Source organism: Ochrobactrum sp. P6BSIII, from assembly GCF_014138065.1.
Lineage (GTDB): Bacteria > Pseudomonadota > Alphaproteobacteria > Rhizobiales > Rhizobiaceae > Brucella.
This window is the reverse complement of sequence record NZ_JACGXB010000023.1, coordinates 1-42009: the sequence shown is the minus strand read 5'-3', so window position 1 is coordinate 42009 and position 42009 is coordinate 1. Positions and strand designations below refer to the sequence as shown.

Here is a 42009-nt window from a genome sequence, read left to right as displayed (position 1 = left end):
CTGGCACGAATTAGGGTGAAAATACTTAAGTTGTTGTTTTAACGTAATTTTATTGCCATAGCGCCCTAATTGGACGCTGAAGACGTGCCGTTGAAATCATTGAATAATCCCGGCCCATGCCCTTACCATAAATCACATCTGGATTGATTTCCCTAGCGCCCTACCTCTCTAAGACAATCAGGGAGGAAAGAATGAACGGACCAAAGAGACCCGGTGAATATCCAGACCGTGAAATTGACTGTCAGGAAGATGTGGCTGCCAGACTTATCATTGCCTTGGATGATGCAGAAGCCGCAGGGTGGGATAGGATCGAAGCCGCGAATGCCATCCTGGAGGCAGCCAAGGCTATTCAGAAGGGCGAGACGGGCACGGACCCGGAGGAGTAGTCACTACCTTGGCTGGTTGCTCCGCTGCTCGGTGCTATCCACAAAACGCGCCACCCGGTCGATATTAATCGCCATGTTCTGCAAGGTGACTTCCATGCGCGTCATTCGGTCGCGCACATCGCCGTTCTGGGTTTCCAGCCGATCAATACGAGTTTCCAGCTTTGTGACATCGATCTTGGTCCGGTCTACGCCTTCCCGAATAACTGCATATGAAACTGAAATCCCGACAACGACGGTGAGAATGGTAATGATGTTGCCAAGGCTCATTTTCATATCAATGTTCATTCCCATCACTTGACGGTCGCTCATGGGATTTTCCTCCATCACCAACAGCCCCGCGATTTTCCGAATGCATTGTGAGAAGCGATCCCCTGCCCAGCCGGTATATCGTTCCCCACGAGATAGATAGCCGTCGCCGGTTTAAGGCTGATCTGCTTCCACCCGGCGCAGTTCGTTGCATTGCTCTGGCACCCCGCCAAGCTCAAGGCAGAGAGCAGCAGCATCCATACCGATAATCTTTTCATCGATGTTCGCCCTTTTTTCTATGGCCTTAGCTGTCGCCTCTGCCGCCGCCACAGCGGCCCGCTGACGCTCTTTGATGGTTCCGGCGGCGTATCCACCCGCCAGAAGCAGAAACGCCACCACAAGGGCAGCGAGCGAGTATTTCAGCCATGAGGGGATAAGTGCCCAGATCGCGGTCATATCGTGTCAACCAGCTTTTCAAGCTTGGCCCTCGCCTGAGGCATGGTGAAAATAGCGTACCCAGCTATGAGGATAATCGCCGCCACGATGACCAACTGCACTTTCCAGTCCACAAACGGCATGACTGCCGCACCGCCGCCCGATCCAAACCATGTCCAGAAGCGAGACGATTTCGAGATGGGCTTTTCCTCAACAGGAGCGGGAACCACTTCGGCAGCCGGTGCGGTCACAATCTGCTCAACACCGTATCCCTCGGTCAGTAGTGCCTTGTCATATTCCTTGGCGTAACCAGCGATCAGTTCTGCCTTGTCCATACCATTGACGATCCGGCGCGCGTTCTTGAAGTCGGACTTCTGCAAGGTGATGTAATCGGAAAGCTTCTTGCCGGTGAACCAGCCCTCAGACATACCGATGATGATGATCGGTGCGGCATATTCAGGCTTGAGAAGAAGCTCCGGGCTTTTGACGAAATCGACGCCAAGGATTTTACCTGCCCGTTCGTAGTTATCGCGCCAGGTGATCTGAACGTACCCGCGACCGAAGAACGGCCAGTATTTTTTCGAGCGGAGATACTTCTCCCCGCCCTTCTCATTGATCGGCTTCATCGTATGTGCCGTCTCGTGAAACGCCGTGGCCAACACATACGCCATCTGATTGCGCAATAAGCCATGCTTTCGACCCTCCTCAATCAAGAGGCGGGTATCGCCAAGGTGCATATCCAAGGTGATGTCCTTTCGGCAAAGAAAAAGCCGCCTCAGTGGGCGGCAGGATGTCAGCAACCAATCTTGCTAACGTTCATTTCCAGTTGTATGAATTCATCGGGCAATTTATTTGGGCGAGGCTGTGTTGAACTTCCTTAACAACAAATTCTTAAGTGTGTTCTCTTTTCCGCGGTTAGAACTTAAAAAAGGGCAAGACCCGTGGGAGCGGCACTTCGCATGGAAGTCCGTCCCCACCCCCGGATATATTCATGATACGTCGTGGCTGGAGACAGTTTTGCGACGAAAAGACCCTGTTTCAGGAGAATGGGTCTATAAGAAAACCTATACCCCTGAAGAGGAGAACGATCTTCTTGTAGACCGGATGTCGTGGTAATCACGGTGTGTAGTAGACGCCGCAAATCGTAAGAGATGCCGCCGTGTCCATTGGTACAACCACGAATGCTGAACCGCTCTCAGCCTGTACTACTTGGATTGCAGGGGTGACGGAACCCTGTACGCGGCAACCTACTTGCCCAGCATATGTTAGGTTCGAGAAGAACACATTCGTTGCCCACGTGCCATACGCTGGGTAGGGCAGGCCATTAATCTGCATTCGCCCCGTGCCTGTGTGGGCCGTCCATGTAAGTTCAATCTGGAAATCGACCCGCCTTCCGACCTTCCAGCATCTGCCAACCTGAGTTGTATATGTGCCCGTCCCAGCCGTAGTGGTCCCGACTAACACCGGCGTGAAAAGAACTTCATCGACATAGATTTGTCCCGCTTCCATATCGAAGACAAACTGTTGTTGAATGCCGTTCGTTTTGCCATTAAAAGCATCAACACCAAGTGCGCCCGCCAGTTCATATCCGGCTCCATTCATATGAACGGTTGGCGTGTCCATCCAGTACGAGGCCGGGATAGTCGCCGTATAGACATATTTTCGGCGTTGTGGGTCAGCATTGACGACCCCTTGCAACGTCATGTTCATGTATCCGTAAGTTAAATCGCCGGATATGGTCCCATTAACGGTGCCGAAAACTGTTGTTGTGACAGACTGCGGAAACCATGAGTTGGTGCGCATTCTGGTGATCATCTGCTCGAATTTCGCAGGGTATGCCGGTCGAAGACCTCTGTCACTCTCGCCTTGCCACCACCAATAACTATCAATGCTAGTTCTGCCAGCCGCAGCTAAAGCCGGAGGAATGTTTAGAACGATGTCAGCATAGACATCCTTGCCTTCTGGTGCACCGGGTAACCACCCGTCGATTGTATTACCAGAAAGAGCGATGTTAACAACATAGACCTGTTTTTCTGGGTTCTGTTCGGCCAAGCGTTTTCCGATGCCGAGTGCTAGGCTCATTATATTTCCGGCTGGTTTTACAAAGGCTGTTCCTATATTCCCCTGGGTTTTATTATAGTTCCAGATAAGAAGATTGTTTGGCACCGCCCATGAATAAGACCGCTCCAAGGTAGCGTTTGACTGCCCTGTAACGAGGATGAAAATCGACCTGTCCTCAATGCGAGAGATTACATTCAGCGCGCTTTGGGAAAGCGGAAGGGTGTCCATACCTGTATCTGTGAAGATCGGTACGGAGTTAGCATCCCCTGATAAAGCATCCATCGTGCCAGCACCGGTAAAGTACGGTAGCGTCTTGGTCGCGCCGTCAATTCCAGCTAATGCATCAACGTTCCCGCTCGCCAACTTCTCAATCAGATCACGAACCGCGCCTTGATATCGGCTGCCATCTGGCTGAAAGCGAATGCGAAGGGGCTGGCCCGCGCCTGCCGCTGATGCTGGGCAGTTCTGATAGAGAGTTCCGGAGTTCTGACCTGTGATTGTAGCGATGATGAGGACGTCACCGGATCGCGTGATGATTTCGTCACCTGCCTGCACGGCGGCAGTTTGGAGCGCTGAGCCGCTCGTGGTGAAGTTTGCACTGCCAGACGTAAGCGAGAGCGTTCCAATCGTGTAATCGGGGCGTATTGCCATCAGTCTTCACCCTCCTCCGTATCGTCCACAGCGGGAAGCATGGTCCGGAGACGATCGTTCTCTTCTGACAAGTCAAAAGCCTTCTGATTAGCCGCAGACAGATCGGCAAAAATCACTTCTCGTTCGGCGCGCAGGCCATCGAGTTCGCGGTCGGTTATTTCCTTGGCGTTTTCAGCCTCTACGGTTGCCGCGTGAGCAGCTTCCAATTGGCGCGTTAGCGTTGCGATCTGATTGGCCAAGAGAAGCGCTCTTTGGCGGTAGAACTCATTCAGCGCCATAGCCTCGCTTGCCGCCGCCATCGGATCGATTTGCACGTGCGAAGGCTTCGCCGGTTCATTCACCGTCGTGTCGGTCATGACTGATTGTCCTTGGGTTTAAAGAAGCACGTACCAGGTGATGGTTCTGGCCACGCCGTCAAAATTACGGATGCGAACGGTTGTGTACGGCTCCCACATCTCGGCACCGAAAGTGATCCGCCCCGGATATGTGCTTTCAGAGGAGCGCATCACCACGTAAGGAATAGCGCCGGTCGGGTTGCTGATGGCGAAGTCTTGGCTGCCGCTGCCCGTGAACGTTGCCGTGCCGTTTCCAAGCGGGCGCATCGGCTCCATGCCCGGATACATCGACAGGTTTTCTTGTGATGCCGTGTCTACGTCGAACCCCGGCTTGGAAACATAAATGCCGCTCGTGGTGATCTTGATCCGCTGGGGCATGGTCACCTAAGCCTGTTTTTGAAGATGATGAACTTGACCTTCAAGTCTTGTGCGAAGTTCTGCCCGGTCCCACCTACCCATAAAGCATTACTGGTGACAGCAGCTTGCATAGAAAACGGATAACGAGCGGTCCATCCGCCCTCATCCCACGGATAGATTACGCGGTTATTCAGGCTACCTTCACTGTCTATGCAGATCGTGTAGAAGATGAAGGGCTGATATCCTAAGTCTGGGAACGTTGTATAGTACGAATACCGATACCGTCCACCAGCCCCCGTAGCGCTGTGCCTGGTCATGTTGACGCCTGCCGCAGCCGATCTGACATGTACCCGCAAATAGTCATTATCCGATGAGAAAACCATCGGGTTGCCACGTGTAGAGGCATCGACGCCAGAAGGGGAAACGCGCAGCGTGGCGTTTCCATTCTGATACCCCATAAAGATGCGCGTCGTCATGCTTCCATCACCAGAAAATGCGAGACATGCGCATACGCAGAAGTCGTATACATCGGTATGTTTGTGATGCCTGACGTTGAAATGCGGGTCGGCGTTGCCCCACTCCACGTACCCGCACCCAAGTTAATGAAGGCTGCATTGCTAGGAACGGCCACACCCGATAGTTCCATAGAAGTCCGATCATCATTGGTCGCGTCTGATCCGTAATTATAGACCTTCACACCAACCACAGAAGGTATGTAGTTCAGCGCATACGGGAACGAGACGGACGAAGCAGTCATACTGTCAACTGTGAGGTGCCATTTAATCCCGCCGCCAAAAAACCAGTTGCTGTCAAACGTCTTGTTCGTGTCAACTAACGAAGCTGAGGCATTGAAGCCCGGCTTACTTGTGATAAGCCGAGCCGCATTTCCATCGATTAGAACACGCTGAGCCATCGTTCCTCACGTATTATCGCTAAAGATCAGCGTCTTTGCTGCCAGATTGAACACGACCTGATTGTCAGGTGAACGAAGAATGCCCGCCGTCACATCACCGATATTTGCGACCTGAAGGGCCAAGCCGCCGGATATGAATGTGAGCGGGGCCTGGCTGTTCGTGCCATTGGTGACGATGAACTGATCTGCATTGATGACGACACGGGATTGACCACCTGTCATCGCGTCCAGAAAGATCGCTGCCGATGACGTGGACCCGCCTCCTGTTGCAGCCACACTCAAACCGATACGAGCCAGAGCGCCAGATGGCGTTGCTTGCACTGTGGTGCGGAACAGTCCTGAAGCCGAGAAGTTGCCCACGGTTGCCGTCAGGCCTGTCACAGCGTTAGCCGTGGCGACAAGTCCAGTTCCGGGATCGTTAATCTGCACCTGCAAAAGATCAACAGCGCTCGCGGTCGCTTCCAAGCCCGTTACCGGGTCGTTGACGACAGCTTCAAGGCTCTCAATCCGGGTGACGATTGCCGAACCGGGACCAACAGCTACAGCGATGGCTTCGGTATACGAAGCTGTCAGCCCTTGCGCCGATACGGACAGTTCCCTGCGCAACGTCTGCTTATCGAAATAGTTGGCGCTGTCCTGCTCGGTCGCCATCGCGCCGATACGGTCAAGCTCTTCCTGAACATATCGGAAGCTGTCGCCAATCCATTCCCAATTGCGCTGGATGTCCTCATTCAACTGATCGATGTCGATTGGGTAGATGTCGAGCGGGCCAAGCCGGATATCCAGCGTGGTAACGGGTATCCAATCGGACCAATCAAAGGGCCTGTTTCCGGAATAAGTCGCATACTGTGCTCGCACCTGATACCCAGTGTTTGGCAGCAGCGTTCCAGGTGCGATCAGCATCGACCCTTCTTTTACTCGGTCATTTCTACCGACGTAAACCACGGCAAGAGACGAAGCCAATCGGACTTCGAACTTGACTAGGTCAACATCTGGCTGATCCCCGTCCCAAATTAACAGGATCGCGCAACGTCGATTGTTACCGTTATCGTCCTGAGCAACCGCTGGCAGTGCTCCGAAATCGACAATCGGCTGTGGCGTCGGGCGGATCGTGCCAATCGGTGCGAAGACCGGCGGCGTGTAATCGGTATCCGGGTCCCAATCGTAATCGGATGGATCGACTTCCGTCAGGTCCACCACGACATCAAGATTGGCCTTGTCCGTCACGCCATCAACGCGCATCAGCTTGTTAACGTAGCCGTTACGCTCCGATGTCCAAGAAATCACATCGCCCGGTTCCAGCGTCCAGTAAGCCGGTGGCAGGACGAACGTGTGACGACGGGCGCGGCGAGCCTCATTCAAGGCTGCTTTCATCAGGCGCTGTACCTGACCAGACCGATAGACATAATCCATCGGCACATCGGTCAACAGGCGTCTATTGCCGTCCTCGACCTCATATGTGGCGTTATGGAGCGGCGGCGCGGCCTTGGTGTTCCAGCCTTCGTTCGGCTCTGGATAGGTCGCCGTGATGCCGTTGACGGTTTCCGACAGGCCAAAGAACGGCGTAAACGTCTGTTCCTCTGTCGAGAGAATTTCATCATCGGTGAAGAAGGCCACCGGCGCATCAGGCTCACCGACACGGATTTTATAGATACCGGCGCTCTCGATCAGGCGCGCATTGCCGCCGGTCAGGAGCTTATCGGTCGCATCGCCAATCGTCGTATCAACTGTGATCTCACCGCCAGTTACGAATTGCGGCTCCAGACCGTCAGGGCCTTGCACCGGCAAGCGGCACTTGTTGATCTGGGCAATCCAGTCAGCGGCAGGCAAACGCGCACTGGTGACCGTCTGTAGGCCGTATAGCCACTTGTTTTGCTCAATAATCCCGCGAAGGACGTTGTAGACCTGAACTGCAAGCAGATCGTCGCCATCACCGCCCCACGTTGACGGGGTGCTCCAGCGATGCGTACCCGATCCGCCTGCCGTGCTGTCTTTCGAGATGTCGTAGAGCTTGCGGCCCTGAATTTCGAACTTGAAGGACGGAAACCCGGTGAAAAGTTCAGGATCGACCTGTGCAGTGATAACGGCGTAGGCTACGCCCTTGCCAACGCGAGTGCTCCCATAAGGTCGTTTGCTGCTAGATACCTTGTTGACCAGTAACGGATCGGCTGCCGTCTGGGTGCCGTCATACCATCTGATCCAAAGATGATGGTCATCGCCGCCAGTCGTGTACTCGGTGACCGGATAGCCTTTTTCCGAAGTCGTAATGCTGGTGTCGATGGTGACAGCATCACCGTTCACCCACAGGCCGGTTAGGCTGCTGATCGGGTGATCGGCCAGAACGATGACCTGCGTGAAATAGGCGTTTGGCGTACCGTTCTCTTCGCCCCAGGTATTGGCATAGACCAATGAACCAGCCGTGCAGGTGCGCCCGAACACAACCGATCGCGCAACGTCGCCACCAGCCTGAAGCTTGCCGTTGACGCCGCCTGCTTCCGGTGTCTTTTCTCCAGACAGAGCGCGAGCGGCCAGTGAAAGGCCGACGCCAACAGCGATGCGCAACAGCGCACCACCAAGTGCACCTGACAAAAAGGTAGACGAAAGCAGCCCGCCCACGATTGTGGACAAGCCAGTAAAAACAGCCATTGATGTCCTCGGAGAGCGGCTAGAGCCGTTTCAAAAAGTGTCGTTCCTGCGCCGTGAAGCCATGGCGCTCGTAAAGCCGGGTCGTGACCGGATCGCCGCCCAGGCCAACCATATTGATCGCCTGACAGCCCTTTGACCGTGCCCACGCCTCATATTCGGCAAGCATCTTCACAGCGCCTCGGCCCCGATAAGCAGGATCGACCCACCAGACGAGTTCTTGCGCGCAAAGCTCTAGGCTGAAGAAATGCTGCTGAATGATCGCGGCGAAGATGCCTCGCAGGCTGCCGTCAAGTTCAAGGACGAGAGCGAGTGAGTTTTCATCCGCAAGAACCCGGTCGATGGTCTGCATAGCCAGCGCTGGACTGAATGCCAGACCGGCGCCGCTTTCAGCATGGAAGCGCTTCACCATCGACAGGATAGCCAGCCGATCCGAAGCGATAGCCTGCCGGATCATTGGTTGGCTGCCCTGACATTGGCACCGATACGCTGTGCTGCTGCTGTCGCTACCTTGCCTGCCTTCTGCCCCCAGAAGTGTTCCCACTCTCCAACTGTCGATGCATCCACGAAGAAGTCATCGGAAGGGTCGCGGAGTTTCTGATCCTCGTGTGACCGGGTGCTCGGATTGTACCGGGTAAATTCGTGGCTGTGGCTGGCACAGGTGAGCGTTACACTGCCCTCCTCGCCTTCCTTCGGGGTCTTGATCTCGATTTCATCAACAAAGCCGATGAAGCGATTGACCGCAGGCGCGACCAGTTGACGAGTGAGCGGCGAGAACAAGCCACGGTAAACCTCGACCTGCCCTTGCTTCAGATCATAGCCGCGAACGATGTTTTCGACCGCCGCGTCAATCTGGTTCATCACAACCGAGATCGTCTGAACTGTCAGATTGGCGACACCCGGAATATCGCTGATCGAAATCAGTGTGCCGGAACCTTCGAAGTTGCGTGTCTCTGCAAGGCCGGTATTCGGATTAAGCATCGGCGCTTGCACATCGCCAACATCTGACCAGAAGCCGTAGGAGAAGTTTGCTCCGGTCACCCGGTCACGCGCTACCAGCCATAGGAAGTCCCGCGCCACCAGTTGGCGAGCTTGCAGAGCCGCGTAGTTTTCAGGTGAAAGGTTTCTCATCGGCTCTCAAAACCCTGAAAAGTGATCACCCCTCGCCCGGTAGACAATTCAGCCGTGGTATTGATCGACCCCGGCACAATGGTCATCAGGCATGACGGCTTAGCCAGCGTCACAGCGTCACCGACTGCCGAGACCGGCCAGAGGTGCGGCCTGACTTCGACCGACGTTCCCGACACGTTGACAATCTGGTGAAGGTTGTTACCGCCGATTTGGATGTAATCGCCAACGCTGGCAACGTACCCAGCCGGAAGGCCGGATAAGCCTACCGTCTTTCGATCCGTGGAGATGGAGCCGACCGTTACCGCCGATACGCTGCCCATGCCGGTACCGTTCGGATAGGCAATCGGATAACACCGACTTGTCGGTCTGCCCCGGAACTGTTGCAGCCCTCCTTCCAGCGCCTTCAACCGCGCGCGCCAAGCGTCCAATTCATTCGGGCGCATAGATCGGGATTGGTATGAAGCCGTCCAGAGTGGCGAACCGAAGTCCTTGACGAAGGTCTGACCGATAGCCGTTCGGCTCGTTTCCTGCCGGTAAGCCAGATCAAAATCGGCAGACCAACCCGGAAAGTCTGAAAGGATGTCGTATGGGTACGTGATCGCCACTTAGCCACCCCTCCAGTTGCGGGTTGATTTCGCCTGTCTCATGGTCTCCACAACGCGCCCGCTGAACTCGGCCTGTTGCTTGGCGACAACCTGTTCAAGCCGTGCCACCGCCGCGGTGTCAGCACCGCGAGCGTCAATCTGGGGAGCGAACGTGAACGACCCGCCGCTACTGGAAACACCAGATCGGAGGTTAGGCATCATCGGAGCGCGGAGCTTATTGTTCGGGATGACCTGCTCGCCACCACTGAACCGGACCAACTCAGGCCCGTTCTCTCCCACGACGGCCAAGCCACGTGGCGCGGAGTTCGTTCCTTTGGCGAAGCCGGGGATAAGGCTCCCCAATCCACTGAACAGGCTCCCGAACAGGCCGCCGCCGGTTCCGCCAGTCGATGGCTTGAACAGAGCATCGAAAGCGGCGTTCAGAAGCATGTCTGCGAGCTTGTCGAGAATGTTTGAAAGCGCATCGCTGAAGCTCTCCGCCCCACGAATGGCCCCTGACATGCTCGACTTGAACGTGTCGTAGAACTCACTTGCGGCCTGATCCGCTCTATCCTGCTGCTCCTGTACCCGACGAAGCTCATCGGCCTGCCGTGCATAGGCATCAGAAACCTGATCAATCTTGGCGCGCTGATCTTCTGAAAGCTTGATGTTCGAAAGGTCAGTCTGACCCTTCTTAATCGCCTCATCGCGCAGCTTGGCTAGTGCCTGCTGCTCCAATTCCAGCGACATGCGCCGCTTTTCCTGCTCCTGATACGATTTCCCGACCAGTTGCGTTTCAAGCTGCATGGCGGCAATTCTGTCCTGAATTGCACGTACATCGTCATCGATCTGTTGGTCAGCAGTCTTCTGGTGCGTTTTGGAACCGGACCCTGCCGCCTTTGCCTTGGACGCCTTGGCCGGTACGGCATAGTCAGCAAGCGAAACTGGTTTGATCGGCTCGGCAGGCTTAGCGGTTACGCGGTCGCCCTTCGCAGTGGTTAAAGGGCCGAATGCCTCATTGATGCGTTTGGCCGCATTGGCCGAGACTTCAGCCTGCTTGTTAAAGTCAACAACCTCTGCTGCCGCATCTTCAAACATCCTGCCGACATTGCGCAGGCCGGTTTTCTCACCAAGCCATGTACCAAATTCGGTTGCAGCGCTGTTTATGTTGTTGAGCGCTTCTCCGAAATTATTGGCCCATCCGATGGCTTCATTAAACGCATTGCCGATGTCCCGGATAAGAGATGCCAAATCCGCAAAGACCGGCTTCATTTGCTCGGCTACGTTGGCATTTTCGTTAAACTTTACAGCGGTATCGACCAAGATATTATAAAGCTTGGTGAATTCATTTGAGAGCGTTGGCGTGGTCTTGGACGCCAAGTCCTGAATTACTGGTGCACCTGCCTCAAATGCCGCAAAGAATGCCTTTGATGACACTTCCCCGTTCTTGACGAGGTTGGTCAGGGCTGCGACATCGCCGCCCGCTTCCTTCAAGCCAGCCGCTACAGCGCGAAGGACAACCGGCATACCTTCTTGGATGGAATTGTATTCTTCCGCCCTGACGATGCCCGTACCAAGCGCCTGAGCAAGCTGGAGCATCGGACCTGCCGCTTCGGCGGCGCTGATCCCTTGGGCCTTCAGAGAGGCTGCAAGGTTATCGGTAAAACCAAGAAGCTGTTCGTTCGAAATGCCCAGCTGGTTCTGTACAATGGCAACCCGGCCATAAACTGTCGCCAGAGTGCCGATTTCAGCGCCATTCTTCTGCGCTGACTGAAAAAGCGCCTCATAAGTCTTCTTTAGGTTGTCGCCTTCAAGACCTGCCACTTTCAGGCTGTTGGTAATCTTGGTCCCGGCGTCGATGATCTGCTGTGCGCCCTGAAGGGTGAAGCCAGCAAGAAGACCTTTTGCGAGGTTTCCCGTATTGCCGCCAATGCCCCCAAGGCTGGCATTGATACGCTTGACCGACGCCGACGTGGTGCGCTCCATTTGTCGCATCTGACGAGCCATGACGCCATTCGCACGGTTCATCGAGTTTTCGAACTTCTTGTAATCAGCCGATAGCTGTACAACAAGACGCTCAAGATCAGTCGTTGCCATCAGGGGGCCTCATGATGAACCGAATTAATTTGCTTGCGATTTTTGCGTTGCTATCGGCTAACGCTCATGCCGAAACTGCCGATGACGTTTGCCCTTACGCTGGCAAACTGGCCGAACAGATTATGATTTCACGACAGAGCGGCGTGGAGATCAGCCAATTTTTGAAGGACGTTAAATTTGAACCAGAAATAAGGAAGTCAGCCCGGAAAATGGTATTTGATGCCTACGCGCTACCCTTGATGAAGAGCGAAGCATCAAAAAAAGAGGCAATCCGAAGTTTCAAAGAGAGCGTAGAGGTTCGCTGTTACCGAGAACTTTCGGACTAGCCCCTCGCCTGCACCATTTCCCAGAGTTCGTCCTTGTCTTTATCCGACAGCGCACCGGCCTTTTCTGGGAAGTGCACTTTCGCGTAGCCATCAACAGATGCCATATATTCCCACATAGACATCTCTTTGACCTCGGCCACTGAAAGACCTATTGCGGCTCCGTTTCCGTAGATTGCGGCAAATCTGATTTTTCCGTTGGGGAGGTCATCGATTGGCTCCCCTGATTTGCCGCTTCGTCCTCCCCCACCTTTTCCTCCGGCGCTCCCATCAGGCCAGCCGTAAGAATGGCTCTCGCCAACAGAAGGTTCTCCATGGGTGGCCGAAGTTCAACGTATTCGCGAACCAAGCTCAGGGCGGCGGGAGGAGTTAAGCCCCCGCCGATAAGTCCGTATCGGATAGTTTCGCGGATATCGTTCATTTTCCAAGTGCCGCTAACCAAGCGGTCGAGGATGACATAAGGACCGGCATCACAAGCCTCTTGCAGACTTGCAAGCTGGCCCCATCTCAGGGCGAACGTATATTTGTCGTTGCCGAAGTCCGTTGTTAGGCTCGCGTCTCGGCTCATGGGGTTACCGGCGTCCAGGTTTCGGTAACTTCGCCATCGGATTGCATCGACACATTGATGGTAACGCGCCCGCCGCTTTCCGCGCCAAGCTCGAAACTTTCAAACTTGAACTTGCCCAGATAGACAAGCGTACCCGTCGAAAATTCGATCTCGATACGGACCGATACGCCGTCCATGTTTTGGCGCGCTTCGGACCAAGTTGGAACTGCTTCAGCCGCCAAGACACCTTCACCGCTGATCTGGGCAGACATCGACTGAATATCGCGGGCCGTCCAGAACGGTGCGTCAGGATCGTCGCAATCTGGGATTTCAATTTCGTTCAAATTGTTGGAAAGCGTGAATGACTTCGAAGTGAAGCCGCACGGCATTGCGAAGGTTTCAGGCGTTGCGCCGTCGCCCAGAAGGACGAGGAACTTGCCGAAGCGCGCAGTTACTGGTCTTGCCATTGTGGTTGCTCCATAAAAAAAGCCGCCCACAATGGACGGCGTTCAAATGCTCGGATTTTGGTTGTTATGGCTGTTCTACAAACGCCTCGAAGGTCATCGCCCCTTGGCTAGTCAGGCCATCGGGATCGCTGATCATGCGTGTAATTCGGTGTGAGAAGGTCACGAGCGCGTTAGTCGGAAGCTCGACGCCATCTTTTGGCAGAGCATTCCTGACAGCATCTGTGATCTGTCTGCATTCTGGGAAGCCGACCGCCCGCGACCAAGCGCTAAGCTGGATGGTGATATCAAAACCGTCGATGCATTCCGCGTCATCACTCGTTTCTGTAAATGACCCGAATGATACATATGGGAACTGTGCGTTTTCCGGCACTCGGTCGTAAATGCGGCCATTCACTAGTGCTGTTACGGCAGGATTGCCCCTCAGCAGATCGAAAATAGCCTTTTGCAATTCCAGAGACGGTGAAGTCATTGGGATGCTACCTTCTTCGCGGCTCTGTTGATTGCTCTCGTTACCCGGCTGCGGGATCGCTTTCGAAGTGCACGGAATGCCGGATAAAAGTAAGGTCTATCCTTCATTTTCTGGGTGCCGAACTCGACCCACCGGGCGTAATAGGCTTCACTATTACCGGCGTAGATTGTGATCGTCAGATCGCCAGCTAATTGCGCTGCCCTGACTTTCCCCAGCGTCATTGCGCCTTTTGGCACCTTTCCCCATGTCCAGCCGATACTGTCCTTGAGGTCGCCGGTATCCATCGGTACGAGGCTTTGAGCTAAAGTGACGATCTCGTCTGCTGACTGCTCAAGGGCGATTTGGATTTCCTGCCGTGCGATCTGCGGTATGGCACTCAGCTTCTTTTGGAGCTTTTGAAGCCCTAGGATTTTTGCGTATGTCGCCATTCGCCTTTCCTCGGTGTCTTAATGCGCTCTGCCTTCCCCTGCTCGACAGCCTGGGCGGCACACGTTGTCGTCACCGATCCAACGAACCCCACTGGATAAACTGTCCGGCATTGAGGTGTTGGCTTGAAAACGAACGGTTCAGTAAACTTCACCCAAGGCATGACATCACCCCGTCGCTACGCCGCTTTCGCACGTGAGCGCGATGAATTGGCGGTTAACTTCGTGCTCTATATCTCTGATATTGAACGCTTTTCCGGTACGCACATCCCGAAGCATCCAGTCCGTGGAAATCAGCCGCGTATTGGACGAGTTGCGAACCCGGATAACCTGGATGTGCTTGCCTTGAAGACGGCCAGCCATAACGGCTTCGGACCCTCTGAGGTGGATGAACTCGGCGCGGGTCTGGAACTGCTCGACAAATTTGCCCTGAGTATTGCCCTGACCATCGTCAACGTCTTCGCGCTTATCGAGTGCGACCTTGTAATAAAGGCTTCCTGCGGAGCGGTTGTCTGCCATGGCTGCCTCTATCAGTATGCAAAGGATCGGTGATGGGCGGTCATCGCTTTGACAGCGGCGGGTACTTCCTCGCCTGACTTGTCATAAAAATGCTCGGCCAGCATCAATGACGCCTGAACAAGCTTCACCGGCACATTCCCGGCCCCGATCCCAGCAGTGAAAACAACGGTTGCGCTTTGCACTCGCGGCGCATTATCGATCACAAGGCGGTTGTCCACGATCTCATAATCTGTGATCGCACCCGGCACGCCGACCTCATCAACGTATGTGATCGACGTGATTTCCGGGTTTGGGTAGCCATCAAATGGCAGGAGGAAGTTGGTTCCGGTCGCGGTAAACTCGGTTTCGAGCAGCACCGTCCCGCAAGCGTCCTGTACCCACTCAACGGCTGCATCAAGGTACTGCTGAAGGATCGCATCATCGTCACTGTTGAATACGCCGGTATCATCGGCATTGCGTGTCTGTTTGCGCAGAAGATCGAGCGAGACGACTTCACCGACCGGATTTCCAGACTGTACGATCTTCATGGCACCCTCATAATTGGAAGAACGGGGCGCAATGAAGCGCCCCGCTTGTGATCGATTACGGGGTTACTGGTTCCGTCAGATCGCCGTAGATAATGCCTTCCGGGCGAAGAGTTTCGAGCTGGATACGCTCTTCCAGAAGGATCGTGACCTTGTTGGTGACGAAGTTGTCACGGTCTTCAGTCGAACGGCGAATTTCGATGCCCTTGCGCTGCCAGAGAAGCGTATTGCCGACGAAGCCACCGACGATAAACTTGCCCTGGGGGATACCCTTGGTGCGCACGACTGGCAGGCCCCAAGCGGTATTTCCCGCGAAGGCTGGGTGCAGGTAGTGACCCTCCCCGTCCTTGGTCAGATCGAGCGCAGCGGCGTCGAGGTGGTTCATTACGACAGCCGAGGCAACCAGATCGGCTTCCGCGACCTGTGCGATGGCGATACGGATATCATCCATGGCATTCGTCGGGGTGATATTCGGGACAGTGCCCGGCACATACGCGGTCGAGTTGGCAATCAAGCCATCAACACGGTTGGCCGTACCAGGACCGTTCAGGACTTCCGCTTCTTCCTTCAACAGAAGGCCATAGAGACCACGCTGATTGATGTAGGCTTCGAGGCCGTCAACATCATCCAGCGTTTCTTCGTTGATACGGAAGAAGTGAGCCATCTTGACCATCGGGGCCGATTTGGCCTCAAAGACAAGCTCGGATTGCGGCTTCTGTGTACCGGGAGCAACCGTTGCCGCATTATTGGTATAGCCCGTTTCCTGAAGGTATTCGATCACTGCCGCAGAAGTTGGCGATGATGGAATAACGTCACGCAGGAACAATGTCTGGTTCACCGGCTCGATGAGACCGCGATTGGCACGACGGACGCCAGCAGGCAGCGTGACGGCGCCAAACGAGGCGGACGTGATGTCCTTGATCTCGACGGTCTCACGGCCCATGATGCGGGACTTGAAGTCCTTCTGTTCCGCGACAAGGCGACCGAACGATTTTGCTTCGTCCTTGCGGGCCGACATCTGGCGGGTGACATCAACCATCTTTTCGCCAAGCTCTTCGATTTCCTTGCGGCTATCTTCGATACGGCTCTTGATGTCGGTGATGTCCTCACCGGAAGCCTTCTTCTCATCGAGAAGCTTCAGCTTTTCGGAAAGGTCGGTCTGCGCCTGCTTCACTTCGACAAGCGTCTTCGTTGCGCCGTCAAGCGCTTCCTTGATTTCGATGTCCATGGGGTTTCTCCTATGACGGACAATCAGAGTTTGAAGGCGCGGGAAATGGCCTTCGCGGTCTCCGAAGCGGACGCGTCACGCTGTCCATCGCCCAGAGCTTGCGGCGCGAGCGCGGCTTGCGCTTTTGCCAGCCAAGCAGGGAAGCCCGCGTCTCGCAGGGCATCTTCCACGGCTCGTTTGAGAGGAACGAAATCACCCGATTTCGTCGCCTGAATTACATCATTAACGCTCTTCACAGCGTCCACACCGGCCTCGATTTGCATTGGGAACGGCACTACCGACACTTCGAAAAGCTCGACCTGCTTCAGTTCACGGGCATTGCCCTTCCGATCTGCCTTGATCGTTCGATAGCCGATAGAAAGGCCGGAAATCGCGCCCATCTTCAGCAGATCGAACGTTTCCCGCCCCTTGACGGTCGATAAGGCCAGCTGACCAGTGACGCGCAGACCGTTTTCATCTTCCTTAATGTCCGTCCACTTCCCGATAGGCGTATCGGTGTAATGGCTCCAGAGCATCAGAGGGTGGCGCTTGGTCAAGCTGTCCTGATACGCGCCCGGCACAACGATATCGCCGCCCTGATCGATGATGTTGAAGCGTGAGGCGTAACCCGAAATCACGCCTTCATCGCTCACAGCCTCGGCTTCAAGGCTGGCGAATTTCGTTTCAAGCTGCATTGTTTGCCTCTTTGGTCGTGGAGGACGGGATGAAATCGCCGCCGGTAACCGGGTTCATACCCATGCGGGAGCGGACATCGTTCTGTGTCTCCCAACCCGTATTGTTGCCGAGAGCCTTGGCGGCATAATCGGCCTTCGTCGTCAGATCGCCCCGGTAATATTGCGTTTCATCGAGGTTCACGAACTCGTCAGCCCGGAGAAGCGAGAACTGGATGGCCTGTTCCCACCGTCGCAGCCACGGCGATAGCGTCACTGTGACGTGATAATCCATGGCGTCAGATATGCGGGTCAAAGACTGGCCAGCAGCATCATGAGCAAGGAATATCGGGTGGATGCCATAGGCCCGCGCAACCTCTTCGATGAGAAAGCGGCGGGTTTCCATAAGCTGCATTTCAGCCTGTGTTGGAATGATGCTCTTATACTGCGCGCCACTGTCGAAAATAGGCGTTCCTGGCAGTTTGTCCTTGATCGCCGCATGAACCATCTTCGCAGCATCTGGAGATAAGGTCTGATCCGAAGTGATGTAGCCGGGGATCGACTTCTTTGCGCCGTCCTCATCCTGTCGGTCTTCCAACCGCAGGGAAAGCTCCAGTACCTTCCTGATCTCCGTCGAGATATCCAGCCCCTCTGTATCGTCCCAGCGCGGCGAGGTGATCTCGATGAAATCCTTGCGCGTGGCATTCTCGATAGAGCCGAGACCGGTAATCGTGCCGCTGTAGAAAACTTTGCCGGTATCAGGGTCTTTGCGAGGCTGGAACCCGCCGTCAGTGATCGGGATCAGTCGGCGGATTTTCCCCTTATACCCACGGTCGATATACGCCCGGCCAACTCCCTCGAATACCGCATGAAGCGTCAGAGTTTCGATAAACTCACCCGGCGTCATGTAATCGTTCGGTGCCACGGTCAGGCGCTCGTACAGATCGCCTTCCATTGTCGGCTTGCGAATGATCCGTCCGTCGCCGTCATAACTCTTGGTGCCGGTGATGATTGGCATTGCCGCCACACCTTCACAGATGCGCAGACCGGCAGCGAGAGACGCGGCCACGCGGAGATATCGCTGAGTGGCGATGATCTCCCGCTCGAAGATGTATTCTTGATAGAAGCGATTGCCGTTGAGGTCGTAATCCTTCTTGCCGAATGGCCATAGTTTCATGCGACCAGAACTCCGCTTTCCATGTAGCTGCGCTTGCCCTTGCGATCAGATTTAGACGCCCCGACCGCCATGGCTTTCGACACCATGCCGTCAATGCGCCCGCGAGAGCGGCTCTTGTCGAACATCTGGTTTCCCATCCCATCGGCGCGCAAAACAGCGTTCGACGCGCAAACGTCTGTCATCTTGTTTGCGTCGATGGTGACTTCCTGTTTCAGTATCTTGTCGGTGAACCGGCTTATCGAGTGAGGCATACAAAGCTGCCTATCCTCGAATGCTACCTTCAGGCCCTGGGCATGGGTAACGATCTTCAATCCCGCCCCTGCTGGCTTATCTGGCCCCATATAGCGCCAGACTTGCAGGTTGATTTCCTCGCAGGCCGATATGAAGCTGGTCACATAGGCCGGATCAACGGTCAGACTGTCCACCTGCTGCGATGCAACAAGCTCCGCTACACGGGCTGCAACGAAGGTGTAATCAATCGTTTCGCTGTCGCAGATGGTGATATGACCATCACGCTCATAGGACGCATATGGAATGCGGTCTGAGGCTTCACGTGCTTCCAGTCCGGTCCGTGTGGTCCAATACCAGCTTTTGAGTGAAAGCCTGTCGTCATCGTCACGCCAGCAAGCCGAAAGCGCGGTCAAATCGTTCTTCTGCGACAAGTCGAGCGCAAGAAAGCACGGAATATCCTTGCAATCTTCCTCATTTACCTCGCCCTGAACGGCGCGCCATGCGCTTTCATCATCCAGCCAGAAGCCCGATGAACCCACCGGAACACCGAAAAACAGACGTTCCGTAGCTAGTCGCATTGCTGCGTTGTGTTTAGCCGATACGACACGCTTGCGGACGTTTTCTATAGGATACGTCACACCAAGAGCTGGGAGCGCCTTAACCCAGCAGCTTTCGTCCTCGAATGGCTTATCCTCTTTGTCAACGCGGGCGATGTATGCGAAGGCGCTATCGTCTTCGATCATCCCTTCAACAACACGCTGATAAATCTCCGAAAGATCGGTAGCCACCGCTTGGTCTGATGCTGGCGTATTCGTGCCAAGTATCATCAGCGGGTCGCCCGGCATCTTGTCGATAGCCGCTTTCCAGAGGTCGATAGCCTTGCTTGTGCGCATTTCGTGCACTTCGTCGGCAAATACCGCCATCGGCTTTGGGCCGGAAATGCTGTCAGCAGAAGCGACCGGCAGGAACTTTGACTGCGTTTTCGGGTGCTCGATCTTCCATGCATTATCACCCGTGCCGCGAATAACGACATCGCCGCGAGTTTCCAGCGTTTCCCCGTCCCGATCTGGAATTTCTGACCGGCATAGCGCGACAGCATCAGAGAAGAGAACCTTAGCCTGATCACGATCATTCGCGATGGCATACGCCTCGGCGCGCTTGATCCCGCTATAGCCGATCATGTAAAGCCCGATGGCTCCCATAAGCGGTGACTTGGCCTGCCCCTTGCCCGTCTCAATCCAGGCATGACGGAACCGGCGGCGGCCCTGCGCATCGCGCCAGCCGAAGAGAGACCCGACTACAAAGACCATCCAGTCTAGAAGATGGAACGGCTCGCCTTCCTTCGCGCCTGCCGTAACGGTGAACATCGCTGGGAAGAAGCGGAAAGCCCTGTCTGCCTGTTCCACATCGAAATACAGGCCGCGCTTATGTCCGTTCTTCAGATCGTCCAGATGGCGCTTGCAAGCTGCCCTGACATACCGGCCTGCGATGATCTCACCTGATATAACCTTACTGGCGTACTCCGTTGTCCGGTCCAAGGAACTCGTCACTTGGAGCTGATCGGCCTTTTTCTTTCGGGCCGGTTTCTTTCGCGGTTGCTTCACCGAACATCGCCTTTTCTAGCTTTAGAAGACGGTCATTCAGCTTCTCACAAGCCGACCATGTGAAATTGAATACGTCACCGCCATTCGGGCCTTCCTTGACCGGCCCTTCCGCAGCAGCCACAGGGTAAAGAACCTCATATTCGACCCTCGCCCTGACATACCGATCGGCCCTCGCAAGGTTGACTTCCGTCACCGCGCTAACTTTTTCCAAAGCGCTCGTGATTTCTTTCCAGATGCGCACGGCAAGTTCCGCCCGCTCCTCGTTTTCTCGGAATATTTGCCGATATCGGGGTTGAATGATCTTCGCCATGTTATGTTATTACCCGTACCCTGCCTTACCGGCTTTTCTGAGTGAAAATGAAGGGGGCACGCGGGTCTCCAGCAAAGGCACCCCCTCTTAAAATTCACCGGGGGCTATCCCATTGAATTTACTTGCAATTCCATGGATGTGACGGGTCGACCGGTCTTCCATCCTCATCATGACCACTGATATAGCCTCTGTGAGTGAACCTCTGGGCCTGCTGGTCATGGCACTGCTTGCATACGGCAATGATGTTCTCTTCATCCAAGAAGAGATCGAGATTGCCCTTGTGATCCTGCTTGTGGTGAGCCACTGGAGCGTTGTGTGCGTTGCCCTTGCCTATGAGGTGCTTGCCACATCCCGGCCATTGGCATGTCCAGTTATCCCTATCCAGTACCCTGCGTCTTAGGCTTGACCATTGAGGGAGATTGTAGAGCGCTCGATGCTCTGGTCTGTGTGGTCTACGTCTATCCTTCATATCCCAGCCTTGGCTTCATCGTGGATACGAGAGGCTTGAGAGTGCGGAGCTTAGCCATTCATTTCTCTTGCAATGCTGGTGATGCTACTCTTCAATGCCTTTTCCAACGAAAGGGCGTGGGTCATGAGCAGTCATAAATCTATCGAAGATATCGACAAGGAAATCGCAGAACTTTCAGAGGCCATAGAGCAGCTTGAAAACGGCTCATGGAAGATCGAAACCCAGAAGATGGGTGAACCGAGGATCGATATGTCTAAGTTTCAAGCAGAGCAGTACAAGCGGATAATCAAATACCTTCAGGCTTACAAAGAACGGCTAGAAGCTGAATAGCCTTCTACCCCTTCGCCTTAAGCTCTGATGCTACTGCTGCCTCTGTCTGGTGATCCAGGTAGGCGTCTAGCAGGTCGTGCATCTCTGCCCGTATCTGGTCTGCTGCCTCGGTCTGCTGCCTCGGTCTGCCCTCGCATGATCGCGGCTAGGTGATGGTGCCGCAGTCCTACGATGTCCTGCCATGTGGCTTGCATGAACTGGATGGGCTTGGGCATTACACGGTGAACCGGATCGTATGGTTTGCCAGATCGCAGATAACCTTGCCATCAGCGCTTCGTAGTGTGCCCGCTGTGACGGACCCGATATTGGCTGAATGAACACCCTGTGTTTCAGCGGTCATCCGAAACGTGCCTTTGGCAACCTCGGTCGGCTTCTCCGCCCTTGGCAGCGCCATTGCAGGAACGGCAGCAGCTACAGGAGCGAGGCCGAGGAAGGAAAGGAAGCGGCGGCGGTTCATGAACTAACTCCTGATCCGATGGTAAAGAGCTTGATGGCAAATGCGCCAAATAGCGCTCCCCAGCCCCATTTTGGATTGACCATTCCAACCGCACCGACAACGGCCAAAGTAAACACTACTTCCCGCAACTCATTGAGTGTGGCCATATGCGATCCTCTATTGGTAAGTTCCGGGCCTGCCCACTTCACACCGCTTAATGAGGGCGCATACTCCCCGGAGCGGCAGGTGCGTTTTCTTCAAACACGAGTGTAGCCATGGCCTCATCGCCCGGTGGGATGAGCAAAGGATAGCCGCTCCTCAGAAACGAAAAAGCCGCCACCCGAAGGCGACGGCTGAGATGTTCGGAAATTCCGAATAACTGGATCGGCTTGGCGCATGCCCCGCATTTAACCAGTCTGCCCTATGTCATTAGGTGACGATGTGACTGGCACCGAATTTAGATCAGAACGGGCCGGACGCCATCCCGGCTAGGGTCGAGTGTTACCTGTCACAGCAGGGAACCCATCGTAGCGGCGCGCTTTCCGCTTCCCGATTATTTTGACGATGCGCTTCTGCTTTCAGCGCCGCCGTTCTGATTAGTTCCCGCACATAGCCGGGCCACTTGTCTGTGATCGGTATAAGTTGTTGCTGCTATCCCGGAACAGCACCGATCACCATGTGCGGAATTTCTGCGCTAGTCGGACCCTTTCGGGCGAGGCTCTCACAACGTCTTTACGCCACCCTTAACCGACTTCGGCTATCTTCGCTGGCCGTCAGCTACTTGCGAGGAGCCGCCTCGCATTCCGTGCACTTGCCTATCCAATGGATAGAATTTGCACATCTTTGTCACTTTCACCTCTTGGGCAAAAACCACCGTTCTCAATGGGTTTGGCATATATCAAGCTTATATCTTCGGCAGAAAGCGGCCAGCTACGGGTTCCATCTGTTTCCCAATGATGTGGAAGTACTACCTCCAAATCCTGTGGGAGTGCCTGTAGCAATTGGATTAGTTCTGAAACCTTCATTACGCAATCTTCCGTCTGCCATAACCCCGATTTGGCGCTGTGGGAGGATTTGCACCTCCCGGCAACCGGTTGGACATTCGGTCGCCTGCTACTTGCACCCGCTTATGCCGCCTTGCGCCTTTCAGTGTACTTCTGGCGGCGTCTTTCGTTTCGGGCGTCTGCCCATTCAAAGCTTCGGTCTTCTTCGCTGGAGATGGCCTTGTCATGCCGCCAATGTAGCGGTTGTTTCTCTGGCGCATGGTCTCCGATTGTGACCTGAATATGCCCGTTTTCAGGTGCAACATGCAACACGTCGAAACTGCCCATTTGGATATTTTGGGCGTTATTGCGATGGAAACCGGCAAAAATCTCCAATATTGCGCGATTTTTCCGCCTTCTCCCCGTTTCAACATGAAATCCTTGTTCGCGGCACCATCGACCGAACGGCCTACCTCCAACCTGTGCCATCGCCCAATTCCAGAGGCACCGGCGGCGATCTTCATTTGGGCAGTGCTTGATCATTTCCATGCACCGTTCCCACTCGCCAACCTGCTCATGAGAGAGACGGCTATGGAAGAAGGCTTCACGCTCCTCCTGGTATCGTTCCGCGCCCCATCCATTCATATCGGCCAGATCGTGGGAATATGGCAGGTTCTGCGCCTTCAACTGCTTTGGCTTGGCTGTCTGTGGCAGCCGCCGGTCAACTTCCGCGCCTCGGATGAACAGTTCAGCTATTTCCAACGGCGTCATGCTGTCCTCCTATCGTCCAAAAGGTCGAGTTGTTCGGCGTTCGGTCCAAATCGGCGGAACACCCTTTCATATACCATGCCGCTGATTGCATGTCGTTGCGGGGTTATGCCTGACAGGTCATTGGCGATGAATTGAAGACGGCCTAGCGGTATTGCATCCCATAATTCCAGCCATGCTGACGTATCGCGCTCAATCAGGCCACGGTTTGCAATCACCATGTCGGAGGCCATCCACAGGCCAAATTCATCCAGACATGCCTTGTTATTGGCCGTTTCAGCCAGTGTGGTCATAACCAGCCGGAAGTGACCTTCTCCATGGTTGCGCAGTATCCGGTCCAGCGTGGCGACCGCTCGTGTTTCGCCAATATCCGGGTATCGGTGAGCATCCACAATCTTGATGCCGTACTCTGCGCATATCGAATAAACACGAGGGTCAACTGTCATTCTGTCACCCTCACCCGCTTGCGCTTCTTGATTTCCCGGTCGATGTACCAACGGGCTTTTTCCAGGTCTTCAATCGCATCTTGCTTCAGATCGCAGCGCCAGATGTACTTCACAGCATTGCCAAGGTTAAAGCCCATGTGTTCCGTGATCTGGATGCACTCGATACCGCTTGGATGGCCGTTGTAATGGGCTGGACGGTTCACGTTGTCAGTCATGCCGCCCTCTTCTTGAATGCGCCCTTGCTGAACACCGCTTCAGCATCGGGATATTTGCCGTCAGAGAGCGTTACGCCGTCGCGGTGCATCACTGTGTTCTCTATTGCGTCCTTCGCTCTCCACGCCGCTATTTCGGCGTCATGCGGGTATTTGAAATACTGAGGCTTGTCGTCTTTCTTCACCACATAGACCTCAGTGCGCCAAGCGAGTTGAAACTTCCCGATAAATCCGTCTTCGGTCCATTCAGCATATGCCGTCTGTTGGTTCATTGCAGGAACCCTTCGAAAGCTGCTGGCATTTCAGGAGTGCCCGATTTGAACAGGGTAAACTCGGCTTCGAACTCGATTTCAGCGGATTGCCCCGGCTCGCCACGTCTGCGCTTGTGGTTGATGATCCATGCCTTGCCCTTGCTACCTTCGTATCGACGCACAAGGTCATCTCTCTTTTCCTGCCTGTATTCCTGCGGGATCAGTTCTTTGTAGAGCGGTTCGGGCCGGTACAGGGAGAACCACACATCCAGGTTCTGCTTCACACCGCCGCCGCCGTAGGCATCGCCCATCATTGGACGAAGGCTGCCGCCGGTCTTCCAACGTGCCTTCCATTCATCGTTACGCTGGATCAGGATCACGATTGCCACGTTGAGGCTCTTCGCTATGGCCTTCAGGCCACGGTACAAAGCATTGACACGCTCTGCGAATATCTCGCCTGCCTTGCCGGGTAACTGGATCATCTTGGCGTGGTCGATGAATACCAGATCGAGGCCAACAGACTTCTTCATCGCTTCCATTTTGATGCGAATGTCTGACAAGGTGCACTCTGCAAATGAAACGATATCGAACGGCAAGTCTGTGGACTTCATCATTTCGCCTTCGATCCGTTCCTTTTCGGTCGTGTTGAGCGCGAAAGCATCCAGCCGATCCAAGCTGATCCGGCTGGCCTGTGCCGCCGCCTGCAAAGCTGCCTCTTCGTCGGTGATTTCGATGGAGAAGAACGCCGTTCGATATCCAGCGAGCGCAGCATGACGGCATTGCGTGAGTGAAAAGGAGGTCTTGCCGCCGCCACTATCAGACATGAAGCCGACAAGATTGCCGTGCCTGATATCACCTACCGCCTGGCTAATCTCTGGCAAAAACCACGGAATGAGTTTGTTTCCGCTCACACTGTCCTTAGCCACCCGGTCGATTGCCTTGGGCAAGAGAACGCCATATTTCATCGAACCGGCGCGCTCGTTACCTTCCTGCGCTATTTCAGTCAGGCGATCAGAAGCTATTCCGATGAGCTTCTCCGGCGTCATGTCCACCGGCATGTTCACGCTCATGTCGCGAAGGTCATAGGCGAGATTAACCAATTCCTGCCGGGACCATCGTTCAAGGATCACGCGGGCATTGTCGTATGCGTGGAATGCCCCGACCGCTTCAAGCGAAAGACGCATCAGGTATTCCTTCAGCGTCAGCTCACCGATCTTCGCATTCTCTGGCAGGTACTGCTTCATCGTGACCGGGTTAGCTGCCCTGCCCTCTGCAATCATCTTCCCGGCAACTTCATAAACAGTTCGGTGCACATCTTCGCTGAAATGCTTCGGGTGCAAGATGCCAGCAACACGCCAGTATGCGGCGTTGTCGATCATGATGGCACCGAGCAGCGCTTGTTCCGCTTCGATGGACGTTGGCGGCTCTGGTCTGATTTCTCGTTCGTGGTAGCTCATGCCGCCCTCATCTGAAGCATCTTGTATTGCTGGGAAGCTGTAGCAGCGAAGGCGATACCGACCGCTTCGGCGGCGTCATGCTTCTTCACCGGGATTTTCAGCATCTGGCAGCGTTCCATTGCGGCCTTCTTCCAGTCCTTGCTTGCAAAGCCGGGTTTGCGGCCATAGCCAAGGAACTGTGAACGCCATGTGGCTGAAGGCATGGTCAGCCACGGTATGCGATAGGCTGAAATGATCGCCACGGCGGCACCGGACAAGCTGGAGAGTTGAAGAGCCGAAGGGTTAATCGTCTGTTCCTCCCTCTCGCCCGCCATGTCATGCTTCTTCTTTTTGAAGGTGACGACATTGCGCATCGGCTGTTCGATAGCCACGAAGTCAGGCCGTTCCGCCTTCAGCATCGCCACCAGTTGCAGACCGATTGACGATGCCTTCTCCTCGGCATTCTCGCCGGTCGCCGTGATGATGCCGGTGCGTATCGTGCTCATTGGTGCGCTTGGATCGTACCAGGCAAAGCCTGTCGTGGTTGCGATGTCCATCCCCAAGATCAGCATTCAATACCTCCCTGCAACCAGAGCAATTGGGGCGACGACAACGGCTACCGCCAGTAACGTCCATCCGGTGATGATGAGTGTTCGGGCGACACGCTGGCTCATTCGTCCCTACCTTCCCGAATACGAAGGGCGCTTTTAATGCCCATTCTGCGCAAGGCGTTCAGAACAGTGGTGTGATCCAATCCACCGAACTTCCGACCAAGTTCTGTCAACGTGATCGGGTCTTTCTCGATCCAGACCCGGTAGATGGCTTCAAATCGTGCTGCGATGACTGGACGGCGGCGGGTTTTGCTCAGAATGTCCTTTGCGCCTAAACCATGCTTCTCCGCCACTTCCTTGATGATGCCTTGGATTGAGTTAGCAGCCTCAACATCCGCAGCATCCAGCGGGAACCGTTCGGCGGCGGCTGCGAACATCTGGCGATCGCGCTCGATTTTCTCCTGTCTTGCCCGCTCTTCTGCCACCGGATCGCAGATCAACACGACCGGCTTGGGCTGGGCTGCTTTTCTTCGTGCTTCCTCACGTCGGCGCTGCTCTTCCACTGCTGCCTGATAACGCGGGTTTGCCTCTACATGACGGGATCGGGCGTACATCTTACGATGCCCTCCTTACTGGCTCTTGCCCCGCTTCTGCTCGTTTCTGGTAAAGGGCGCTGCGCTCATACAGAGGATCGCCAGCCAGAATACCGATCTTGCTACGGGTGTCTTTCTTTGGGATTTTGGCGACCATCTCTGCGAACTCAGCCTTGCGCTTCAGGATGATTTCGCTGAGTTCGATAGCGTCACCGGCTTTGATCGCCGCAGTCCGGGCGCGCTTTTGCGCCCGTGCCCTTGCCAACTGTGCTTCGTACCGTTCCGGGTTGATCAATCTATCGATCTTGGAAAGGGTAATACCCAGAGTTGCGGCGATGTCCGTCTTGTAGACGCCTGCGGCCAACATCTCGTTGATCTTGGCCGTGAGTTCTTGTTTCTGCTCTGGAGACATTAGGCCGCCTCCCCGCGAGCTTTGGCGAGCGCTGTCCCGTAAAAGCAACCGCACTCTCCTGCCTCGTAACACCGCAGGGCAGAAAACTCGTCTGGCCTTCCGTTAACCGGGCGCGGACAGTCACTTTTACAGACAACATCATACAGATCAGGCGCTGCGGCGATCAGGCGGGCGTTCGTTCTGAGGGTATGGTCATCCACACCACACCCGAAGGGTAGTTGTGCAATGCACTTGAGACCTGCGTAAACTTCTGTGCCGCAATACCCAGCCGCATCCCACGGCCCCGGCGTGAACTTCGTCTCGGCCATCACGCCGCCTCCTCATCTGGAAATTCCGGGTCAGAGTGTTCACCCTTGATGAGTTCGCTTTCCGGCTCTGGCTGTTCTTTCTGCTTGATGCCAGCGAATAGAATGCCCTGACCTTCGTGCCAGCCACGGGCGTAATCCTGCCCGTCCTGAGTGGCTTCGTTGTACGGGTTCAGGAGCGTTTCGCCTTCCAGACCGGCAGTCAGGCCCAGCTTATAAGCCTTCTCGTCATTGGCACCGGCATTGTCGAACAGGTCGATTTGCGTGTTGATCGGAATGTCGGCATAGGCAAGCGCCTGACGATCCGCTTCAAGCTTTTCCTTGATCGCCTGCAAGCCTTCATCGGTCTTGGCCTTTTCGTAGAGCTTGATCTGATCCAGACCATTCGGTCCAAGGTCAGCCTTCACCGATTTGCCGACATTCTTCAGTTCCGCGTCTGCTGCCTTCTTGGCTGCAAGCGCCTTCAGGTATCGGTGACGCTGCACGAAAAACAGATTGCGGCGATCCTGTTCAGAAATGCTGTTGTGACCAATCATTTCACTTCTCCCGGTGCTGCGCGTTGATTAAGCCGACTGTTCGTTACGTTCATGGATAGCGCTCATTGCTTCCGCATACTTTTCAGGGAAGAAAGCCTTCAGGCGCATCAGACGCTTACGGTCGCCACGAGTGAGGCCCTGCGCATTCGTCTTTGGTGAAGCTTTTGGCTGTCTGAAACCATTGCCGCCACGAAGTGAGGCAAAATGATTTTGACGGCGACTAATCGCCAGAGCGTCATCCAGTGGATTGCCAAGTGTCACTTCCTTAGAAACCTGTTTGGCGATCAGTTTGTTGAAAATATTCACTTAGGTTCTCCCGGTGCTGGAATGTTGAACTCTTCTTCAATCGTCGGGTAATCGGCCAACTCCGGGCAGACGCGATCAGCTATGTGATCGGCATTAACGCGAAGCGAAACGGCGAGACGCATTCGTCTGCGCAGCGATAGCCACCTGAGCAATGCGAGCGGTTTTGGCTTTGAACGCCTTCGTACGCTTGCCTTCCTCTTCGAGTTCCGCTTGAAGGCAAGCAGAACCCTCTCCCATGTCCTGTTGGACAAGCTCGTTAAAAGTCTCATGGTTTGCTCGTAGATTTTGGCGCTCCGCATAATAGCGGGCGGCGGCTTCTTCATTGCGCTGGCACATGTCGTTGTATGCCAACATGAGCGCCCGGTAGGCCGAACCGGCCACATCGGTCATTTCCTCGTAACGGTAGCGCAAACGCTTGAGGTAACTCTCTGAAACACCTGTACGTTTCGCAACGCGGTAACGTGCGGCCTCGCGTGTGTCGCCAAGGCCCTTGTACTCGGCTTTTTGCAGCTCTTCGGCCCAATAACGGGCGTCATCTATGGCTGTAAAACCCATGCTCATTTTGTTGTCCTCGGAAACTGTTTTCCCGTACGCGGAAATTCTTTGTTCAGACATGCAATCTCTCCACGGCTAAGTTGAAGCCGTGGAAGAGAGCTGGTCGTGGTGACCAGTTGTCCTGAAGGGAACTGAAGTGATGAAGATGAAACGGACAGCCCGGAAAGCCTGGAAAACTGATACGGGCGTCCAATTGATCTTGTACTCATGGCCGGAGGCTCCTACTGAACCCACGGCAAATGCCAGCCGCAGCCGCAATCATCACGCAAAGCGGCCAGCCTATTACGAGAACCCATTTGATCCATTTCGGTGATCGGCTGGGTGGCGAGAATTCGAGAACCGAACAGGCAACGAAACCCGCAGTGTACAGATATGCGATGATCCAGTTGCCGTTCATGGTTTGATACCCTCATGGTTGAATTAGATGCCCGACGCTCCGACAGGGAGTGCTCAAAGCGTCGGGCGGTTGCTCACCGGGGCGGGCTTGGAGGCTTGGGGAACCCGGTGGGCAATCAGTTAAGCTGCGGCGAGAACAGCCGATGCTTCGGCCCTAAATCGTTCTCGTGATAATTCCGGCATATCGCGCCAACGCCGCTGTGCGGCCTCTTCTGGCGTTTCCAGACCCATGACATTGCCAATCATGTCCCGCTTGGATCGGCATGTGCCGACCGCGTTTCGAATGAAGGACTGGAACAATGCAAAAGCGCACCGCTCAATCATGTCATCTCTCTGGTTCAAGCAGCACCTTTTGCCTGCTCGTTCAACACGTGCATGTTGACCAACATATCGTTAGTCAAAACGATGTCCTTTTCGAAAGCGACACCGATCAGCCTCGGCCAATAGCGCACGGGTATGGACTTCCGACGCCGCATTTCCGAAGCGGCAGAAGGTTTGATTTCGATGGCACGTGCAAAAGCCATCGTGCCTCCAAACTTCTCGAAAATGTCGTCTACGTGTTCCATGTCGTCCAATCAACACTATTCGTGTCGGTATGTCAACATGATTTATGTCGATTTATCTGAAATGTTGATTTTCATGGACACAATGGGCGAACGATTAAAGGCTGCTCGTACAGCGGCAAACTTCACATCTGCGGCTAAAGCTGCGGAAGCATTAGGTATTTCCGCTTCAACATACCGTGCACATGAGAACGGGCAGAATGAGTTTCATGTTGATGAAGCGAAGCAATACGCCAAAAAATTCGGTGTAACCGTCTCCTACCTGCTGGAAGGCACACCGCTTCCTAAGAAGGGAATGGTCTCCAGCTTCGACCCTGACGAACCGGACGAAATTGAAGACGAAACCTTAACCTTTGGCCGCGAGACTGGTTTCCGTGGAGCGCCGGAGGGTACATCACCTCAGATTGACATCACCGGCGGCATGGGTGCAGGCGGACTGTCTATCGTGAATGAAGGTGTACCAGGTCATAAGGGGATGACATTCGCAGCCGAAGCTGTTTCGGACTACTGGCGGCTTCCGCCTGCCGTTTACACATCTCTCGGCCTTCATCCACAAGACACCGTCTTTATACCTGTGCAGGGCGACAGCATGTATCCGACGCTCGAAGAGGGCGATGTGGTCGTGGTCGATACCCGCCACCGGTGGCCCTCGCCTGACGGCATCTATGCGATCCTTGATGAAATCGGCGGCCTTGTTGTGAAGCGCCTCGAAGTGTCGCAAGAGAATGGCGAGAACGTTATCCGTATCATTTCAGACAACACGCGGCACCGGATCAAAGAAAAACGCCCTGATGACGTTTTTATCGTTGGGCGCGTTCTCAGGCGGTTTGGCGTCATTAAGTGATCTCTGGCCTTCGGTAGTGTTGTGGAGAAAATCATCCGATGAGTGAAATTCAGGGCTTAGTCGTGCCTTCGCCGTTCTCAACTCCTAAGACCGTTGCCAAGGTAGTGCGCGGCCATACCATGGGAGCTATACGCGACGGCTGGCTGGTTTTTTATGAGGAAGAATTTTTGCCACCGCATGCGGGGCTTGTTGATAAATTATGTGTAGTGGTGACTTCCGATGGCCGAGACTTGGTTCGGTTCATTAAGAAAGGTCGCAAGCCGGGACGATATGATCTTTTGTCCGTTACTGGTGAGCCTATCCTTGATGCGAAACTGGAGTGGGCCGCCGAGGTCGCGTGGATAAAGCCTTATATTCCTTCAGATGAGGAGGCATCTGCGCTTTGGGGAGATGGCAAGGATTAGAAAGTCCGTTATCAAAACACAGTTTGGCGGCTAATCTCAGATTTTAGACACACCTCTGGCTATCAAGACGTTCACCTTCATACGAGAAGGGTTCCGTCGTTTGCAGTTCACCGTATCGCGATGAACCGGGATGCCATGAAGTCTTAGTATCCCTGCCTGCCCTATTTCCCCGGTGGGCCAGTCCGTCTCCATGCATGAAGGCTTATATCGGCAGTTCACTCTCTCAGGTCGCATCCAAACCAGTCGAGCGGCGTCTAACCCGCTAAGACCGCCTCATCAGCCTGGGATGAGGAACCGCTGTGGATTTCATGCGCCGGGTGATCGGTGAAAACGGGTCAAATCCGTAAAAAGACCGCTTCTTTTGCGCTTAGAAAACACTCGATCTTGGCGGGAACCTCCGAGCAGACCCAAGATATTGTGTCATTCAGCGCCCCGAAGCGATCATTTCGGTTGTGTAACGATGCTTGTTATGCTACACAATTCGAGACAGTAAGACCGCTTTAGGCCCCGGCAGCATCACCGCTCCGGGGCTTTTCTTTTATCCCGCTTCAACATGTTGTGCAACACGTCATGTGTTGTTTTTTCACATTTCAACATTTTTTGTGTTGACATGAATTGTGTCGTATGCAACATTGAGCATGTCAAAGCGGTTCACGAAAACGCAACAAGCTGATCTGGACCCTTCGAGTTTCACCTAGCCGAAACAGGCGATGGAGGTTGCCATGTGAACCGCAGCGCGGTGCGCGCAACTCAACCTGAAAGAGCTAGAACGCCAGACCTGAGCAAGTCTCAAAACGGCTCATTGAAGGGATCGAGCGATGTCAGACATAGCCTTGAATACTGATGATCGCATCTTGCTGAAGGTGCCCACGTCTTCGGGCTGGGAATGGTTCGATCCGATGTTGGTTTCTGGTGCCACGTTTTTTGATGTGGCTAACGAGGCAACCTACAGGAATGCACTGGATATCGTTCGTTTCGACGGATCGACGCTTACCGGCGAGATCATCAACGAACAGGCCGCACCGTACTTTTCTGGCGACTTCGATAACCCGCCTCTGTGGGTGAAGGACACGCCTTTCTTCAAGCAGATGGCTTTCGAGGAAGAAGAGGACCGGCGCAATCAGGTCCGCCACGAGCGGTCTTTCAAATCACCATCGATCTATCGGGGAGTAGCCTGATGTTCTCTGCACTGATGATTTCCACGGCTCTGTCCGTCGTACCAGCCACCCGTCCACATGATCCGCATGTTGGGTTTGTCCTGATCGAGAACCGGGTAACGCAGCAGATCGGGCCATTCTGGGACCGTGAGGATTGCGAGTTTGTCGGTAAGGGCATTCGCAATCACGCCATTCTCGAAATGAGCGATCCGTACCGTACCAGCCCTGAAATGGGCCTGCGCCTGATGACCACGGAAGTTGTGTGTCTGCGGAGGGTGAAATGATCGCCTCCCCATTCGATCACCTAATCACCATGGCACTGATCGTCGCTTTTATCGCGCTGTGCCAGAGCAAGAGGACGAGGCCGTGAAAGACCTGATCACCGACATTGCATCCTTCGTAGCCGTTTTGGCCTTCATCACAACGTTTGCAGTATGGGCCGGGTATCTGGCCGAGAAAGTGTGAGGCTATGACCGAACCTTTGAAAATCGTCGCTATAGTGGAAGTCGCGTTGCGCGAAGCCCTAGTTCTCAATCGTCCATTGAAGATGCTGTACGAGTTCTCTGGACAGGATTTGATTGGTTCCGATGGACCATTTCGCAATGCACTTCGTTACGAAGCGCCGCAAGGCCGCTTCAAAGCTTTCGCAGGTCGTGAGTTCGATATTCCGCTGAAGGATGGCGGCACAGTCAGGGCGAACGGACAGTATTGGAGTGCAGGCTTAGAAGGCTTCGTAGAGACAGCCTATGGCACTGTTGACGAGTTGAAGAAGTGCTACGTCTACACCGGCGCTCTGGTTGATCCCGCTGCGTTGCAAGAGCTTCGAGCCGAATATACCGGATGCGTATATCCGTATTGGGATTATCAGAAAATCATCAAGTATGACGATGAGCGCCGTTACTGGATCGACAAATGCTTCAGGCTTGAAGACCGTTTGCGCCGGGACAAGAAGCACCTCATTGCCAATGTGAAGGCGGCAACTGCTGCCCTTCGGAAAGCGGAGGCCGCATGACCGCCCTCCTACAAACCGCCGACAAGCCAGCACCAATCCAGCCAAAGCCCAAGCGCATCACGACAGCATGGTTAGCTCGTGAGCTTGAAAAGGAATTGGCGAATTTTTCGGGAGAGTGAGCATGGAAACCACACTCAAGAACATATGCGCCGAGCATGGGCTGAGCGCGATAAGCGTTCTTATGCACAACACTGATACAGCCGGATATACGACCGTATTTGTCCATTGGGCAGACGACATAACAGTCACTCGATGCGCTCGCGGAACGGCCAATACCTTCGATGATGCACTGGATTTTGCGCTCATTGAAAAGAACGCGATAGTTTCGGAGGCCGCGTGATGTCGAAGGTTAGAGACCAAGACAAATTCATGGTGAGGCTTCCTGACGGTATGCGTGAAAAGATTTCAGCAGATGCCAAAGCCAAGGGCCGCAGCATGAACGCCGAGATTGTCGCCAGAATAGCCAACTCCGCACCAGAAAAGACTTTGCGCGATGAGTTCGCGATGGCGGCTTTACCCTCGTTTCTGACTGAGATTTACGCCAATTCACGCGGCAAGAATGTACGTTATGACAGCGTCTACGTGATAGCTGCATCAGCTTCTTATGAGATGTCCGATGCCTTTCTCGCAGCCCGTGGAGGTGATCGTGACTGACACCTTCCATGAGGAACTAACCTGGGATGGCAAGACGCCGATATCCGAGAATGGGATTTACCGCGGCATTCCACTGGATGCCTATCACAACAATCTGGAATTGTTGGATGCTCCCGCGGTTTCCAAGAGCGCATTGAAGTGGCTTGACCCGATCCAGAAGAACAGCAGCCCGAAGGCGTTCTGGGGCCGGTGGAAGTACAATCCTGATCACATCAAGCCGAAGCCATCTGAAGCGCTGGATTTCGGTAAGGCCACGCATTGCCTGCTTCTGGGGGATGAAGACTTTGACGCTGCATTCGTCGTGCGGCCAGAGAAGTACCCGGATTACAAGAAGAAGGAAGCGCAGGAGTGGAAGGCACAGCAGATCGAAGCTGGCAAGACCATCGTCACGCCGGAGCAGTATGAGCGCATCCAGCGTATGCGAGACGATGCAAACCAGTATCCGCTTGTCCAGCAAGGCTTGATGACTGGTCGCGTGGAACGGTCGATGTTCTGGAAAGACCCGGAGACTGGCATCTGGTTGAAGGCTCGCCCTGACGTGATCCCGAACGCCGATGCTGTCTATGCGGACCTGAAAACCGCAAGCAGCTTTGATGAGGATTTCCTGTCTCGGCAAATCGTTGACGCCAGTTATTACCTGCAGGCTGCAATGACCCGCATGGCATGCCGCGGCCTCAATCTCCCGTTCAAGACATTCGTCCTGCTTTACGTGCTGAATGACGATGTGCCGGACACTTCACATGTCGAGATTGACGAAGAAGACATCGACCGCGGCGAAGACATTGTTCGCTATGGGCTTCGCACGATCCGCGAGTGTTTGGATAGCGGCTATTGGCCCGGAAAGCTCCCATTCAGCGCAGGCGAGCGCTTTATCAAGATGAAGCCATGGTCGCGGCAGTTGCTGGACCAGTTCATCGCCTACCAACATCAAATTGCAGCTTAGGAGGCGTTGATACATGAACGCTATTGCCAAGACAGAAAAGACGACAACTCCCGCCGAAGATTTCCGCAACCAGTGGACCAAGCAGGAAAACGAAGTTGCAGTCGCCCTTCCGCCGCACATCCCTGTCGAGCGCTTCATGCGCGTGGTTATGACGGCTGTTGGCGGCAATGCTGATCTGATGACGGCTGACCGCCGCTCGCTCTTCGAAAGCGCCATGAAGGCGGCACAGGACGGCTTGTTGCCAGACGGTCGCGACGGTGCATTGGTCATCTTCAATGCGAAGGTCAAGGAAGACAACAAGGACGTTTGGATTAAGAAGGTGCAATGGATGCCCATGGTTGGCGGCATCCTCAAGAAAATCCGCAACTCTGGCGAACTCCTGTCCCTGTCTGCCTATGTCGTCTACGAGAACGATGAGTTTCAGTACACGCTTGGCGACGAAGAAACCATCGTTCACCGCCCTTGCCTCGATAGCAACCGCGGCGATGCGAAGCTCGTCTATGCAATCGCCAAGACCAAGGACGGCGGCATCTATCGCGAAATCATGACGTTGAAAGACGTCGAGAAGGTTCGAGCCGTTTCCAAGACTGGCAAGTTCGGACCATGGGCTGACTGGTGGGATGAGATGGCTAAGAAGACGGTCATTCGCCGCCTTGCCAAGCGCCTGCCGATGTCGAGTGATCTTGATGATCTGATACGCCGGGACGATGAGCTTTATGATTTCAGCGGTCGCCGCAGCGATGTGGACGCACAGCAGAACCGCATACAGGCTCGCGGCTCACTTTCGCAGCTTTTGCGTAGTGGGAATGAAACCGCCCAGATTGGCCAACAGGCGAAAGAAGGCTTTCAAATTGAGCATCAGTCCGAAGAACCCGAAGCGCCAGCCAGCGAGCCGGATACGGGCGAACAGGGTGCGTCTGAACCATCATTTACCGATGCTGACGCCGATACCTGGGTTTTGAAATCGGTCAACATGCTTATCGCCTCGGCTATGGTCGGTGGCGACATGGAAATCATGCGCAACCAGTACCGTGTCGTCAAACAGAACGCACCTGAATGGGTCGATCTGCCGACCATGGGCCGCGTGAACACCGTGTCGATGTTCTTGGCGAAAGTCATGGACGGTGAAGAGGAGTTCGACAAGGCGAGGATTGCCAACCTGTCGAAGCTCAGCGCGGAACAGATCAACGATCTGCCGGAGGTGAACTAATGGCCGCCTTCGCAGTACGTAGAGAACCCACGGCGTTCAGCACGTCACCGTCCAAGGGCCAGAAGCGCCCGCGGCGGGAAGATGGAAAGCACCTGGCTTGGATCAGAACACTGCCATGCGTGATTACAGGTCAATACGGCGTTGAAGCCGCTCATATCCGGTATGCAGCGCCAGAATACGGCAAGAGAGACACCGGGAAAGCTGAAAAGCCTGACGACGATTGGGTGGTCCCGCTCGCTCCAGAACTGCACCGTGAGCAGCATTCCATGAACGAACAGAAGTTCTGGGCCAAGTACGGGATCGATCCGTGCCGGGTTGCCCTCGCTCTCTCACGTATCACCGGCGACGACGAAGCCGCCCTTGTCATCATTCGGAACGCGAAGGTGCGCCCATGACCATCCCAGAACAGGCAGAACAGGCAGTACAGGCGGCACAGAACGAGTTCACCAAATTCGGCTATACCGCAGCCAATGAAAAGGCGTTGATCGCCGCCCTCACCGCCGCCGCCCCGCATCTAGCAGCGGTGCAGGTGAAGAAGATCGGATACGTTTCCGCTGCAGAACTGCATACGCTGCAGCAGATCGAGACGTGCGTTGATCTATTCACCGTTGCTCAGACTGGACCAATGGAATTTGTTCCCGTCTATGTGCTTGATGCTTCTGCAGCCGATTGCTCATGCACCAAAGTCCAGCAGGACGAAACTTGCCCTGTCGGCTATCCGTCACTGCTCTGTGAAATCTGCGACGGCAAGGGCGTTGTGCAGCCATCCGCTGACAGAGCGGCTGTGCTGGAGGAAGCGGCGCGCTGGCACGAAGCTGAAGCGGCTAGAAAAAGAACCGTTGCCGTGAAAAGCAAGCGCCTTGATGCGCAGATTGCGACCCACGAGGCAAGTGCCGCACATTTCCGCGCCCTCCATCCAGTAGCGGATAAGCCCAGCGATGACGGAGCGCAGGGGGAAGGATGGCTCGACATAAACGACGCACCGCAAGACGGAACCGTTGTTGATCTTTGGTGTGATCGCTTGTCAAAGCGCGTCCCAAATTGTCGTTGGAACCCCGATTTTAATATCGGCTACCCCGAAGACGGTCCCGGCTTTTGGGAGCAGCTTGTTGGAAGCGAATGGCGTCCTTCATACGACGAAAATTGGTTCTCGCATTATCGCACTCTCCCCACTCCTCCAAGCAGTGAGGTGGCGTGATGGGGAAGCTTTCCTTCGACGCCCGCGTAATCGCACAATCCGTGTTTGGATTTGGAGACAAATCCACTCTTCGCATCGGTGGGAAAGGCGCTCAACATATCCTAACCCAACGATCTGAAGCCGCAATCAATGAACTGGTTGAAGCGGGTTATTTGGAAGCGCGCACCTACAATGACTATGGGCGCATGGAATATCAGGGAACTGAACGGCTGTCAGAAATCCCGAAGCTAAGCTTTGAGGAAATGGAAGAACATGGCCGTTTTAAGCTGACCCGCCCATCAGGAGGCGACCGCCATGGCGAGTGAACTGAAGCCTTTCGGCTATGCGCCGGGTTCCTACATGAACAACTGCAAGTCATGCAGTCAGTCATTCATGGGTGATAAGCGGGCGTGGAACTGTGAACCCTGTGCGAAAGCCTTGTCGTTGCAGAAGTCCACCCCCGTTGCTCCCGTATCGCCGGATGCTACCGGCAACGCTGACGATCTTCCGGGATGCCCGGCCTGCGGACATGCCGGACGAACAGGCAATCTTATCTGTGACATCTGCACTCCCGTGCCCGTTGCAACCGGCGAACGTGGTGAGTTGGTGACTGTTCGATACGATTATCGGTTTAGTGACCCTTTGGGCAGGGGTCATCTATGGTGTGATAAAACAAGTTGGAACGGGCAATCTCCATCCGCTGTCCGCGAACTTTGCGACCGCTCGCAGGCTGAGGAGCTATTGGCGGCGGAACGGGCGGAGAAGGAGATTGCGGAAAGAGCTAATGAACGTTGTTTAAAAGAAATTTCAAAACTGCGAGCCGACAACGCGGCGCTGACTGCGCGGGTTAAGGAATACGAAACCGGACTTGTCGATTTCCATCGGGAAATGTCAGCCCTCGAAGCCAAGCTCGCGGAGGCTGAAAAGGCGCTGGAGCACTTAACGTTGCACGCCAATTCCTTAGCTCTGGCTGACATAGATAGAACCCGTGGCCGCACAGGTTTTTGGAAGGCGCTGAAAGAAGCCCGCGCAGCGCTGGGAGGGAAGCCGTCATGATGAGATTGATACTAGGCGCGACCATAACCGCTGTGCTTCTGGGCCTCACAATTCTATTCGCACTCGCACCGAATGCTGACCTGAAATGGCTTGTCGGCGCTGGATTTCTGCTGCTTTTCGCCCAACGCGAGCTTCACAGGGATATGGACAAATGACTTCTGACCTCATTACCCGTCTCTCCAAGCTAGACGCGCCTGACAGGGACTTTGAGCGTGTTGCTGTTGACTATTTCACCAATGAAGTTGGCCACGGATATAGCCAGCGAATTGACGGCATCGAGTGCTTTTCGCCGCTCCCGAGATATTGGTTTTGGCGCTTCCGTCTAAATCGGCTGGTCTCAAAAGGAATATTGCAGCGGCGATATTTCGGCAGCTTCTGGCCTTCGTGCTCAAGGCTTCCGAGTTACGGCATCGCCCTCTTGCGCGCAAAGGATGCATCATGAAAGCCATCCGAACCGTTGTAACCATCGAAGAATACGAGACTACGCCGCCATGCGAACCTCAGTTCAATGTTGGGGATTACTGCGAGGTGTATTGCGGACATTTCGAAGGGCACTCGTTCTACATCAACGATGTTCGCTGGAATGAAGATCGGAAAGCTTTCGAGTATTTGTATCTGTATTTCATATGGCTTGATGGAGGTTCAATAGTCAGATTGCACGCAAAGGAGGCCAGCAATGCCGAGTAAGGAACTCATCGCTCAAGTCGAACAAATGATCTGGCAGGACCGTGCACGAGCGGTTCCGGCCCGTTCCACAGACATTGCACAGGATATCACCGTAGCAGTCCTTGCCTCTGTGGCGGATCACCTTGATCAGAAGGCCGAGGCGGCTAGGAAGCATGCGAAAGCTTTCCACGACAAGCGGAAGAGCGGGAAATATGGCCTGAAAAAGCAGACCCGTTTCTATGAAGAAGGGAAGCACTATAACCGCCTGGCTATCGGCTATGCGAAGTCCTCCCGCGCAATCCGCGCACTTGGGGAGCAGAGCGAATGAAGCTGCACCTCTCACTAAAGCGCGAATATTTCGATGCGATCAAGGCCGGTACGAAGGTCGAGGAATACCGGCTGATCACTGACTATTGGTCGAAACGTCTTGTCGGAAAATCCTATGAGGGAATTGTCCTGAAGTGGGGCTATCCGAAGACTGGCGACACAGAATTTGTCATCGAACGCCCGTGGCTTGGTTTCGTTCGCAAAACAATCACCCATCCACATTTCGGCGCAAACCCCGTCGAGGTATTCGCCATCGACGTGTCAGGTCGCCAAGCCCTGAAAGGCGGTTCCGAATGAGCCCTTGGGAATGGTGGGCCGGAGAGCTTGACCAAGACGTTTATGACTTGGTCGGAGGCGCAAAGAGCCGCGAGGATTGCATTCTCGAAGCTTCGCGCCAGATGAAGAGCGGCGAGAAATTCAGGATCATTGAAGCACGGTCAAGCTCGGATCGCAGATACGAGGGGGCTGACTTTGTTCCGTTCCTTCGTACACGGAATAAGGAAATCATCACGGTTGGGCCAATTGACATCGATGTGTCTGGCCGCGCCGCACTGCGGGAAAGGGAGTGAGGATGAACAAGCGCACCTTTGACCGTATCAAGGAAGGCTTGGACGAGTTGCGCGAGCGTATTCCGGAACTCGTTGAAGACACGCTTCGCCGGTATCCGAAGACCATGGCCGCGCTGAAAAAGGCGGAAGAAGCCGAGAAGAAGGAGGCGGATAAGTGATGTCACGTTCCACCCCATGTATTGCGAGCCTGACCCGTTCGCCTTGTGCAGATATTGGAATACAGCAGTTGCAGGCGCTTGCCGCCACAAGCCGAGCATTTCAGGATAGGCGCGAGGTCTTTGTGCATCGCACCGTGCGCAGGGCCGAGCTTTTCCGCCAGCGCCTGAATATCCAGTTCCGCGCTGTAATCGCACGTCAAACACCATGCCGTGATGATCTCACCACAGCGCAGGCAGTCACCCAATGTAGCGTTCGTGCTGAATGTACCCATGACAGCCTCCAAGGCTGGCTGTCTTATAACGAGAACAATCGGAGAACAAATCACATCTTCAACCAGAGGAGATCGAAATGAGAATTCCCCAAATCCGCGACCGTATCATTCAGATCGCCCACGCAACGGACAACACGGAACTGGAGAGCTTGGCTAATAAGCTGACACGCCGGTCAGCAGTTCGGAAAGTCGGGCCGAAAAGCCGCCGGATGACGCTTGAGCTTAAGCGAGACATCATCAACTACGCCAAGGCGAACCCAGACGCGGCACAGACCGAGATTGCTCACTTCTTCAACGTCAATCCGGGTCGAGTGTCAGAAGCACTGCGAGGTGTGCGGCAGTAACAGCATACCGAAATCAGGGAGTTCTACTTTTCAACGTCAACCAAGGGCGGGCACCGGAGGCTTTGAGAGGTAAATACGATGACTAAGCGTCTTGACGTGACCGCGAGACAGGTAACCGCAATCTGTATTGGAGCCGAAAAGGCTGGTCACATACCGGAAATAAAAATTGGCAATGCGTTCATACGTTTGGTGCCGGAAGATTATGTGGCCGATAACCCACGAATTGACAATAAAGGGAAAGGGTATCTTTAGTACCGCCATGCCGAGACCTAGAAAGCCATATCTTCAACGGGAAGTAACCAGACACGGAACGGTGTTCTGGTACTTCCGCCGTGGGAAAGGCAAGCGCATCCGGTTGCCGGGTGTGTTTGGCTCCCATGAGTTCAATGCGGCGTATGATGCTGCCTTGGCAGGGCAAGAACTGCCAAAGCGCAAGAAGGCTTCACACACATCACTACGCTGGCTTGTAGATCAATACTATGCCAGCGGGCGGTATTCTTTGTTGAAGCCGTTCACGCAACGCAATCAAAAGGTCTTGCTGGAGGGGGTGTGTAAGACAGGCGGGGATTTGAATTTCCGAGGCATCGGGTCAGACGATATCCGTCAAGGTGTGCTGCGAAGAGAAGGAACACCGTTTCAGGCAATCGCTTATCTCAGGATTATGCGGAGGCTTTTCGAGTTCGCCATAGATAGTGGGTGGATAGCTATCAACCCAACGGATGACGTAAAGCCAAAGAAGCCAAAAACTGACGGTTTCCACACATGGACGATTGAGGAGGTGCTGAGATATCAGGAGAAGCATCCTATCGGTACACAAGCACGGCTGGCTCTTGACCTGATGCTATACACTGGCCTTCGGCGGGCGGATGCTATCACCCTAGGGCCACAACACATTAAAAATAACTACATCACAATCAAAACATCAAAAACAGGCGCTGAAGTCATAATACCGATCCTCGGACCACTGGCAAAATCTATTGCGGCAACAAAGACCGGGGACATGGTATTTCTGATTAACAGTCGAGGTCTGCCATGGAAGCATGCGGGGTTTGGATACTGGTTCGCTGACAGGTGCGATGAGGCTAATGTTCCGGGGCGCGCTCATGGCTTGAGAAAGGCCGGAGCTACCTTCGCAGCAGACAACGGAGCCACCCCTTTTGAGCTTACCGCGATGTACGGATGGTCATCCACAAAGATGGCAGAAGTCTATACACGGAAGGCCGACAGAATGCGGCTTGCAGAACGTGCCGCGAACAAACTATTCCCTAACCCAATTCAGGAGTTAGGGCGAGACACCAAGAAAAAGAAACGAAAACAATAGCTTATTTTTTTATCGTGAACTACTGGCACGAATT

The 42009-nt window shown here is 54.5% G+C and carries 64 protein-coding genes; 24 read left to right on the top strand and 40 right to left on the bottom strand.

Annotated elements, in window-relative coordinates; genetic code table 11:
• Positions 1 to 191: 191 nt before the first annotated feature.
• Complete coding sequence (locus FHW00_RS22805) at positions 192 to 386, top strand: hypothetical protein (protein ID WP_078337224.1); 195 nt, start codon at positions 192 to 194, stop codon at positions 384 to 386.
• Between the two features lie 3 nt (positions 387 to 389).
• Here the strand turns inward: FHW00_RS22805 and FHW00_RS22800 are convergent, their stop codons facing one another.
• The 13 genes from FHW00_RS22800 to FHW00_RS22740 form a co-directional block, all read right to left on the bottom strand.
• The gene (locus tag FHW00_RS22800) at positions 390 to 695 is read right to left on the bottom strand and encodes a hypothetical protein (protein WP_139364324.1); all 306 of its coding nucleotides are present in this window, start codon (positions 693 to 695) and stop codon (positions 390 to 392) included.
• A 111-nt stretch (positions 696 to 806) separates the two neighbouring features.
• A complete protein-coding gene (locus FHW00_RS22795; RefSeq protein ID WP_078337226.1) occupies positions 807 to 1088 on the bottom strand; it encodes a hypothetical protein in 282 nt (93 codons plus the stop codon).
• Positions 1085 to 1738, bottom strand: a complete 654-nt coding sequence (locus FHW00_RS22790; protein ID WP_445557868.1) for a glycoside hydrolase family 19 protein — start codon at positions 1736 to 1738, stop codon at positions 1085 to 1087. The genes FHW00_RS22795 and FHW00_RS22790 overlap by 4 nt, the downstream gene beginning before the upstream one ends.
• A gap of 445 nt (positions 1739 to 2183) precedes the next feature.
• Positions 2184 to 3779 carry a sialate O-acetylesterase gene (locus FHW00_RS22785; protein WP_078337229.1) on the bottom strand — a complete coding sequence of 532 codons (1596 nt, stop codon included), beginning with the start codon at positions 3777 to 3779 and terminating at the stop codon, positions 2184 to 2186.
• Complete coding sequence (locus FHW00_RS22780) at positions 3779 to 4135, bottom strand: hypothetical protein (RefSeq protein WP_139364325.1); 357 nt, start codon at positions 4133 to 4135, stop codon at positions 3779 to 3781. The genes FHW00_RS22785 and FHW00_RS22780 overlap by 1 nt, the downstream gene beginning before the upstream one ends.
• 18 nt (positions 4136 to 4153) lie before the next feature.
• Positions 4154 to 4492 (bottom strand): hypothetical protein, encoded by a 339-nt coding sequence (locus FHW00_RS22775; RefSeq protein ID WP_078337230.1) that lies wholly within the window; start codon positions 4490 to 4492, stop codon positions 4154 to 4156.
• A 2-nt stretch (positions 4493 to 4494) separates the two neighbouring features.
• Positions 4495 to 4947, bottom strand: a complete 453-nt coding sequence (locus FHW00_RS22770; protein ID WP_078337231.1) for a hypothetical protein — start codon at positions 4945 to 4947, stop codon at positions 4495 to 4497.
• A complete protein-coding gene (locus tag FHW00_RS22765) occupies positions 4944 to 5384 on the bottom strand; it encodes a hypothetical protein (protein ID WP_078337232.1) in 441 nt (146 codons plus the stop codon). Before FHW00_RS22765 ends, FHW00_RS22770 begins: the two co-directional genes overlap by 4 nt.
• 6 nt (positions 5385 to 5390) lie before the next feature.
• Positions 5391 to 8030, bottom strand: a complete 2640-nt coding sequence (locus FHW00_RS22760) for a phage tail protein (RefSeq protein WP_078337233.1) — start codon at positions 8028 to 8030, stop codon at positions 5391 to 5393.
• Between the two features lie 19 nt (positions 8031 to 8049).
• Positions 8050 to 8484 (bottom strand): GNAT family N-acetyltransferase, encoded by a 435-nt coding sequence (locus tag FHW00_RS22755; protein ID WP_078337234.1) that lies wholly within the window; start codon positions 8482 to 8484, stop codon positions 8050 to 8052.
• Positions 8481 to 9158 (bottom strand): hypothetical protein, encoded by a 678-nt coding sequence (locus FHW00_RS22750; protein WP_078337235.1) that lies wholly within the window; start codon positions 9156 to 9158, stop codon positions 8481 to 8483. Before FHW00_RS22750 ends, FHW00_RS22755 begins: the two co-directional genes overlap by 4 nt.
• Entirely contained in the window at positions 9155 to 9763 is a 609-nt protein-coding gene (locus FHW00_RS22745; protein WP_078337236.1) for a hypothetical protein, read from the bottom strand. Before FHW00_RS22745 ends, FHW00_RS22750 begins: the two co-directional genes overlap by 4 nt.
• Entirely contained in the window at positions 9764 to 11839 is a 2076-nt protein-coding gene (locus FHW00_RS22740; RefSeq protein WP_078337237.1) for a tape measure protein, read from the bottom strand.
• 11 nt (positions 11840 to 11850) lie between these two features.
• On the opposite strand from FHW00_RS22740, the gene FHW00_RS22735 reads away from it, so the two are divergent.
• A complete protein-coding gene (locus FHW00_RS22735; RefSeq protein ID WP_078337238.1) occupies positions 11851 to 12165 on the top strand; it encodes a hypothetical protein in 315 nt (104 codons plus the stop codon).
• Here the strand turns inward: FHW00_RS22735 and FHW00_RS24635 are convergent.
• The 12 genes from FHW00_RS24635 to FHW00_RS22680 form a co-directional block, all read right to left on the bottom strand.
• On the bottom strand, positions 12162 to 12287 hold the full coding sequence (locus FHW00_RS24635) for a hypothetical protein (RefSeq protein ID WP_445557869.1): 126 nt from the start codon (positions 12285 to 12287) through the stop codon (positions 12162 to 12164). The two genes, FHW00_RS22735 and FHW00_RS24635, sit on opposite strands and share 4 nt — an antisense overlap.
• 26 nt (positions 12288 to 12313) lie before the next feature.
• Positions 12314 to 12730 (bottom strand): gene transfer agent family protein, encoded by a 417-nt coding sequence (locus FHW00_RS22730; RefSeq protein WP_078337239.1) that lies wholly within the window; start codon positions 12728 to 12730, stop codon positions 12314 to 12316.
• Positions 12727 to 13176 carry a phage tail tube protein gene (locus tag FHW00_RS22725; protein WP_078337240.1) on the bottom strand — a complete coding sequence of 150 codons (450 nt, stop codon included), beginning with the start codon at positions 13174 to 13176 and terminating at the stop codon, positions 12727 to 12729. Before FHW00_RS22725 ends, FHW00_RS22730 begins: the two co-directional genes overlap by 4 nt.
• A 64-nt stretch (positions 13177 to 13240) precedes the next feature.
• Positions 13241 to 13645: a DUF3168 domain-containing protein gene (locus FHW00_RS22720; RefSeq protein ID WP_078337241.1), complete on the bottom strand. Its 405-nt coding sequence runs from the start codon at positions 13643 to 13645 to the stop codon at positions 13241 to 13243.
• Positions 13642 to 14073 carry an HK97-gp10 family putative phage morphogenesis protein gene (locus FHW00_RS22715; protein ID WP_078337242.1) on the bottom strand — a complete coding sequence of 144 codons (432 nt, stop codon included), beginning with the start codon at positions 14071 to 14073 and terminating at the stop codon, positions 13642 to 13644. The genes FHW00_RS22720 and FHW00_RS22715 overlap by 4 nt, the downstream gene beginning before the upstream one ends.
• 165 nt (positions 14074 to 14238) lie before the next feature.
• Positions 14239 to 14589, bottom strand: coding sequence for a phage head closure protein (locus FHW00_RS22710; RefSeq protein ID WP_078337244.1), 351 nt, complete (start codon positions 14587 to 14589; stop codon positions 14239 to 14241).
• An 11-nt stretch (positions 14590 to 14600) separates the two neighbouring features.
• Positions 14601 to 15116, bottom strand: coding sequence for a hypothetical protein (locus FHW00_RS22705; protein WP_078337245.1), 516 nt, complete (start codon positions 15114 to 15116; stop codon positions 14601 to 14603).
• Between the two features lie 55 nt (positions 15117 to 15171).
• Entirely contained in the window at positions 15172 to 16341 is a 1170-nt protein-coding gene (locus tag FHW00_RS22700; RefSeq protein WP_078337246.1) for a phage major capsid protein, read from the bottom strand.
• A gap of 23 nt (positions 16342 to 16364) precedes the next feature.
• Positions 16365 to 17015 (bottom strand): HK97 family phage prohead protease, encoded by a 651-nt coding sequence (locus FHW00_RS22695; RefSeq protein ID WP_078337247.1) that lies wholly within the window; start codon positions 17013 to 17015, stop codon positions 16365 to 16367.
• Positions 17005 to 18168 (bottom strand): phage portal protein, encoded by a 1164-nt coding sequence (locus FHW00_RS22690; protein ID WP_078337248.1) that lies wholly within the window; start codon positions 18166 to 18168, stop codon positions 17005 to 17007. The genes FHW00_RS22695 and FHW00_RS22690 overlap by 11 nt, the downstream gene beginning before the upstream one ends.
• Entirely contained in the window at positions 18165 to 19937 is a 1773-nt protein-coding gene (locus FHW00_RS22685; protein WP_445558218.1) for a terminase large subunit, read from the bottom strand. Before FHW00_RS22685 ends, FHW00_RS22690 begins: the two co-directional genes overlap by 4 nt.
• Positions 19909 to 20313: a hypothetical protein gene (locus tag FHW00_RS22680; RefSeq protein WP_078337250.1), complete on the bottom strand. Its 405-nt coding sequence runs from the start codon at positions 20311 to 20313 to the stop codon at positions 19909 to 19911. The genes FHW00_RS22685 and FHW00_RS22680 overlap by 29 nt, the downstream gene beginning before the upstream one ends.
• 592 nt (positions 20314 to 20905) lie before the next feature.
• Between FHW00_RS22680 and FHW00_RS22670 the strand changes: the two genes are divergently transcribed.
• Positions 20906 to 21112, top strand: a complete 207-nt coding sequence (locus FHW00_RS22670) for a hypothetical protein (protein ID WP_139364327.1) — start codon at positions 20906 to 20908, stop codon at positions 21110 to 21112.
• 214 nt (positions 21113 to 21326) lie between these two features.
• On the opposite strand, the gene FHW00_RS22665 is transcribed toward FHW00_RS22670, so the two are convergent.
• The 14 genes from FHW00_RS22665 to FHW00_RS22600 form a co-directional block, all read right to left on the bottom strand.
• Complete coding sequence (locus FHW00_RS22665; protein ID WP_078337253.1) at positions 21327 to 21569, bottom strand: twin-arginine translocation signal domain-containing protein; 243 nt, start codon at positions 21567 to 21569, stop codon at positions 21327 to 21329.
• Positions 21566 to 21715, bottom strand: coding sequence for a hypothetical protein (locus FHW00_RS22660; protein ID WP_176168287.1), 150 nt, complete (start codon positions 21713 to 21715; stop codon positions 21566 to 21568). Before FHW00_RS22660 ends, FHW00_RS22665 begins: the two co-directional genes overlap by 4 nt.
• Before the next feature lie 960 nt (positions 21716 to 22675).
• The gene (locus FHW00_RS22655) at positions 22676 to 23302 is read right to left on the bottom strand and encodes a hypothetical protein (RefSeq protein WP_078337254.1); all 627 of its coding nucleotides are present in this window, start codon (positions 23300 to 23302) and stop codon (positions 22676 to 22678) included.
• The gene (locus FHW00_RS22650; RefSeq protein WP_078337255.1) at positions 23299 to 23745 is read right to left on the bottom strand and encodes a hypothetical protein; all 447 of its coding nucleotides are present in this window, start codon (positions 23743 to 23745) and stop codon (positions 23299 to 23301) included. The genes FHW00_RS22655 and FHW00_RS22650 overlap by 4 nt, the downstream gene beginning before the upstream one ends.
• Positions 23742 to 23960, bottom strand: a complete 219-nt coding sequence (locus tag FHW00_RS22645; RefSeq protein ID WP_078337256.1) for a DUF3310 domain-containing protein — start codon at positions 23958 to 23960, stop codon at positions 23742 to 23744. The genes FHW00_RS22650 and FHW00_RS22645 overlap by 4 nt, the downstream gene beginning before the upstream one ends.
• A complete protein-coding gene (locus FHW00_RS22640) occupies positions 23957 to 24229 on the bottom strand; it encodes a hypothetical protein (RefSeq protein ID WP_078337257.1) in 273 nt (90 codons plus the stop codon). Before FHW00_RS22640 ends, FHW00_RS22645 begins: the two co-directional genes overlap by 4 nt.
• Positions 24226 to 25665, bottom strand: a complete 1440-nt coding sequence (locus tag FHW00_RS22635) for a DnaB-like helicase C-terminal domain-containing protein (protein WP_078337258.1) — start codon at positions 25663 to 25665, stop codon at positions 24226 to 24228. The genes FHW00_RS22640 and FHW00_RS22635 overlap by 4 nt, the downstream gene beginning before the upstream one ends.
• Positions 25662 to 26216: a hypothetical protein gene (locus tag FHW00_RS22630; RefSeq protein ID WP_078337259.1), complete on the bottom strand. Its 555-nt coding sequence runs from the start codon at positions 26214 to 26216 to the stop codon at positions 25662 to 25664. The genes FHW00_RS22635 and FHW00_RS22630 overlap by 4 nt, the downstream gene beginning before the upstream one ends.
• A gap of 98 nt (positions 26217 to 26314) precedes the next feature.
• Complete coding sequence (locus FHW00_RS22625) at positions 26315 to 26809, bottom strand: helix-turn-helix domain-containing protein (protein WP_078337260.1); 495 nt, start codon at positions 26807 to 26809, stop codon at positions 26315 to 26317.
• 1 nt (position 26810) lies between these two features.
• Positions 26811 to 27200, bottom strand: coding sequence for a hypothetical protein (locus FHW00_RS22620; RefSeq protein ID WP_078337261.1), 390 nt, complete (start codon positions 27198 to 27200; stop codon positions 26811 to 26813).
• Positions 27201 to 27507: 307 nt separating this feature from the next.
• Positions 27508 to 28041, bottom strand: coding sequence for a hypothetical protein (locus FHW00_RS22615; RefSeq protein ID WP_078337263.1), 534 nt, complete (start codon positions 28039 to 28041; stop codon positions 27508 to 27510).
• Positions 28042 to 28068: 27 nt separating this feature from the next.
• A complete protein-coding gene (locus tag FHW00_RS22610) occupies positions 28069 to 28347 on the bottom strand; it encodes a hypothetical protein (protein WP_078337264.1) in 279 nt (92 codons plus the stop codon).
• Positions 28348 to 28440: 93 nt separating this feature from the next.
• Entirely contained in the window at positions 28441 to 28962 is a 522-nt protein-coding gene (locus FHW00_RS22605) for a hypothetical protein (protein ID WP_176168288.1), read from the bottom strand.
• A gap of 674 nt (positions 28963 to 29636) precedes the next feature.
• The gene (locus FHW00_RS22600; RefSeq protein WP_420703535.1) at positions 29637 to 29864 is read right to left on the bottom strand and encodes a carph-isopro domain-containing protein; all 228 of its coding nucleotides are present in this window, start codon (positions 29862 to 29864) and stop codon (positions 29637 to 29639) included.
• A 37-nt stretch (positions 29865 to 29901) separates the two neighbouring features.
• Here FHW00_RS22600 and FHW00_RS22595 point away from each other — a divergent pair, with 37 nt between their 5' ends.
• The 19 genes from FHW00_RS22595 to FHW00_RS22510 all read left to right on the top strand — a co-directional run bounded on the left by FHW00_RS22595 (position 29902) and on the right by FHW00_RS22510 (position 40038).
• Positions 29902 to 30705 carry an XRE family transcriptional regulator gene (locus FHW00_RS22595; RefSeq protein WP_078337267.1) on the top strand — a complete coding sequence of 268 codons (804 nt, stop codon included), beginning with the start codon at positions 29902 to 29904 and terminating at the stop codon, positions 30703 to 30705.
• A 38-nt stretch (positions 30706 to 30743) separates the two neighbouring features.
• Positions 30744 to 31109: a hypothetical protein gene (locus FHW00_RS22590; RefSeq protein ID WP_078337268.1), complete on the top strand. Its 366-nt coding sequence runs from the start codon at positions 30744 to 30746 to the stop codon at positions 31107 to 31109.
• An 818-nt stretch (positions 31110 to 31927) separates the two neighbouring features.
• Positions 31928 to 32287: a hypothetical protein gene (locus tag FHW00_RS22585; protein WP_078337269.1), complete on the top strand. Its 360-nt coding sequence runs from the start codon at positions 31928 to 31930 to the stop codon at positions 32285 to 32287.
• Positions 32287 to 32550 carry a hypothetical protein gene (locus FHW00_RS22580; RefSeq protein WP_078337270.1) on the top strand — a complete coding sequence of 88 codons (264 nt, stop codon included), beginning with the start codon at positions 32287 to 32289 and terminating at the stop codon, positions 32548 to 32550. The genes FHW00_RS22585 and FHW00_RS22580 overlap by 1 nt, the downstream gene beginning before the upstream one ends.
• A 185-nt stretch (positions 32551 to 32735) precedes the next feature.
• Positions 32736 to 33278 (top strand): hypothetical protein, encoded by a 543-nt coding sequence (locus FHW00_RS22575; protein ID WP_078337271.1) that lies wholly within the window; start codon positions 32736 to 32738, stop codon positions 33276 to 33278.
• Positions 33275 to 33397 carry a hypothetical protein gene (locus tag FHW00_RS24630; protein ID WP_445557870.1) on the top strand — a complete coding sequence of 41 codons (123 nt, stop codon included), beginning with the start codon at positions 33275 to 33277 and terminating at the stop codon, positions 33395 to 33397. Before FHW00_RS22575 ends, FHW00_RS24630 begins: the two co-directional genes overlap by 4 nt.
• 2 nt (positions 33398 to 33399) lie before the next feature.
• Complete coding sequence (locus FHW00_RS22570) at positions 33400 to 33618, top strand: hypothetical protein (RefSeq protein WP_078337272.1); 219 nt, start codon at positions 33400 to 33402, stop codon at positions 33616 to 33618.
• Complete coding sequence (locus FHW00_RS22565) at positions 33618 to 33932, top strand: Arc family DNA-binding protein (protein WP_078337273.1); 315 nt, start codon at positions 33618 to 33620, stop codon at positions 33930 to 33932. The genes FHW00_RS22570 and FHW00_RS22565 overlap by 1 nt, the downstream gene beginning before the upstream one ends.
• On the top strand, positions 33925 to 34875 hold the full coding sequence (locus FHW00_RS22560) for a PD-(D/E)XK nuclease-like domain-containing protein (protein ID WP_176168289.1): 951 nt from the start codon (positions 33925 to 33927) through the stop codon (positions 34873 to 34875). Before FHW00_RS22565 ends, FHW00_RS22560 begins: the two co-directional genes overlap by 8 nt.
• 13 nt (positions 34876 to 34888) lie before the next feature.
• The gene (locus tag FHW00_RS24625; RefSeq protein WP_445557871.1) at positions 34889 to 36085 is read left to right on the top strand and encodes a recombinase RecT; all 1197 of its coding nucleotides are present in this window, start codon (positions 34889 to 34891) and stop codon (positions 36083 to 36085) included.
• Entirely contained in the window at positions 36085 to 36480 is a 396-nt protein-coding gene (locus FHW00_RS22550) for a DUF968 domain-containing protein (protein ID WP_078337275.1), read from the top strand. Before FHW00_RS24625 ends, FHW00_RS22550 begins: the two co-directional genes overlap by 1 nt.
• Positions 36477 to 37283: a hypothetical protein gene (locus FHW00_RS22545; RefSeq protein ID WP_078337276.1), complete on the top strand. Its 807-nt coding sequence runs from the start codon at positions 36477 to 36479 to the stop codon at positions 37281 to 37283. Before FHW00_RS22550 ends, FHW00_RS22545 begins: the two co-directional genes overlap by 4 nt.
• A complete protein-coding gene (locus tag FHW00_RS22540) occupies positions 37283 to 37588 on the top strand; it encodes a hypothetical protein (protein ID WP_078337277.1) in 306 nt (101 codons plus the stop codon). The genes FHW00_RS22545 and FHW00_RS22540 overlap by 1 nt, the downstream gene beginning before the upstream one ends.
• The gene (locus FHW00_RS22535; RefSeq protein WP_139364328.1) at positions 37578 to 38318 is read left to right on the top strand and encodes a hypothetical protein; all 741 of its coding nucleotides are present in this window, start codon (positions 37578 to 37580) and stop codon (positions 38316 to 38318) included. The genes FHW00_RS22540 and FHW00_RS22535 overlap by 11 nt, the downstream gene beginning before the upstream one ends.
• Positions 38315 to 38473, top strand: a complete 159-nt coding sequence (locus tag FHW00_RS22530; RefSeq protein ID WP_176168290.1) for a hypothetical protein — start codon at positions 38315 to 38317, stop codon at positions 38471 to 38473. Before FHW00_RS22535 ends, FHW00_RS22530 begins: the two co-directional genes overlap by 4 nt.
• 521 nt (positions 38474 to 38994) lie before the next feature.
• Positions 38995 to 39312, top strand: coding sequence for a hypothetical protein (locus FHW00_RS22525; protein ID WP_078337280.1), 318 nt, complete (start codon positions 38995 to 38997; stop codon positions 39310 to 39312).
• Positions 39309 to 39608: an RNA-binding protein gene (locus FHW00_RS22520; protein ID WP_078337281.1), complete on the top strand. Its 300-nt coding sequence runs from the start codon at positions 39309 to 39311 to the stop codon at positions 39606 to 39608. The genes FHW00_RS22525 and FHW00_RS22520 overlap by 4 nt, the downstream gene beginning before the upstream one ends.
• The gene (locus tag FHW00_RS22515; RefSeq protein ID WP_078337282.1) at positions 39605 to 39880 is read left to right on the top strand and encodes a hypothetical protein; all 276 of its coding nucleotides are present in this window, start codon (positions 39605 to 39607) and stop codon (positions 39878 to 39880) included. The genes FHW00_RS22520 and FHW00_RS22515 overlap by 4 nt, the downstream gene beginning before the upstream one ends.
• Before the next feature lie 2 nt (positions 39881 to 39882).
• Positions 39883 to 40038, top strand: coding sequence for a hypothetical protein (locus FHW00_RS22510; protein WP_176168291.1), 156 nt, complete (start codon positions 39883 to 39885; stop codon positions 40036 to 40038).
• Positions 40039 to 40040: 2 nt separating this feature from the next.
• Here the strand turns inward: FHW00_RS22510 and FHW00_RS22505 are convergent, their stop codons facing one another.
• Positions 40041 to 40310 (bottom strand): hypothetical protein, encoded by a 270-nt coding sequence (locus FHW00_RS22505; RefSeq protein ID WP_078337283.1) that lies wholly within the window; start codon positions 40308 to 40310, stop codon positions 40041 to 40043.
• Between the two features lie 77 nt (positions 40311 to 40387).
• Here FHW00_RS22505 and FHW00_RS22500 point away from each other — a divergent pair, with 77 nt between their 5' ends.
• Together FHW00_RS22500 and FHW00_RS22495 are read left to right on the top strand one after the other, a co-directional pair.
• The gene (locus FHW00_RS22500; protein WP_078337284.1) at positions 40388 to 40654 is read left to right on the top strand and encodes a winged helix-turn-helix transcriptional regulator; all 267 of its coding nucleotides are present in this window, start codon (positions 40388 to 40390) and stop codon (positions 40652 to 40654) included.
• Positions 40655 to 40856: 202 nt separating this feature from the next.
• Entirely contained in the window at positions 40857 to 41975 is a 1119-nt protein-coding gene (locus tag FHW00_RS22495; RefSeq protein WP_176168292.1) for a tyrosine-type recombinase/integrase, read from the top strand.
• Positions 41976 to 42009 lie beyond the last annotated feature (34 nt).

Coding starts and splice junctions, on each gene's coding strand:
- FHW00_RS22805 (WP_078337224.1), top strand. CDS start 192: ATGAACGGACCAAAGAGACCCGGTGAATATCCAGACCGTGAAATTGAC.
- FHW00_RS22800 (WP_139364324.1), bottom strand. CDS start 695: ATGAGCGACCGTCAAGTGATGGGAATGAACATTGATATGAAAATGAGC.
- FHW00_RS22795 (WP_078337226.1), bottom strand. CDS start 1,088: ATGACCGCGATCTGGGCACTTATCCCCTCATGGCTGAAATACTCGCTC.
- FHW00_RS22790 (WP_445557868.1), bottom strand. CDS start 1,738: ATGGCGTATGTGTTGGCCACGGCGTTTCACGAGACGGCACATACGATG.
- FHW00_RS22785 (WP_078337229.1), bottom strand. CDS start 3,779: ATGGCAATACGCCCCGATTACACGATTGGAACGCTCTCGCTTACGTCT.
- FHW00_RS22780 (WP_139364325.1), bottom strand. CDS start 4,135: ATGACCGACACGACGGTGAATGAACCGGCGAAGCCTTCGCACGTGCAA.
- FHW00_RS22775 (WP_078337230.1), bottom strand. CDS start 4,492: ATGCCCCAGCGGATCAAGATCACCACGAGCGGCATTTATGTTTCCAAG.
- FHW00_RS22770 (WP_078337231.1), bottom strand. CDS start 4,947: ATGACGACGCGCATCTTTATGGGGTATCAGAATGGAAACGCCACGCTG.
- FHW00_RS22765 (WP_078337232.1), bottom strand. CDS start 5,384: ATGGCTCAGCGTGTTCTAATCGATGGAAATGCGGCTCGGCTTATCACA.
- FHW00_RS22760 (WP_078337233.1), bottom strand. CDS start 8,030: ATGGCTGTTTTTACTGGCTTGTCCACAATCGTGGGCGGGCTGCTTTCG.
- FHW00_RS22755 (WP_078337234.1), bottom strand. CDS start 8,484: ATGATCCGGCAGGCTATCGCTTCGGATCGGCTGGCTATCCTGTCGATG.
- FHW00_RS22750 (WP_078337235.1), bottom strand. CDS start 9,158: ATGAGAAACCTTTCACCTGAAAACTACGCGGCTCTGCAAGCTCGCCAA.
- FHW00_RS22740 (WP_078337237.1), bottom strand. CDS start 11,839: ATGGCAACGACTGATCTTGAGCGTCTTGTTGTACAGCTATCGGCTGAT.
- FHW00_RS22735 (WP_078337238.1), top strand. CDS start 11,851: ATGATGAACCGAATTAATTTGCTTGCGATTTTTGCGTTGCTATCGGCT.
- FHW00_RS24635 (WP_445557869.1), bottom strand. CDS start 12,287: ATGTCTATGTGGGAATATATGGCATCTGTTGATGGCTACGCGAAAGTG.
- FHW00_RS22730 (WP_078337239.1), bottom strand. CDS start 12,730: ATGAGCCGAGACGCGAGCCTAACAACGGACTTCGGCAACGACAAATAT.
- FHW00_RS22725 (WP_078337240.1), bottom strand. CDS start 13,176: ATGGCAAGACCAGTAACTGCGCGCTTCGGCAAGTTCCTCGTCCTTCTG.
- FHW00_RS22720 (WP_078337241.1), bottom strand. CDS start 13,645: ATGACTTCACCGTCTCTGGAATTGCAAAAGGCTATTTTCGATCTGCTG.
- FHW00_RS22715 (WP_078337242.1), bottom strand. CDS start 14,073: ATGGCGACATACGCAAAAATCCTAGGGCTTCAAAAGCTCCAAAAGAAG.
- FHW00_RS22710 (WP_078337244.1), bottom strand. CDS start 14,589: ATGGCAGACAACCGCTCCGCAGGAAGCCTTTATTACAAGGTCGCACTC.
- FHW00_RS22705 (WP_078337245.1), bottom strand. CDS start 15,116: ATGAAGATCGTACAGTCTGGAAATCCGGTCGGTGAAGTCGTCTCGCTC.
- FHW00_RS22700 (WP_078337246.1), bottom strand. CDS start 16,341: ATGGACATCGAAATCAAGGAAGCGCTTGACGGCGCAACGAAGACGCTT.
- FHW00_RS22695 (WP_078337247.1), bottom strand. CDS start 17,015: ATGCAGCTTGAAACGAAATTCGCCAGCCTTGAAGCCGAGGCTGTGAGC.
- FHW00_RS22690 (WP_078337248.1), bottom strand. CDS start 18,168: ATGAAACTATGGCCATTCGGCAAGAAGGATTACGACCTCAACGGCAAT.
- FHW00_RS22680 (WP_078337250.1), bottom strand. CDS start 20,313: ATGGCGAAGATCATTCAACCCCGATATCGGCAAATATTCCGAGAAAAC.
- FHW00_RS22670 (WP_139364327.1), top strand. CDS start 20,906: ATGAGCAGTCATAAATCTATCGAAGATATCGACAAGGAAATCGCAGAA.
- FHW00_RS22665 (WP_078337253.1), bottom strand. CDS start 21,569: ATGAACCGCCGCCGCTTCCTTTCCTTCCTCGGCCTCGCTCCTGTAGCT.
- FHW00_RS22660 (WP_176168287.1), bottom strand. CDS start 21,715: ATGGCCACACTCAATGAGTTGCGGGAAGTAGTGTTTACTTTGGCCGTT.
- FHW00_RS22655 (WP_078337254.1), bottom strand. CDS start 23,302: ATGACGCCGTTGGAAATAGCTGAACTGTTCATCCGAGGCGCGGAAGTT.
- FHW00_RS22650 (WP_078337255.1), bottom strand. CDS start 23,745: ATGACAGTTGACCCTCGTGTTTATTCGATATGCGCAGAGTACGGCATC.
- FHW00_RS22645 (WP_078337256.1), bottom strand. CDS start 23,960: ATGACTGACAACGTGAACCGTCCAGCCCATTACAACGGCCATCCAAGC.
- FHW00_RS22640 (WP_078337257.1), bottom strand. CDS start 24,229: ATGAACCAACAGACGGCATATGCTGAATGGACCGAAGACGGATTTATC.
- FHW00_RS22635 (WP_078337258.1), bottom strand. CDS start 25,665: ATGAGCTACCACGAACGAGAAATCAGACCAGAGCCGCCAACGTCCATC.
- FHW00_RS22630 (WP_078337259.1), bottom strand. CDS start 26,216: ATGCTGATCTTGGGGATGGACATCGCAACCACGACAGGCTTTGCCTGG.
- FHW00_RS22625 (WP_078337260.1), bottom strand. CDS start 26,809: ATGTACGCCCGATCCCGTCATGTAGAGGCAAACCCGCGTTATCAGGCA.
- FHW00_RS22620 (WP_078337261.1), bottom strand. CDS start 27,200: ATGTCTCCAGAGCAGAAACAAGAACTCACGGCCAAGATCAACGAGATG.
- FHW00_RS22615 (WP_078337263.1), bottom strand. CDS start 28,041: ATGATTGGTCACAACAGCATTTCTGAACAGGATCGCCGCAATCTGTTT.
- FHW00_RS22605 (WP_176168288.1), bottom strand. CDS start 28,962: ATGTCTGAACAAAGAATTTCCGCGTACGGGAAAACAGTTTCCGAGGAC.
- FHW00_RS22600 (WP_420703535.1), bottom strand. CDS start 29,864: ATGGAACACGTAGACGACATTTTCGAGAAGTTTGGAGGCACGATGGCT.
- FHW00_RS22595 (WP_078337267.1), top strand. CDS start 29,902: ATGATTTATGTCGATTTATCTGAAATGTTGATTTTCATGGACACAATG.
- FHW00_RS22590 (WP_078337268.1), top strand. CDS start 30,744: ATGAGTGAAATTCAGGGCTTAGTCGTGCCTTCGCCGTTCTCAACTCCT.
- FHW00_RS22585 (WP_078337269.1), top strand. CDS start 31,928: ATGTCAGACATAGCCTTGAATACTGATGATCGCATCTTGCTGAAGGTG.
- FHW00_RS22580 (WP_078337270.1), top strand. CDS start 32,287: ATGTTCTCTGCACTGATGATTTCCACGGCTCTGTCCGTCGTACCAGCC.
- FHW00_RS22575 (WP_078337271.1), top strand. CDS start 32,736: ATGACCGAACCTTTGAAAATCGTCGCTATAGTGGAAGTCGCGTTGCGC.
- FHW00_RS24630 (WP_445557870.1), top strand. CDS start 33,275: ATGACCGCCCTCCTACAAACCGCCGACAAGCCAGCACCAATCCAGCCA.
- FHW00_RS22570 (WP_078337272.1), top strand. CDS start 33,400: ATGGAAACCACACTCAAGAACATATGCGCCGAGCATGGGCTGAGCGCG.
- FHW00_RS22565 (WP_078337273.1), top strand. CDS start 33,618: ATGTCGAAGGTTAGAGACCAAGACAAATTCATGGTGAGGCTTCCTGAC.
- FHW00_RS24625 (WP_445557871.1), top strand. CDS start 34,889: ATGAACGCTATTGCCAAGACAGAAAAGACGACAACTCCCGCCGAAGAT.
- FHW00_RS22550 (WP_078337275.1), top strand. CDS start 36,085: ATGGCCGCCTTCGCAGTACGTAGAGAACCCACGGCGTTCAGCACGTCA.
- FHW00_RS22545 (WP_078337276.1), top strand. CDS start 36,477: ATGACCATCCCAGAACAGGCAGAACAGGCAGTACAGGCGGCACAGAAC.
- FHW00_RS22540 (WP_078337277.1), top strand. CDS start 37,283: ATGGGGAAGCTTTCCTTCGACGCCCGCGTAATCGCACAATCCGTGTTT.
- FHW00_RS22535 (WP_139364328.1), top strand. CDS start 37,578: ATGGCGAGTGAACTGAAGCCTTTCGGCTATGCGCCGGGTTCCTACATG.
- FHW00_RS22530 (WP_176168290.1), top strand. CDS start 38,315: ATGATGAGATTGATACTAGGCGCGACCATAACCGCTGTGCTTCTGGGC.
- FHW00_RS22525 (WP_078337280.1), top strand. CDS start 38,995: ATGCCGAGTAAGGAACTCATCGCTCAAGTCGAACAAATGATCTGGCAG.
- FHW00_RS22520 (WP_078337281.1), top strand. CDS start 39,309: ATGAAGCTGCACCTCTCACTAAAGCGCGAATATTTCGATGCGATCAAG.
- FHW00_RS22515 (WP_078337282.1), top strand. CDS start 39,605: ATGAGCCCTTGGGAATGGTGGGCCGGAGAGCTTGACCAAGACGTTTAT.
- FHW00_RS22510 (WP_176168291.1), top strand. CDS start 39,883: ATGAACAAGCGCACCTTTGACCGTATCAAGGAAGGCTTGGACGAGTTG.
- FHW00_RS22505 (WP_078337283.1), bottom strand. CDS start 40,310: ATGGGTACATTCAGCACGAACGCTACATTGGGTGACTGCCTGCGCTGT.
- FHW00_RS22500 (WP_078337284.1), top strand. CDS start 40,388: ATGAGAATTCCCCAAATCCGCGACCGTATCATTCAGATCGCCCACGCA.
- FHW00_RS22495 (WP_176168292.1), top strand. CDS start 40,857: ATGTGGCCGATAACCCACGAATTGACAATAAAGGGAAAGGGTATCTTT.